Consider the following 45,100-nt stretch of genomic DNA (forward strand, 5'->3'; position numbering starts at 1 on the left):
TATAACGAAAGGTCTTGCCGGCGCGCAGAATGCGGTCGAACCACGCCTTGAGCTGCGAAGGGATGCCCAGGTTGTAGAGCGGGACCGCCAACACCAGCACATCATGTACCAGCAACTCCTCGATCAAGGCGTCCGAGCGTGCCACCAACTCGCGCTGAGCGGGTGAGCGCGACTCGGGGGCGACCTGCCAACTGGCCAATTCATCGCCGGTCAGATGGGGCAGATCCATGGCGACCAGATCGCGCTCGGTGATTTGAAGATTGCCACGCTTGGCGGCCGAGGCCTTGAAGTGCTCGGCCAAGGCGCGTGACTGCCCCTGATTGCCGAGGATGGAAGATGTGACGACGAGTGCCTTCTTGGTGTTGGAAACGGTCATGATGCTCTCCTTGGAGAAACGGGTTGATCACCATGACCGCTATCTTAGATGTGTTTTTTGAAACAAAAAGCGCAAAAAACCGCGCTCTTCGTTCGATAAAAACGAATGAGCATGCGAGGAGCTGAGGGAAAACGCATCGAGCGAAGCCCAGACAAGGCAAACAGCAGCGCAGAAGCGGAGTTTACGTAGTAGTAAATGAGCATTCTAAGCTGCTGTTTAACGCAGTATGGGCAAGCGCAGACAGTTTTCACCAGCTCCTAAGGGGCGATGCCTTGCCCACACCCCCGATAAGTCTGCTCATCGATATCCAGCGTCACCCGCACCGGGTAGGGGGCGCCACTCATACTGTCGAAGCAGGCGCGTGCCTCGAGCCTGAGCTGAAAGGGCTGATCGGCTCGCCCGCTTTCCAGGATGACACGACCTTCCGCATTGTCCATGGTGGTGACGCGGTAAGGCAGTGCCAGTTCGCGGTTGCCATAATCCAGCAACAGGGTGAGTTCGGGAGCGTCGTTGGCCAGGTTGACCACCCAGCCCGGCTCGTTACCGCGACCGTGGAACATTACCCCGGGGCGCTCCTCACGCGTGAGCGACTGACGGGTCATGTCCCTTTTACACTCCAGATGGCCATTATCGCTCTCGACCCGGGCCGTATCCCCCTTGTTCCAGAAGCTCAGGTCGTTCTTCACGAAACGCGCGCCACTGGCCACTACGGCGGGTTCGAGCCGATAGGCACCGTGCGTCGACCATAGTCGCAATTCGCCGTCGGCATAGGTGGAAATCAAGTCCTGTGCCGGAGTGCAACGCCAGGATACGAACTGCTCGGCGCCGCCGTCGAAGAAGACCGAGGGCATCAACGGTGCCGAGGCACTAACGACTTCCGCTTCGGTGCCCTCCCCTGGCTTGGGAGGCAATTGTGCCGATGGGCGTTCGCTCACCTCGGGTCCCGAACGGTCGGGGGAAGGGGAAGTGGCACAGCCGGCCAGGACCAGGCCGGTGCCAAGCAACAACGACAGGAAGCGAAGGGGATAAACGATGGGTGACGACATTTCAGCTCCTTGGCGGTCGATGAGAATTCCCTTGAGTAGTCCAAAGCATAACAGGCGCCGGGGCATTTGGCCCCAGCGCCTGCATGACGCAAACATCACATGTCCAACGTGAAGAGACACGTCTCAGCCGTGGCGTTGGCGTAACTCCCTGGCCGCCTCCACCATATTCGCCAGTGCTGGCTCGACTTCCGCCCAGCCCCGGGTCTTGAGGCCACAGTCGGGATTGACCCATAGCCGTTCAGCGGGTATCCGCTCGGCGGCTTTCTCCAGCAATTGCACCATCCATTCAACGTCGGGAATGTTCGGCGAGTGGATATCGTAGACACCAGGCCCGATCTCGTTGGGATAGGCGAAGTCCTGGAAAGCGTCGAGCAACTCCATGTCCGAGCGCGACGTTTCGATGGTGATCACGTCGGCATCCAGCGCGGCGATCGAGGCGATGATGTCGTTGAACTCCGAATAGCACATATGGGTGTGGATCTGGGTCTCATCGCGAACCACAGCGGCTGACAGCTTGAAGCACTCCACTGCCCAGTCGAGGTAGGCTTGCCATTCGGCCTGGCGTAGCGGCAAGCCCTCGCGCAGCGCCGGCTCGTCGATCTGTATCGCTTGGATCCCTGCCGCCTCCAGATCTGCCACCTCGTCGCGCAGCGCCAGGGCGATCTGGCGACAGGTGGTTTCGCGCTGCTGATCGTCGCGCACGAACGACCACTGCAGAATCGTCACCGGACCGGTCAGCATGCCCTTCATCGGCCGCTCGGTCAGCGACTGGGCATATTCGCTCCAGTGCACCGTCATGGCGGCAGGGCGGCTGACATCACCGAAGATCACCGGCGGTTTGACGCAGCGCGAACCGTAACTTTGCACCCAGCCGAAGCGAGTGAAGGCGAAGCCATCGAGCAATTCACCGAAGTACTCGACCATGTCGTTACGTTCCGGCTCGCCATGCACCAGCATATCCAGACCCAGCCCTTCCTGACGCTGCACCGCATAGGCGATCTCTTCGCGCATCCGAGCCTCGTAGTCTTCGCGACTCAGCTCGCCAACCTTGAAAGCGCGACGCGCTGCGCGAATCTCCGTCGTCTGGGGGAAGGAGCCGATGGTGGTGGTAGGAAACAGCGGCAGGTCCAGCTTACGGCGCTGCGCGGCTTCGCGCTTCGCATAAGGGCTGTCGCGTTCGGCATCCGTCGCCGCCAGGGCAGCCAGGCGCTCGCTTACCGCGGACTTGTGAATGCGCGTGGAACGCCGACGAGCGGCCAAGGCCTGAGTCGCCACCTCGAGCCGTGCCTGATCATCCGGCGTGGCGCGACCATCGAGCAGTCGCGCGAGCGTCACCACTTCGTCGAGTTTCTGGCGGGCGAAGGCCAGCCAGCTCTTGAGTTCGGCATCCAGTTCGGTTTCCCGGTCGAGATCCACCGGCACGTGCAGCAGCGAACAGCTCGGTGCCAGCCACAGCCGTTCACCTAGGCGGGCATGGGCCGAGGTCAGCGATTCGCGAAGTCGAGCCAAGTCAGCACGCCAGATATTGCGACCGTCGATGATGCCAACAGACAGCACCTTGTAGGCCGGCAGTCGATCGAGCACCGTTTCGAGCTGATGTGGGGCACGTACCGCGTCGATATGCAGGCCGTCCACCGGCAGGCTCGTCGCCAGCTGCAGGTTGTCGCCAAGCGCGCCGAAGTAGGTGGCCAGCAACAGCTTGACCGGCGCTGACTGCAGCTTGTGATAGGCGGCTTCATATGCCTGTTGCCAAGCGTGCGGTAGGTCCTGGACCAGGGCCGGCTCATCGAGCTGGACCCACTCCACGCCCTGCTCGGCCAGCCGAGAGAGGATCTCGCCATATACCGGGAGCACGGTGTCGAGCAGCGTCAGGCGGTCGAAGTCTTGCCCTTTTTCCTTGCCCAACCACAGCCAGGTCAGCGGGCCGGTCAACGTCACCTTGACGGCGTGACCGGCGGCCTTGGCTTCCTCGACCTCATCGAACAGCCGCTGGGAAGCCAGGCGGAAGGTCTGGCCAGCGTGCAGCTCGGGGACCAGATAGTGATAGTTGGTATCGAAATACTTGGTCATCTCGCAGGCCGCCGCCGGCGTGCCGCCGGGAGCGCGACCACGCGCCATACGGAAGCTGGTATCCAGGTCCACCTCGCCTTCCACGGCACCGAAGCGCTCGGGTACGGCACCCAGCAGTACGGAGACATTGAGTATCTGATCGTAGAAGGCGAAATCCCCTACCGTGACCAGATCGAGGCCGGCCTCGCGCTGAGCCTGCCAATGCCGTGCACGCAGTTCCTTGCCCGCGGACTCCAGCGCATTGCGGTCGATCTCGCCCTTCCAGTAGGCCTCGGTGGCTTTCTTCAGTTCACGATCCGCGCCGATGCGCGGGTAGCCGAGCGTATGAGCCAGCGTCATCATGCTTTCCTTTCATCTTAATCCGGTAGACTTGGCGAGGTCATCGCCATCGATGCATGAAGTCTCGCTGGTCATCCAAGGTGAATCAAACTAAATTATCTAATCATCAACGTGAAAAGCGCTCATTCACCATGCTCGAACTTCGTCATCTTCGCACCCTGGTCGCCCTGCGCGACGCCGGCTCGCTGGTCGAGGCGGCCGAACGGGTCCACCTTACCCAGTCGGCGTTGTCGCACCAGATCAAGGATCTCGAGGAACGCCTGGGGAACCCGCTGTTCCTGCGCAAGACGCGGCCGGTGGAATTCACCCGCGCCGGCCAGCGCTTGCTGGCCCTGGCCGAACAGATTTTGCCCCAGGTACGCATGGCCGAGCGTGACCTGGCCCGCCTGGCCGGTAATGAGCAAGGCCGGCTGCACATGGCCATCGAGTGCCATAGCTGCTTCCAGTGGCTAATGCCGACCATCGACCACTTCCGCAATCACTGGCCAGAGGTCGAGGTCGACATTCCCAGCGGCCACAACTTCGATCCGTTGCCGGCGTTGTCCCGGGAACAACTCGACCTGGTGATCACCGCCGATCCGCAACCGCTTACGGGGGTACACTACGAGCCGCTGTTTCGCTACGAGGGACTGCTCGCCGTCGCCAAACAGCACCGCTTGGCCGACCGCTCATGGGTGACCCCCACGGACCTGGCCGACGAGACCCTGATCACCTACCCGGTGGAACACTCACGCTTGGACGTCTTTACCCAGTTTCTCGATCCTTCCGGTGTCAGCCCCCGCGAGGTACGCACCGCCGAATTGACCATCATGATGATGCAGCTCGTCGCCAGTGGCCGGGGGGTCTGCGCATTGCCCAACTGGGCGCTGACGGAATATCTGGAACGCGACTACGTGCGCGGCGTGGCGCTGGGAGAAAACGGCATGTGGAGTACGCTGTTCGCGGCGATTCGCGACGACTGCCACGAGTTGCCGTGGATGGAGGATTTCCTGCGCACCGCGCGGGAAACCTCATTCGCGGTGCTGGAAGGCATCAAACCCGCCTAGGCAGCGCTTCCCTAGGGCTTGTCCGAAAAGTCGCCGAGCGATGGCCAGACAAGGCAAAAATCAGCGAAAAGACGGAGTTTACGTGGGTGTAAATGAGTATTTTGAGCTGATTTTTAACGCCGTATGGGCGAGTGCAGGCAGTTTTAGGACAAGCCTAATGGGGTATCAGGGAGTGCGAATGCGGCTGCACAGGCAACAGCAGCGAGAAGCGCGCGCCGCCAAGCGCCTCGCTGTCGTCGACCATCACGCTGCCACCGTGCCAGGCCATGATCTTGTGGACGATCGACAAGCCCAGGCCATAGCCGCCGGAACGGCGGGTGCGGCTGTTGTCGAGCCGGGCGAAGGGCTTGAAGATCTCCATGCGGTCGGTCTCCGGCACGCCCGGCCCATCGTCTTCCACGTCCAGACGGATCGCTCGCGACTCACCATGCAGGCGAATCTGCACGCGTGATTCCGCATGCCGACAGGCATTGGCCACCAGGTTCTGCAGCGCCCGCTGCAGGTAACGTGGCTCTGCCATCACTTCGACGTCATCACCCGGCACGATCGACAGCTCGAGATGGCCATGCAATGGCGCCAAGGCCTCGACCACGCGCGCGGCCATGGCACGGCAGTCGACCATCTCGGTTTCCAGTACCATGCCATGGCCATGATCGCCGCCCAGTCTGGCATAGGTGAGAATCTCGTCGATCAAGCCATCGAGTTCCTCGATATCGCTGTCGATGCCGGACAACTGGCGGCGCACTGGTTCTTCGTCGGTCATGTCCTCGACCATCTGTACGGCAAAGCGGATGCGCGCCACGGGAGTGCGCAGTTCGTGCGATACCGCTCGAATCATTTCCTGCTGGGCGCGCAGCAACGACTGCACCTGCGCCGCCATGCCGTTGAAAGCCATGCCCAGGCGTCCCAGGAAGTCACCACTCTCGACCTTGACCCGAGTATCCAGGTGGCCTCCAGCGATGCGCGTCGCCGCCAGCTCCAGCCGCGCCATGCGCGCTTCGACCCCGCGCACGATCAGGTAGATAGTACCGGCCAGCACCAGCAGCATGACCACCAGCATCAGCAACGACAACGACAATGGCATGGGCTCGAAGGCCTCGACAGGACCGATGTGAACCCATTGCGTCGGCTCGCCGTCCCTCGATAGCTGCAGATACAACGACAGCGCCCAACGTTCCGGCAACATGCGGATGATCACCTCACCGTCGCCCAGACGTTCACGCTGGCCCGCATCCAGGCCGGATGGAGGTTCATTGCTGAGCTGCACACTGAACGCCGCGCTTTCCAACACCTTCAGCCGCTCTTCGCGCTGACCGGCGTCGCCCCGCTCCAGCCATTGCCCCAGCCCTTCGGCAAGGCCGCGCAGCTGGCGCTCGTTGAGACTCATCAGGACCGCTTCCAGCACCCGTGGCTCGCCAGGCAACAAACGCTGCAGGCGCCAGCCGAGCTTCCCTTCCGGCTGGATCAACACACGTCCGGCTTCGAGCCGTGAACGCTGGAAATAATTGAGAGGCAGGGAGTCGCGCTCATACAGGCGCAAACTGATATCCAACGCTTCGCTGCGCTGCTCCAGCCATGACTCGCGCAATGCGGCCGGCTGCTCCGCCAGTTGGTTGACCAGCAGCGCCATGGGCGCCTCGGCAAGCTGTTCGCGGTAGTGTTCGCGACGCACCTGATCGATCATGGCGAAGCCGGCCAGGGCCAAGGCGAAGGTCAACACCAGTGCCAACGCCAGCAGCACATAGACCCGCAGGAAAGTGCTGTCGGCCAGCGGACGCGCGAGGGAACGAGGTACTGCCATTAGCCGTCCTTGACGAACAGATACCCCTTGCTACGAACCGTCTTGATACGATGAGGTTGATTGGGGTCGTCGCCGATCTTGGGACGAATGCGCGACACCCGTACATCGATGGAGCGGTCCTGGCCATCGTATTTGATGCCACGTAGCTGCGAGAAGATTTCCTCGCGGGTCAGAACGCGGCCGGCATGACTGGCCAGCAGCCACAGCAGGTCGAACTCGGCACTGGTCAGATCGATACGCTCACCTCCCAGCCAAGCTTCGCGGGTGGCGCTATCGATCTCCAGGTTATTGAAGGTCAGTCGTGCCTCGCCACTGCTCGTGTCGCCTGCTTCGCTACGTCGCATCAAGGCACGCATGCGGGCCAGCAACACTCGCGGCTGCACCGGTTTCGGCACATAGTCATCGGCCCCCATTTCAAGGCCTAACACCTGGTCCATATCATCAGTCCGCGCGGTCAGCATCAGGATCGGACCAGCATAATCGGGTCGGGCTCGGCGGCAGATCGACAAACCATCCTCGCCCGGCAGCATCAGATCGAGGATCACCAGATCCGGCTGTAGCTCGACAATGCGCTCGACGCCCCGGGCCCCATCGGCTTCCACCGTCACCCGGAAGCCATTGGCCTCCAGGTAATCGCGGGTCAGGCCAGCCAACCGCTCATCGTCCTCGATGATCAGTACGTGATCCAGGTCGTTGCTGTCCAAGCTTCCATTCATCCCTTTATATCCCATCCTGGTGACCCACAGATTCGGGTCACGCCAATTTCACGAACACTTGCTCCCAGCCCGGCAGAGACGCCGGCTCGAGCAGCACCACCGGTGACGCATCCAGCAAGTGCTACGCTCAGCTACATTCATGTTAGCGAATGATAACCGAGGTTACCTGAAATTCCGCTAGTGAATCTCATTTCCCGCCGATCTCGTGCACTCACCCACGTCGTAGGCGCCAAAACCAGGGCTCGATGAGAGCCCGCAATTCCTCCCCAGAAGAGACACAAGATACCCACAGCTTATCCACTTGATGAAAGGCAAATGGCACTCTATCTTGTGTTCGTAGCCAGAGGGACTACAAGATAATGTGCTTCTAGCAAGCGGGGACATCTCTGTCAAACCGGCTTCGACCAGGCGGCAAGTACACAAGTTTCCGTCCGGATCCGGCCGATGTCCAGAACCCTGGCCTTCGTAACAGGATCATTACATCCATCCACCATCGTTAGGAAAACACGGCGCCATGGATACCACTCTCACTCCCGGCAAGACCTCAGTGAATGTGACCGCTCCCCAGCAACTACGGGTGATCAAGCGTAACGGCGACGTGGTCGCCTTCGATGCCAGCAAGATCGCCGTGGCCATGACCAAGGCGTTCATCGCCGTGGAGGGAGACAACGCCGGCGCCTCATCGCGGATCCGCGACTTCGTCGCCCAATCCAGCGACGCCATCTGCGAGGCCTTCCTGCGTCGCATGCCCGATGGCGGCACCCTGCATATCGAGGACATCCAGGACCAGGTCGAACTGGCACTGATGCGGGCCGGAGAACAGAAGGTCGCCCGCGCCTACGTGCTCTACCGCGAGGAGCATGCCCGCGCGCGTGCCGCCGCCGGCGACGACATCGAGAAACCGCACCCGACGCTCAACGTTACACTGCCCGACGGCAGCCGTCGCCCGCTGGACCTGGGCCGCGTCGAGACCCTGGTATTCGAGGCCTGCGCCGACCTGGCCAACGTCGATCCGCAGAAGATCGTCGACGACTCGCTGAAGAACCTCTATGACGGCGTCTCCATCGATGGCGTGGCCACTGCGCTGACGATGACCGCACGCACCTTGGTCGAGAAGGACCCCAACTACACCTACGTCACCGCGCGCCTGCTGCAGGACAACCTGCGCCGCGAGGCGCTCTCCTTCCTGGGCGTGGCCGAGGAAGCCACCTTCAGCGACATGGCCGAACTCTACAAGCCGGCGTTCAAGGCGTATGTCGCCAAGGGCATCGAGTTCGAGCAACTCGATCCGCGACTGGCCGAGTTCGACCTGGAGCGCCTGGGCGACGCACTCGACCACACTCGCGACAACCAGTTCACCTACCTGGGCCTGCAGACCCTCTACGACCGCTACTTCATCCATCGCGACGACGTGCGCTATGAACTGCCTCAGGTGATGTTCATGCGTGTCGCCATGGGTCTGGCGCTCAACGAGGACGATCGCGAGGCACGTGCCATCGAGTTCTACGAGCTGCTCTCCAGCTTCGATTACATGGCCTCCACGCCGACCCTGTTCAACTCCGGCACTCAGCGCAGCCAGCTTTCGAGCTGCTACCTGACTACCGTGCCCGACGACCTCGACGCCATCTACAGCGCGATCCGCGACAACGCCCTACTCTCCAAGTGGGCCGGCGGCCTGGGCAACGACTGGACCCCGGTACGCGCGCTGGGCTCCTACATCAAGGGCACCAACGGCAAGTCCCAGGGGGTGGTGCCGTTCCTCAAGGTGGTCAACGACACCGCGGTGGCCGTCAACCAGGGCGGCAAGCGCAAGGGCGCGGTGTGCGCTTACCTGGAGACCTGGCACCTCGACGTCGAGGAGTTCCTCGAGTTGCGCAAGAACACCGGCGACGACCGCCGCCGCACCCATGACATGAATACCGCCAACTGGGTGCCGGACCTGTTCATGAAGCGCGTCTTCGACGACAAGGAGTGGACGCTATTCTCGCCGTCCACCTGCCCGGACCTTCATGACCTGTACGGTGCAGCCTTCGAGAAGCGCTATCAGGAATACGAGGAGATGACCCGTAACGGACAGCTCAAGCTGTTCAAGCGCGTCCGCGCCAAGGACCTGTGGCGCAAGATGCTCTCCATGCTGTTCGAGACCGGTCACCCGTGGATCACTTTCAAGGACCCGTGCAACCTGCGCAGCCCGCAGCAGCACGCCGGCGTCGTGCACTCCTCCAACCTGTGCACCGAGATCACGCTGAACACCAGCGTCGATGAGATTGCGGTATGTAACCTGGGCTCGGTCAACCTGGCCCAGCACATCGTCGACGGCAAGCTCGACGGCAAAAAGCTCAAGAAGACCGTGCGCACGGCCGTGCGCATGCTCGACAACGTCATCGACATCAACTACTACGCGGTGCCCCAGGCGCGCAATTCCAACTTCAAGCACCGCCCGGTGGGGTTGGGCATCATGGGCTTCCAGGACGCGCTCTACGCCCAAGGCATCGCCTACGCCAGCGACGAAGCGGTGGAGTTCGCCGACCGCTCCATGGAGCAGGTCAGCTACCATGCCATAGAAGCTTCCAGTGACCTCGCTGCCGAGCGTGGCCGCTACGAGAGCTTCGACGGCTCGCTGTGGAGCCAAGGCATCCTGCCCATCGACTCCATCGAAAAACTCAAGCAGGAGCGCGGCGAGAAGTACATCGAGGTCGACACCTCGACCACACAGGACTGGGATCGTATCCGCGACAAGATCGCCAACCAGGGCATGCGCAACTCCAATGTGATGGCGATCGCTCCGACCGCGACGATCTCCAATATCTGCGGCGTCTCGCAGTCGATCGAGCCGACCTACCAGAACCTCTACGTCAAGTCGAACCTCTCCGGCGAGTTCACCGTGGTCAACGCTTACATGGTCAACGACCTCAAGGAACGCGGCCTGTGGGACGAGGTGATGGTCAATGACCTCAAGTACTACGACGGCTCCGTGCAGCCCATCGACCGCGTGCCCGAGGACCTCAAGGCCAAGTACGCCAGCGCCTTCGAGGTCGAGCCAAGGTGGCTGGTCGAGGCTGCCTCGCGCCGCCAGAAGTGGATCGACCAGGCCCAGTCACTGAACCTCTACATCAAGGGCGTGTCGGGCAAGAAGCTCGACGTAACCTATCGCATGGCCTGGTTCCGCGGCCTCAAGACCACCTACTACCTACGTGCCCTGGGCGCCACCTCGGTGGAGAAATCCACTGTCGAGCGCGGCACCCTCAACGCTGTGGGTAACGGCAGCGCACCCAGCGCCCAGCCGGCGCCAAGTCCGCAGGCCAGCGGTGAGCCTTCCGCGAATCGAGAGCCACGTGGCATCGAGGACTTCCTGCAGGGCAAGGGCGGCCAGCGCGCACCGTCCGCGGGTGATATCGACGACCTGGGCTGCGAGGCCTGTCAGTAACGACCAAGAAGGAAGAAGGAAGACGGCGCTACACGCCGATGAAGAGGGAAGAGGCCGCAGGATTTCCCCTCTTCCGCCCGAAGGGCGCTTCCTTCTTATATCTTCCACCTCCGAGGAACGAGGAAGAACATGCTGAACTGGGACGAGTTCCACGAAGACGACACTTCCGTCGCTGAGGCCAAGCCAAGCTACCAGCCGCAACAGCCGACTCCGGCGCCCACGCCGCAGGCTGCCGAAGAAGCGCCGACCGCGGCGCACCGGGGCACCAACTACCAGGCGGTGGACGCCGACCGCCTGGCCCGCGCCCGCAAGTCGCTGGAAGAGCTCGACGTGGCCGCCGGCCTCGAGGAGCTGGAGATGGGCGCGGCGCGCATCGAGGTCGACGACAAGCAGATGATCAACGCCCGCGCCGACCTCAACCAGTTGGTGCCCTTCAAGTACGAGTGGGCGTGGCAGAAGTACCTGGACGGCAGCGCCAACCACTGGATGCCCCAGGAAGTGAACATGAACGCCGACATCGCCTTGTGGAAGAGCCAGGATGGCCTGACCGAGGACGAGCGGCGCATCGTGATGCGCAGCCTGGGCTACTTCTCCACCGCCGACTCGCTGGTGGCCAACAATCTGGTGCTGGCGCTCTATCGCCTGATCACCAACCCTGAATGCCGCCAATACCTGCTACGCCAGGCCTTCGAGGAAGCGATTCACACCCACGCCTATCAATACTGCGTGGAGTCGCTGGGCATGGATGAGGGCGAGGTCTTCAACATGTACCGCGAGGTGCCCTCGGTGGCCGCCAAGTCCGCCTGGAGCCTCAAGCACACCCAGTCGCTGGCACGCCCGGACTTCAACACCGGCACCCCGGAGACCGACCAGGAACTGTTGCGCAACCTGATCGCCTTTTACTGTGTCACCGAGGGCATCTTCTTCTATTGCGGCTTCAGCCAGATCCTTTCCATGGGGCGGCGCAACAAGATGACCGGTGTCGCCGAGCAGTTCCAGTACATCCTGCGCGACGAGTCCATGCACCTGAACTTCGGCGTCGACATGATCAACCAGATCAAGATCGAGAATCCGCACCTGTGGACGCCTGAGTTCCAGGACGAGGTCACCCAGATGATCCTCGAGGGCACTGAGTTGGAGGTCGCCTACGCCCGTGATTCCATGCCGCGTGGTGTGTTGGGCATGAACGCGGCGATCATGGAGGAGTACCTGCACTTCATCTGCAACCGCCGCCTGGCGCAGATCGGCTTGAAGGAGCAGTTCCCCGGCGCGCAGAACCCGTTCCCGTGGATGAGCGAGATCATCGACCTGCGCAAGGAGAAGAACTTCTTCGAGACCCGGGTCACCGAGTATCAGGTCGGCGGTGCGCTGAGCTGGGATTGATCGTGGGGGGGGGAGTCCTGAAGTAGCAAGCACGGAGGAAGTGATATGACAGAATCGAAAAGTGTCATCAAACGCGTCTATGTACCCACCCATATACGCGATCTTCCTAACGGGGAGAAAGTCAGGAACCCCGGGCACTACAAGACTCCTCCCAGCTGACATGTCAACGCCTCATCCGCTTGCGGATGGGGCGTTTTTCATGGACCCCGGGCAGCGTCCACCGCCCGGGCGACGCCTCTCTCCAGAGGCATCAACTGAGGGCAATCCGATGCATGCAATCCATGAAAGCGGCACACATCGCAACGCCCAGGCGTGGCAGTCGGCCCTGGACCGCGCCCTGGCGGCCCATGACGACGAAGTCGCCCTGGCCCACTACTCGCATGTGGCCAACGCCTTTCCCGCGTCGTCTCCCAATCCCTACGCCCGCGAGCATCCCCTGCTCGACTATCGTGAGCTGAAAGCCTGGGCGACGCTCCGGGGCTGGTACGTGCGACCGGCACCTGAGCGCGCCTCCCAAGAGGAGAAGTACCGTCCACCGGTTCGCTTCACCCGCCAGCCACGCGGCATGAACCAGCGCACACACTGACCCACGGTGCCACCACCATCCCCACCCCGCGGGCATCGCTCGCGGGGCGGAAGGCTCTATGCGTCGCCCTCTCTGGCGTTAGTTGGCCCTCGCCCGGAGTTCATGGACGACTCCGATCAGGTCAGGGAGTCGATGGGAACCGGCACCGTCACTTCGTCTTTCACGAGTTCCATCACCACGAAGGAGTGCGTCTGGTGAACATTCGGCAACCTGCCAATCTGCTGACCGAGCACGGCACGATAATGCGCGATATCGTGGGTTCTCACCTTTAGCATGTAATCGAAATTTCCCGCCACCATATAGCAGCCTTGCACTTCGGGGATAAGACGTACCGCCTCATTGAATCTGTCGAGGGCGTCCTCGCTCGTCTTGTCCATTGTCACCAGCACGACCAGTACATGGCCCGCACCGAGTTGCTGTGGGTCCAGGTCGGCGCGATAGCCGCGGATGATGCCGGCCTGCTCGAGTCGACGTACGCGCTGTGCGCAAGGCGTCTTGGTGAGATTCACCCGGTTTGCCAACTCCACGATGGGGAGGCGTCCATGCTCCTGCAGTTGGTGCAGAATCCGGCGATCTATGCGGTCTATACGCTCCATCCTGTTAGCCATATTGACTACTCATATCTTATTTTGAGGACAAAAGTAAACCATTTTACCGTTATTTGGAGCCAATTCCTAGCCAAAATGACTAACAATGAGCCCAGAGGGCTACGGAGATAAAACAACGACAGTCAGATGGCAATGCGACTGCCCTCGACACACCGGTCACGGTGACATGCAAGCCCTCTGGGCGGGTGTCGCGATATCTGGCGGCAACAAGGAGGATACGAATGCCTGACAACAATTCATCAAGCGAATCCAGTTATCGACCCTTATCGATCGACGCCCGATCGATAAGGCTCGGGAAGCTGCGTATTGCTTAAGAAAGCAAAGCAAGCATAACGCACATCAACCCTAAGGTAATCGACATGACAAGTCCAAAAGATCCAATAGTCTATAAACAGCCAAGCCTGATGCTGGCGCTCACCCCCGTCGTTCTGACGTTGCTGGTACTGGCGGTGCAGCTATTCTATTTCGGCGACTTCACTCCCCACATCCCGCTCGCCATTGGCCTAGCGATCACGGCGCTGGTCGGGGTCAAGCTTGGCTTCCGGTGGAAACAGATCGAAGAGGGCATCTTTCACGTCATCCACGTGTCCCTGCCCTCCGTCTCGGTGTTGATCTGCGTCGGCATGATCATCGGCGTGTGGATCGCCAGCGGCACCGTGCCGACACTCATCTATTACGGACTGACGATCCTCTCGCCAACCATCTTCCTCGCTGCAGCCATGCTGCTCTGCTCGATCGTCTCGGTGTCGCTGGGCACCTCCTGGGGCACGGTCGGCACGGTGGGCCTCGCGCTGATGGGCATTGGCGCGGGCTTTGACATCCCGATGTACTGGACCGCCGGGGCGGTGGTGTCGGGCGCCTTCTTCGGCGACAAGGTCTCGCCGCTGTCGGACACCACGAACCTCGCCCCGGCCGTCACCGGCACGGATGTGTTCTCCCATATCAAGAACATGATGCCGACGACGATCCCGGCGATGCTGATCGCCTTTGTCATCTACCTGGTGGCGGGCTTCACCCTGATCGACGACGGTGCCGCCTCGTTCGACAGGATCAATGCCATCACCACCGCGCTGCAGGCGAACTTCACCATCTCGGCCTGGCTGCTGCTGCCGGCAGTGCTCGTGATCGTGCTCGCAGTCAAGCGGATGCCGCCCATACCGTCGCTGTTCGCCGGCGCCCTGTCCGGTGCAGTCACCGCCATGATCGCTCAAGGTGTCGGCGTGCATGACCTGCTGACCTATGCCAATAGCGGTTATTCGATCGATACCGGCATCGGCGCCATTGACAGTTTGCTCAATCGCGGCGGCATCCAGTCGATGATGTGGACCATTTCACTGATTCTCATCGCCCTCGGCTTCGGCGGCGCGCTGGAAAAGACCGGCTGCCTGGAAACGATCATCCGAGCCATCATGACCAAGGTGCGCAGCTTCAAGGGTGTGCAGACAGCCGCGGTGTTCACCTCGGTGTCCACCAACCTGGTTGCCGGCGACCCGTACCTGTCGATTGCCCTTCCCGGTCGCATGTACGCACCCACCTACCGGGGAATGGGGTATTCGACACTGAACCTGTCTCGCGCCATCGAGGAAGGCGGCACCCTCATCTCGCCACTGATTCCGTGGAATGCCGGCGGGGCCTTCGTGATCAGCGCCCTTGGACTCGGCATCGTCGAGGGAAATGTCGAGAACCTGCTGTACATTCCGCTGGCCTTCGCCTGCTGGATGTCACCGGTGATTGGCCTGATCTATGCGCAGACCGGTTTATTCTCACCCCGCGCCAGCGAAGAAGAGCGGCGTCTCTGGCAGGCGCAGGGCGAAGCTGTCGCGACCCAGTCCGAGCTAGGTGCCGCCGGTCAGGCCAGCGAAGAGCCCGTTGCAAGCCCAAGGCCGTCGAGCTGACACCGTCCGCATAACGCCTGGTCCCGTCGTGATGGCGGAATCAAAAGATCACGCCCCGCCCGGTTCTCCCGGGCGGGGCGTTGTTCATGCACGCTGAGCTGGGATTGATCGTGACTGGCGAGAGGATTAAGGTGAGGTAAACAAGGAGGAGCTTACGATGACGGAAAGCAAAAGCGTAATAAAGCGAGTCTATGTACCCACGCATGTACGCGATCTTCCTAACGGGGAAAAGATCAAGATCCCCGGCCACTACAAGCCCCCCTCGCAGTAACGTCTCACCTGCCCCACCCGGAAACGGGTGGGGGTTTTCCTGCTTAGCAGCACGGCGATCTCCCTCACCCCGCCTCCAGGGCAATGGCGAATCGACCTTCGAAACCTTCCTTGCTCTCGGTCAATGACAAGATCAACTCATCTCCTCCACTGCGCTGGTAGATACCGTCCCTGTCATTACGCACGTCGCGCTGCCCCTTCTCCGCGTATGGAGGCTGGGAATGGACCCGGTCCGTGAGGGCGTCGTCGAAATAGAGCTGCGAAGTGAACTCCAGGCCGCGCTCGGCTCCCGGCTCGGTGCGGATCTTGAAGTGGATGTGTACCGTGCGCCCCGGATACCAGCCGGGGTAGATCGTCACGAAACGCGCAAGCCCCTCGCTGTCAGTCACCTGGTACCCGCGCAGGAATGCCTGTCCGCGGCTGTCGAACCGCCCGGCGAAGTCGCGCACCCCGGAATAGACGCCCAGGGCATCGCACTGCCAGAGGTCAACCACGGCGCCCGGCAGCGGAGTACAGGCCCCGCCCTCGAGACGTGAGACCTGGAACGTGAGGGTCAGCGGCACCCCCGGCTTACGAGTGCCATCCGCCGGGTCCACGCGAATGTCGCTGCGCTCCAGGCCGGTATCCACGAAATAGGGGCCTTCCGTCTGGCTAGGCCTGACCACGCAGGTACTCGTATCGTCGTCAGCCACCGTATCGGCCGCTCGTACCCCGCCACCCCACCATGCGGTAACGGCAGCCGCCCCGGCCAGACGCAGCATCTGGCGCCGGCTCAGATCCCGAAGACCCGTTATCGTGCCCCACTTGGCCATCTGATAACTCCTCGAAATTCGCTTTCTATAGCGTAGACCGCCTTGCCCATGAGAGGCCCGAGCAACTCGCCCATGAAAGAAACCTGGGCAACTGGTGCCCAAATCGATCAATTCAGAACAGTCCGATAAGCTCGACATTGACGATTTAATCAAATGATTAATAAAATCCAAGACTCGCACTGGGGCGCATCCCTGGCCTCCTCCCTTCGGGTCATCGAGGACTGCACGCATGTGGTCGAACCGCTCACTGCCCGTACTTCTGCTGCTGGGCTATCTGGCACTGCTGGCCACCGGCTGTACCGCCGAGAGCGAGGAGCCCCCGAAACTCGCCCGGGTGGTGGATACCTATGTCGTGCAGCCCGCGAACGGCCTCTCCATCACGACTTTCTCCGGCCGGATCCAGGCTGCGGAGAAGACCTCGCTGAGCTTTGAGATCTCCGGGAAGATCGAACGCATGGCGGTGGAGGTGGGGGATCGCTTCACTGCAGGCGACATCCTGGCGGAGCTCGACGAGGCACGCTACCAGCTGATCGTCAATCAACGCCGGGCCGAAGAGAACGAGGCCCGGGCACAGCGCCAGGAAAAACGTCAGGATTACACGCGCCAGGCCAGCCTCAGGGAAAAAGGATTCGTCAGCCAGGCCCACCTGGATGCCGCCAAGGCGGCGCTGGATACCGCCGAGTCGCAGTTTGCTTCAGCGGTGGCTGCACGGGAGCTGGCTGAACGCGATCTGCGCATGACCACCCTTCGCGCCCCCTTCGATGGCTCGGTCAGTCAGCGGCATGTGGAACCCTCCGAGCGGGTCGGCGCCAATCAACCGGTGGTCGAAGTGATTTCCGAACGTGACGGCTTCGAGATGCATACCAGTGTTCCCGAAACCTTGGTCAGTGCGATTCCTCCAGGTTCGACGCACCGAGTCATCGTACCCGCCCTGAGTGAAGCCTCGATACCTGCCACCATCCGGCATCTGGGTACCCAACCACAGTCATCCAACAACTACCCAGTGGTGCTGACCCTGGATGAGGCCCCGCCAGGCCTCCGCTCAGGCATGACGGCCCAAGTCGAGCTGTCGATCCACAAGCCTCAGGCAACCGGTGCACAAGCATCGCAGTGGCATATCCCGCTGACCGCGCTGGTATATGACACCAAAGGTAGCGCTCACGTACTGCGGGTGACGGATGCCATGCGCCTCGAGCGCGTCGCGGTCGAGGTCGCCTCGGTCGACGACGGTGTCGCCGCCATTCGTGGCGAACTGGCATCCGGAGAACGAATCGTGGCCCGCGGCGCCGAGTTCGTCAGCGAGGGGGAAACCGTCAGCCTGCTTGGCCAGGGACCGGAGCGCTACAACTGAGGGACGCATGAACCTGTCGCAGATCGCCTATCGCCGCCGCCCCGTCTTTTATCTGGCCACTCTGGTCGCCATGCTCTATGGCGTGGTCAGCTACTTCACCCTCCCGGCACGTGAAGACCCCAAGATCACCATTCGCGAAGCGGTGGTGAGTACGGCCTACCCTGGGCTGCCGGCGGAACAGGTGGAAGAGAACATTACCAAGCCCCTGGAAGAGAGCATCCGTTCGATTGGAGAAGTCGAGGAAATCCGCTCGACCTCGATGCGCGGACGTTCGATCCTGCATGTGGAAATCCAGGACCGCTATTTCAACTTGGATCAGATCTGGGACGAGGTACGCAAGAAAGTCGAGTCGGTGCGTCCCAACCTCCCTGCGGGCACCCAGGACCCGGTCATCGACGACGATTTCGGCGATGTGGCGGTGGTCACGGCGGCACTCACCGCCGACGACTTTCCGCAGGCCGAGCAGCAGGAAATCGCCGAGCACATCCGCGCCGCACTCTATGCCACCGAGGGCACCAAGAGCGTCGAACTGATCGGCGTGCAGCCCGAGCGTATCTTCATCGACATTTCCGAAGCCAAGCTAGCCGAGCTGGGGCTGGCACCCTCCGATCTGGCCGCGCAGATCCAGAAGCGCAATATCTTCCCGCCAGGGGGCGTACTGGAAGCCGGCGAACAGCGCCTGGCACTACAGGTCACTGGCGAGTTCGACCGCGTGGAAACATTGGGCGACACCGAGATCCGCCTGCCGGACGCCGGTGGTACGCTACGTTTGCGCGATCTCGGCGAGATCAGCCGCGGCTATGTCGATCCCATCGACAAGCCGGCCTATTTCAACGGCAAGCAGGCAATTGTCTTTGCGATCTCCATGCTCGATGGCGTCAGCGTTCTCGACTACGGCCGGGCGATAAAGACACGCATCGACGAGCTGCAAGCGCCCCTGCCGGCGGGCTACCGTCTCGAGATCATGACCTTCCAGCCCACCCAAGTCGCCAACGCCGTCTACGGCGTGACCTCGAGCGTGCTGCAGACCTTGGGCATCGTGCTGGCGGTGGTGATCCTGTTCCTGGGGCTGCGAACCGGACTGATCGTCGGCTCCATCATTCCCGCCGTGATGCTGGTGACTCTGGCCATCATGGGCCTGTTGGACGTGACCCTGCAGCGTGCCAGCCTCGCCACGCTGGTAATCGCGCTGGGACTGCTGGTCGACAACGCCATCGTCATTGCCGAGGATTTCAAGACTCGCCTGGAGACTGGCAGCCAACGTGACCAGGCGCTGCGGGAGACAGGCAAGGAACTGGCGATTCCCCTGCTGTCATCGACGCTGACCACCATTCTGGTGTTTCTGCCCCTGATGCTCGCCCAGCATGTGTCCGGAGAGTACACCCGCTCGATCTCCATCGTCATCGCCATCACTCTCCTGAGCTCCTGGTTCCTGTCGCTGACCGTCACGCCCGCGCTGTGCCACCGCTTCCTCAAGGCACCGACAGGGACCGGCAATGACACACCGGCGTCCAATGTCTCCGACCGGATGTTCCAGGGCATCTCGCGGCGTTACGCCTGGCTGCTGCGGCGCGTACTCAGGCACCGCGTATTGTTCCTGGGCGTCATGGCGCTGGCCCTGGTGTCAGGCGTGGCGATGATGCAGGCGGTACCCAAGAAGTTCTTCCCTGACTCGGATCGCAACCAGGTCCTGGTATATGTCGACTTTCCTTCCGATATCGCGGCAAGCGAAGCGGACCGCAAGCTACAGTGGCTCAGCCGGGAACTGCAGCAGGCACCGGCCCTGAACGAGGATGTCACCAGCATCGCCGCCTACGCGGGATTCGGCGGCCCGCGCTTCGTGCTATCGCTGACCCCGATCGACCCAGCTCCCAACAAGGGATTCATGGTGCTCAATGTCGCCGACCGCAACCGGGTCGATCATGTGATCGACTCGACACGCGCGTTCTTCGCCAGCGAGTACCCCGACGTGTCGCCACAGGTCACCAAGATGTTCCTGGGACCATCGGACAGCAGCCTGCTGGAGGTGCAGGTCAAAGGCCCCGACCGGGACGTACTGTATGAAACGGCCAAGGAGGTCGAAGCCATCCTGGCCAGCCTCGACGGTGCTATCGATATCCGCCAGAGCTGGGAAGCCCGGATTCCCTCGCTGCGCATCGAGGTGGACCAGGTGCGGGCACGCCAGGCCGGCATCACCTCGGAGGACATCGCGAACTCATTGCAGAGTGCCATCGACGGCTACCACCTGAGCCACTTCCGTGACGGCGACGATATCATTCCGGTGATGCTGCGCTACGCCGAGGAAGACCGCTCGAGCCTGCAGCGACTCAAGTCGCTGACCATCTACCCGCTCGACTCGCCGGGCGATGGGGTAACGCTCAACCAGGTAGCGTCCATCGAACTCGACAACGGCTACTACCGCATCGACCGCGAAAACCTGGTGCGCACCATCACCATCGAAGGACGCAACCGCTACCTGACAGCCGAGGACATGGTGCCGCGCCTGACGCCACGACTGTCCGAGCTGGAGGCGCGCCTGCCGCCAGGGCACTGGATCGAGTTCGACGGTGTGGTGGTCGAATCCACCGAGGGACAGGCGGCGCTGCAAGCCTACCTACCTATCTGTCTGGGGTTGATCTTCATCCTGCTAGTGGCGCAGTTCAATTCATTCAAGCGCCCACTGCTGATCGTCGCCACCATTCCGCTGGTCATCACCGGCGTCGCCCTGGGGTTGCTGACGATGCGCGCCGATTTCGGCTTCATGGTGCTGCTGGGCATTTATAGTCTGGCGGGTATCATCATCAATAATGCGATCGTGCTGATCGATCGCATCGATATCGAGCGAAACGAGCCTGGACAGGATGCCTTGGAGGCCGTGGTCAAGGCCTCGGAGAGACGCCTGCGGCCGATCCTGATGTCGGCCGCCACCACGATTCTCGGCTTCCTGCCACTGATTGTCGGTCGTGACCCGCTGTTCTACGGGATGGCCAGCGCCATGGCTTTCGGGCTCGGCATGGGCACCCTCATGAGCCTGGGAGTGGTGCCGGTACTGTACACTTACTTCTTCGGCATCGGCACGCGGCCACAAGCCGCCGAGTGAAAGGTCGAGTGAAAGAGAGTGAATGTCAGATGGGAGATCAACCCTACCGCCGTCAGCCACGGGACAATACCCAGGAGAAACTGATCCAGGCCGGCATCCGGCTGTTCGGCGAACTCGGCTACAAGGCAACGACGACCCGTATGATCGCTGACGCCGCCGAGGCCAACATCGGCTCGATCGCCTACTACTTCGACAACAAGCATGGACTCTACCTGGCGGCGGCACGCTATATCGCCGGGCAGTTGCGCCAGCGGTTGCGTCTGGACGAAGCCACCATGGCCAATGACGCCGAAGGAAAGCCAGATCGCCAGACGGCAATGGCGGCCCTGCAAGACATGACCCGTCGCATGGTGAAAGTCTTCACCGCGGATGACGAGTGCCGTCAATGGCTGCTGTTCGTGATCCGCGAACAGGCCACCCCCACCGAAGCCTTCGACATCCTGCACACCCAGGCCTTCGGCACTGTCCAGGCGACACTGAGCACGCTGATCGCGATACTGACCGAGCGCTCCCGCGATGACCAGAGGGTGATCGTCGAGACCCATACCCTGATCGGGCAGATCGTGTTTTTCCTGATCTGCCGCGAGCCCTTGCTGCGGCGCCTGGGCATCGAAGCGCTCGACGACACCATCACCGCGACCATCGAAGACGTGATCGCCTCGCATCTGCGGGTCTATGAAGCGGATTGATCGTCACCGCGCTTTGGGGAGACGCTGAAGAAATCGACGAGCATGGTCAAGCGCAAGGCGCCCGGAGCGCAGCAACCGGAGCATATGGGGTATATGTGAGGCTTCGACCGGGCTGGCGCACCAGCACCGCACAACGCAGCGATTGGGCAGCGCAGACATTTATTCAGTGTTTCCCGGGCATCAGGTGGCCACTCTTCACATAGAGCAAGGCACCGTCTTCTCCGGTAAAGGGGGCATGCCCGCTCTGGTGTGGGCTGCGCAGCCAGCTCCCCTTGGGATAGGCGCCATGCTCGTCATGGTAGGTGCCTTCCAGCACCAGGATTTCCTCGCCGCCCCAGTGGGTATGCGGCTGGCAACGCGTGTTGGAGGCATACTTCACCAAGGCGACTTGCTCGCCCTCGAAGTCATGAAGCGGCATTACCAGCAGGCCTTCCTCTGGCCCGGGTTGCCAGGACCAAGCTTGGGTATCGATGACCTTGCGCTCGGTGTCCCGGGGAGAAAACTGGTGCAGTTTGACGAACAGGATAGTGCCCTGCCGGCCCGCCCTTGGTGCGTGCGAGGTGCCGATGGGATTGCGTAGGTAAGTTCCCACCGGGTATGTGCCATGCTCATCGGCGAACTCGCCTTCCAGCACCAGAAGTTCCTCGCCACCACCATGCTCATGGGGCGGGAAGCGGCTGTCGGGCGCATAACGCACCAGCGAAGTAGCCCGTGCCACTTCCTCGCCGATACGATCCAGCATCATTCGCTCCACGCCCTTCGTCGGTGAATCCACCCAACGATATGTCTCGGGGGTCACCACGACTCGCTCGGAGAAATCGGCGTTGAGTCGCATCGTGCTTTCTCCATTTGAATGCCACTTAACATTCTCGACCACAGCGTGGTACACGTCATCACCTGATTACGGCCTGCCTGGCCAATCTTCTCCGCCCCGCTGGCAAGGCGATGGCGGTTCGGCGACAATACATCGCCCCAAGGAAGCGCAACGAAAGACTCAGGAAAAGCCGACCGCATGTCCCACCATCGAAACACACAGACCCTTCATATCGCCGCCGCCTTGATCACCGACGAAAACGGCCGGCTGCTGCTGGTCCGTAAGCGCGATACCCAGGCTTTCATGCAAGCCGGCGGCAAGATCGAAGCCGGCGAGACTCCCGTCGCGGCGTTGGCCCGCGAGCTGCGAGAAGAACTCGGCGGTGCGCCTTCGAGCTTGGAGCCCTTGGGAGAATTCACGGCACCAGCGGCCAATGAACCGGGACATGTCGTCGCGGCACATCTCTTTCGCGCCACCATGACGCATCCCATCCAAGCGGCAGCGGAAATCGAGGAAATCGTCTGGGTCACGCCGACAATGGCCGCCGAACTCCCCTTGGCCCCACTGACGCGCGATCAGGTGCTGCCGCTGGCACTGGAAGCCTTGCAGGACTGACATCAACAACGGCACCGCACCTCGGCAACGACTGCAAGACGATGGTCACTGCTGGCGGTCCCAATCCGCTTGTATTCCATGTTGGCCTGACCTTTGCTTGTTACATAATATCGTTCATTGCCTCATGTAGAATCATTCAGGTGTGAGTCATCTCCCCCTAAGGAGCCTTTCTTGGCCATCGACCTGCTCTACAATGTGCTGATCTTTCTTGCCGCGGCGGTGCTGATCGTACCGATCTTCAAGTGGCTGGGCCTTGGCGAGGTGCTGGGCTACCTGGCCGCTGGAGTCGTGATCGGCCCATCGGTACTGGGGCTTGTGCCCGATGCCGAGGGAGTACTGCAGTTCTCGCAGGTCGGTATCGTGTTCCTGCTGTTCGTGATCGGTCTGGAACTCAAGCCCTCACGCCTGAAGGTCATGCGCAAGGCGGTATTCGGTTTCGGCAGTCTGCAGGTCGCCGTGACTACCGTAATCCTGGCGATAAGCGCCTGGTGGCTGGGCCTTCCCCCTATCGCGGCCCTGGTGGTCGGCTTCAGCCTGGGGCTGTGTTCCACACCGCTGGTGCTGCACTTGCTGGGCGAGCGCAAGGAACTGCAGGCCCGTCATGGGCGCAATGCCTTCGCGCTGCTGCTGTTCCAGGACATGGCGGCGATCCCGGTCCTGGCGGTCATCCCCATCCTCGCTGCCGGGTCGTTGATCGCCGATGGCGTCGCACCACTATTGGGCGAGATCCTGCTCGCCGCCGGCGCCTTTCTCGGCCTGATCGTCGGCGGTCGCTACCTGCTGCGCCCGCTGTTCCGCCTGGCGGCCAATACCCGCAGCCGCGAGGTCTTCGCCGGCACTACCCTGCTGGTGGTCATCGGTGCCGCCCTGCTGATGGATATCGCCGGGCTGTCGATGGCGCTGGGTGCCTTCATCGCCGGGGTGCTGCTCGCCGACTCGGAGTATCGCCACAACATCGAGGCTGACATCGAGCCCTTCCGCGGCCTGCTGCTGGGGCTGTTCTTCATGGCCGTGGGCATGACCGCCCAGCTCGGGCTGCTCGCCCAGCAGCCCTGGATGATCGTCGGGCTGACGCTGGCCCTGCTGCTGGCCAAAGCACTGAGCATGATCGTGGCGGCACGGCTGTACGGTACAGGCTGGCGGGAGGCGACCAATCTCGGCGTACTGCTCTCCCAAGGCGGGGAGTTCGGCTTTGTGGTGCTGACCGCGGCGGGCACTGCGGCCCTGCTCGGCCAGGAGCTGGTAGGCCTGTTGGTACTGGTGATCTCGCTATCGATGGCCGTCACCCCAGTGTTTTTTCTGGCCCATGTCAACTGGATCCGGCCTCTGTTCGTCGGCAAGCCCCGCCCCAAACCGGCCTACGACAACCCTGTGGATGATTCACCGCAGATCATCATTGCTGGCTTCGGCCGTTTCGGGCAAATCATGGGCCGCGCGTTGCAGGGCTTGAAGATTCCCTATACGGTACTCGACATCAATGCCGATCACGTCGAATTCGTGCGCCGCTACGGTAACAAGGTCTATTTCGGCGATGCCTCGCGCATCGACCTGCTGCGCGCCGCCGGCGCTGACAAGGCCCGCGTTCTGGTAGTGGCAGTGGGTGACATCGAGGCCTCGATGCGCATCGTCGAGCAGGTCAAGCGCCAGTTCCCGCACCTGCGCATCTTCGCCAGGGCCCGCAACCGCTATCATGCCCACCTGCTGATGCGCGCCGGCATCCACAACATCGTGCGCGAACTGCTGCCCGCCAGCCTGGAACTCACCCGCGACGTGCTGATCGAGTTGGGCATCCCCAGCGAACAAGCGCAACACACCATCGACACCTTCCGCCCTCACGACGAGCAGGCGCTGATGCGTCAGCTCGAAGTCTTCGGCAATGAGAAGAAACTGATACAGACCGTGCAGGAAGCCGCCCAGGAACTGGAAGCCTTGTACGAAGCCGACGAGGAAGTCGCCACCACGGCACCACGGCGTAACGCTGCACCCCGAGAACGACAGGACCCCTGAGAGCCATTACGAACTCAATCTCCATTGCTGGCCATGGCCAACGGCCGGATGTTCTGGTTGTGACGGAACAGATTGTCCGGATCCCATCTCGCCTTCAGCGTAGCCAAGCGAACATACTTGGCTTCCCCGTATGCGGCTCGCACCCGTACGTCGTCGGAGGCCAACTCGTCGGCCGTCAGGAAGTTGACGTAGCCACCACCGAGCGAAAATGGCGTAATGGATGAGAAGGCTTGCCGCGCCCAAGCGACGTGCGATTCGTCGGGCGTGTGCTCCCAGGATGCCGCGATATTGATCAGGTAACTCGCGTTGCGGTGACTCACAGCGCTCTCCTCCTCAGCGATGCGCCCCATGGCACCGCCAAGCTGCATGACCAGGATCGAGGAGTGCGGTGACGTGAAACTCTCGACCGCTGCCAACAGCACATCCGATAGGGCCGCCGGGAATTCGCCGAAATAATCTGATTTCCAATAGTTCCGGCGGCCTTTCGGCTGAGCGGCATCCAGAAACTTTTGATGATCGCAGAACGGCTTTGGCTCAATGGTATCGACAAGAGGCCGTCGCCAGGCCTTCAGGCGCTGCATAGCCTTCCTTGCGGCTTGGATGTCCCCCACATGGCACGCGGCGATCGCAGCAATTGGCCGACCATGTACCTCGGCCGGAAGGAACGGTACGGAGGGTGCTCTGCGGAGTATAAGGAGGTAGGTCAACTCGTCCGGTGCCATCTCGCACACCTCACGATAAAGATCGATGGCCTCCTGCGCTCGGGCAAACGAGTGCACGACCATCCCCGCCATGACCTGAGGGCCAAGCGCATGCGCCTCGTATTCGAACGATGTCACAATGCCGAAATTGCCGCCGCCCCCGCGTATCGCCCAGAAGAGATCGGCGTTCTCGTCCCGGCTAGCATGGAGATAATCGCCTGCGGCAGTGACGAGATCGACGGAGACAAGATTGTCGGAACTGTAGCCCCATTTGCGCGTCATCCAACCAAAGCCGCCAGCCAACGTCAGACCGGCGATGCCGGTAGTCGAGACGATACCGCCTGGGACGACGAGTCCGAAGGCCTGGGTTTCGCGATCGAGATCGCCCAGCATCGTTCCGGGCGCGGCACGGACCCGTCTGCGCTGCGGATCGACATGGACGCTACGAAGAGCGGAGAGATCGATTACCAATCCCCCTTCGCAGATCGCGGTGCCGGCAATGTTGTGGCCGCCACCGCGCACGCTCACGCACATCTCCTTGTCGCGGGCGAAGTCCACGCAGTCCTTGACGTCAGCCGCACCGGCGCAACAGGCAATTGCTGCCGGGTACCGATCGATCATCCCGTTCCAGATTCGCCGTGCCGTATCATAGTCAGGCTGCCCTGGCAGCAAGACTGGGCCACAGAAGCGCGTGGCGAAGGCTTCGAGCGCCCGAACGGGGTCGTCCGACAGCTTCATTTCCGATCCGTGAACATGCCCCTGCGGTGAATCTTCGTATGCTGGCCTGACCCGGGCGAGTGGATGCAGGGTGAACCATGCAGGCAAGGCACGCCTTAGGTACGAGGGGCCATCCACCTTCAGCCGGCCTGTCTCGAGGGCAAGACCGAGCGCGAGATCCCCACGCCAGATGTGAATCATGTCCGGCAGGCGCACGGAAAGATAAAGGTCAACCTCGAACCCCAGATCCTTGACGCAGAGATAGGTCTCGCCCTCCTCGTTGATGAACCACCAGCGGCGCTTACTTGATGGCTGATCGATGAAGTCGAGCTGCACCACGGTCCGTCGATCGCCGAAGGCATCGGCCCGGACGGAGCGTTCCATCTCCCAAAGCAGCAGATGAGCGTTGACCTCGCCATCGGCGAGTTGCCGACGGCTCCAGCGCTGCCCCCAGACGCCCAGCGCCGTGACGATCGGCAGAAAGTCCCGACCCGCTTGTGTCAGGTGATACGTCGGGCCGCGGCCGGACTCGTTCGCTCGCCGCTCGATAATGCCTTCCCTTTCGAGCTCTTGTAGGCGCCGGGACAGCATCGAGCGCGACATCAGCGGAATACCGCGATGCAGCTCCGAGAACCGCGTCACACCCCCGCCGAGGTCGCGGAGTATGAGTGCGGTCCACCGTTCACAGAAGACCTCCGCCGCCTTGGCGACCGGGCAAAACTGGCCGTAGCCCTTCATGATCGGTGATCTCCCCATGGGGACGGTAACCGGCATCATTGGGAAGGCATAAGTCCAATTTTAGAACTTTTCAGTGACCTCACCGAGGTCAACACTGTGAATGAAGGTAGTTGCCGCTTGGGCGCTCACTGCCATGCACATACGCTCTGGTGGGTGGTCATTAACGAGCCAATCGCATGCCACCGGAAGGCGCCGAGACTACATTGCCCCAACCAGAAACCCATCAGGCTCACCGGCCAAGAGGAAAGGTACCATGACAACGATCGAAGAAGGCGTGGCCCGGCACTGGAGTCACGGTTCACTGGAGCGCACTATCCTCGACGGATTGGCCGCCATGGGACGCGACCTGGACAAAGTGCAGATCGAGGACTTGGCTGCCGTCGATGAGTTCCACATGGGTGGCCATGAGGCCACTGTACACCTCGCCACGCAGATGGGACTCGGGCCGGGCATGTCGCTCGTTGAAATCGGCAGCGGGATCGGCGGGCCGGCACGGTTCTTCGCCCAACAGTACGACTGCACGGTTTCGGGAATCGACCTGACGCCCGAGTACGTCGCCGTCGCCGAGACGCTGACCCGGATGGTGGGTCTGACAGAGCGTGTCACATTTCGTGTAGGCAGCGCGACAGATCTGCCGTTCGCCGATGTGAGCTTCGACGCAGCTACGCTGCTGCACGTCGGGATGAACGTGCCGGACAAGGACCGGCTCTTCACCGAAGCGGCACGGGTGGTCAAGCAGGACGGCGTGTTCGGCGTCTACGAGGTCATGCGTACCGGGGAGAGCGACCTGTCGTTTCCGGTTGCCTGGGCCGATACCCCGGAGATGTCGTTCCTCGCGGACCCGACGACCTACCGCCGGGCCCTGGAGACAGCCGGCTTCGAAGTGACGACCGAAGAAGACCGACGCGGCCCCGCTCTCGAGTTCTTCCATCGCATCAACACGCGCATTGCGGAAAGCGGACCTCCTCCACTCGGGCTCCACATTCATCTGGGACCGCAAGCTCCACGGAAGATAGCGAACATGATTGCGAACCTGGAGCGGGGAATCATTGCGCCGATCCAGATGATCTGCCGTCGCCGCTGATGCTGAGGTAACCCCTGCCATCACGCCAGGAATCCGGTTCGAAGCGAGGTCAACGCGATGGGATCGCATCGCTTGCTTATTTTCATTCCTTTGTACGCCACGCTCATCGTGGGCAGCCTGCTGTCGGGACGGCAGTTCATGGAATTGACGTATTTCCTTGTCCATCCCGGCAACGAGGTATACCTGCAGCGAACGATCCTGGCCGCTGTCGTGGTGTACATACTGGCGGCGGTAGTTCCTTTTGTGCCGGCCGCCGAGATTGGATGGGCACTGATGCTGATGCTGGGCCCCGAGATCGCCATTCTGATCTACTTGGGTACGGTTCTTGCGTTGACTCTCGCGTACATTATCGGACGTGCCATTCCGGTAGCCGCCTGTGCCGCCGCCTTCGAGTTCTTCGGGTTCAAGAAAGCCCGGAACCTGGTACTGAAGATGGCTACGCTCGATACGAACGAACGCCTGATGCTGCTCCTGGAGCATGCACCGCGGCGCTTCGTTCCGGGGCTCCTTCGGCATCGCTATCTGACACTGATGGTGGCACTCAACATTCCCGGTAACACGCTGATGGGGGGTGGGGGTGGAATCGCGCTATCGGCTGGCATGAGCGGGCTCTATACGTTGCCGGCCTATCTGGCAACGGTATCTATCGCGGTGGCTCCCATCCCGTTTCTCATCATTCTCGTGAAGTTGATGTAGCCGTGGAGGCCTTCTCTCCCTCATGTTCCTCCAGGCACCACCAACTGGGTAACAGGGCCTTTACCTCCGACCTGGTGAAACGATCGTCCATCAGCACCACCACACCGCGATCCTCGGGGCCGCGAATCACCCGGCCGGCGGCCTGCACCACCTTGGTGAGCCCAGGATAGTGGTAGGTGTAGTCGTAACCGCGGCCGAAACGGGCCTGCATGCGTGCCTTGAGCTGCTCGTTGACCGCATTGAAGGGCGGCATGCCCAGGGTGGCAATGAAGGCACCGATCAGCCGCTCACCGGGTAGATCGATACCCTCGGCGAAGGCACCGCCCAGCACCGCGAAACCGATGCCCCGCCCGCCCGGCACGAACGCGTCGATAAAGGCCTGGCGCTCGTCTTCACGCATGCCGCGTGTCTGCGCCCAGGCCACGATATCGGAATACTCGGCCCGAAAGCGTCCGAGTACTGCCTCCAGATAGGCGAAGCTACTGAAGAAGGCCAGATAGTTGCCCGGCGTGCGGCGATATTGCTCGGCCAGGGTGGCGACGATGGGACCGACCGACGTTTCGCGGTGTCGGAAACGGGTGGAGATCGCTCGCTGGGTTCTGACGTCGAGCTGGTGGCTGGCGAATGGGGAGTCGACCTCAATCCAAGGGGCGTCCACCGGCAGCCCCAGCAAGTCGCGATAGTAATGGGCCGGGCTCAGGGTGGCGGAAAACAGCACCGTGGCCTGGCTGGCGGCCAGCCTCGGGGCCAGGAAATCCGCCGGAATGACGTTGCGCAGGGTAAGTACCGCGCGCCCGCGACCATGCCGAGCGACGTCGAACAGCGAGTGCTCACCGAAACGCTCCGCCAGGCGACATAGGTGCAGGGCCTCGAACAGGAACGCCTGCAGCTCCGCCAGCTCACCGGTAGGATGCTCGCCCAGGTAATCGGTGATCGCCGAGCTGGCCTGCTGCAAGGCGTTGAGCATGCGCCGTGGCGGTTCATCCAGGACGCGGTATGCCGGAGATTTTCGCGATCCCGACTCACCGGGATCGACATCTCCGAGCAACTCACGCCACCGCCTTGCCACCCGACCCAAGGGCTTGCCCAATGCTGGCGGGGCCTGACGGTGCAGCGTATTGGTGCGTTGCTGATCAAGGCTTGCGCTATACATGCCCCGTGCACGCTCCACCAAATCGTGGGCCTCGTCCACCAGTACCGCGACCCGCCAGGCGTTGGCCTGTGTCAGGGCGAAAAGCATGGCACTGACATCGAAGTAGTGATTGACATCGCCCACCACCAGGTCGCACCAGCGTGCCAGTTCCTGGCCCAGATAATAGGGGCAGATATCATGTTCGAGCGCCACTTCACGCAATGCCATCCGATCGAGAAGTCCGCCCCTGTCGACGGCCGCCTGGCGCGCCATCGGCAGCCGGTCGTAGAAGCCGCTGGCCAACGGGCAGGCTTCACCATGGCAGGCCTTGTCCGGGTGCTCACAAGCCTTGTCGCGGGCAAGGAGTTCCAGCACCCGCAACGGCAGTGCCCCCTTCTCGCCCTCACGGGCCACGCCCAAGGTCGTCAGCGCTTCCAGCGCCAGACGCCGTCCCGGCGTTTTCATGGTCAGAAAGAACCCGCGATCGAGCTGCTGGCGCGGCATGGCAGTCAACATGGGGAACAGCGTGCCCAGCGTCTTGCCGATTCCGGTGGGGGCCTGGACCATCAGGTGGCGCCCGGTGCTGGCCGCCTTGTAGACCGCTTCGGCCAGCGGTCGCTGTCCATAACGAAACTCTGGATGGGGAAATCGCAACTCGCGCAGGGCGCTATCACGCTGCTGGCGGTGCGAGGCTTCCTGCTCCGCCCAGGCCAGAAAACGCTGGCACTGCTCGATGAAGAAGGCCTGCAGTTCCTCTGCCGTGACTTGCTCGGTGAGCCGCGTCTCGCGACCGGTGGCGATATCCAGATAGACCAGCGCCAGAGTTACTTCTGACAGTTCGCGTTCCCGACACAGCAATGCCCCGTAGACCTTGACCTGTGCCCAATGTAGCGCACGCTGATTGCCACCCATGCGCTCCAGGCTGCCACGATAGGTCTTAACCTCCTCCAGGCAGTTGGTTGCGGGGTCGTAGCCGTCGGCGCGGCCGCCGACGCTCAGTGGACCGTATTCGCCGGACAGCGGCACCTCGGATTGGTAGTCGTCACCACGTCGTTCGGCGACCAGGGCATGACCGGCAATGCCCTCCCGGGCCGTGGGCGAGGGCGTGAAGCGATGATCCAGATCACCGGTTCGGGCGGTGAATTCGCACAGGCTCCTGACCGCCACGTGATATGACAAGGGCTCGTCATGAGCGCTCATGACGCGGCATCCCGCCAGGTGACATGACAGACCGCCACCGGCATGGCGTGCTCCTGGAAGAAGGTCAGCCAGCGACATTGGTTGTCCTGCAGGCGATCTCCCGGGCCCTTGACTTCAATTAGCCGGTAGCGCCTTTCGTCCGGCCATAGCTGGACCAAGTCGGGCAGCCCGGCGCGATTGCCCTTGAGGTCGCGCAGCAGGCGTTCGAAGAGCTTCCTCAAATGGACTGCGGGCAGGCAGACCAGAGCCTGCTCCAGCAGCATCTCGTCGAGCACGCCCCAATGAACGAAAGGCGACGCCACACCATGCTTGGCATGCCAGGTCTCATGGATGGTGCGGCGATAGCGGTCGTCGTCCAGTTCCGCCAGGCAGGCCGCGAAGCGCTCACGACGCCGCGCCACGAAGTCCTCACGGTCGAGATCCGCCGGGCCAGTATGGAATGGATGGAAGAAGGCCCCCGGCAGCGGCGCGAAAATCGCTTCCCAGCACAGCAGGCCAAACAGACCACCAATCAAGGTGTTCTCCACATAACGAACCGGCGCGCGTTCGCTGCTCAGATGCTCACACACGGCGGCTTCCACCCCACCCATCACCGGCTGCGACAGACACAAATCCAGACGCTCGATGCTTGCCGGAACGGTCTTGGGTGGTGGTGGCAGCCCCAGGCGACGCCGCACACGCGGCAACAGTCGCGCCAGCGCCTGGCGTTCGGCCTCGCTACCCGGCGCCTGCATGGCGCACTCAGCAAGCCGGTGAGCAGCCTCGAACTCGCCGCGACGCTCGAGCAGGCGCAAGTGACGCACCCGAGCCTCGGGATGACCACAATCAGGATAAATCGCCAACGCCGTGGCCATGTCGTCACGTCGTTCGGCTTCACGGGCCAGTTGGAACAGCAACCTGGCGCGGCGCGCTTCCAACCAAGGGTTGGCAGGAACCGCTGGCACCTCGCTGCACAGCACCCGCGGTAATTCGCCCTCTTCCAGCCGCTCGCGTAGCCGATGCAGATTCAGGTAGGCATCCACCTCCTCACGAGTCTGGAAGGCCCGCGACTCACGGGAGAACTCGACCGCCTCGAAACGCTGCAAACCAAGCTCGGCGAGCACGAACTCGGCCCAATCCTGGCGCAAGTTGCCGAAGAACATCAGGCGTAGCCGCTCGCAGGTTTCCATTACGTTCAATTCGACCACCCGATCCGGCGCCTGTGGCCACCAGGCGGTAAGCGGGCGCGGCTCGAGCCGGCACGACACCAAAGCTTCGCGCAGTACCGCCTTGCCGCTGCCAGCGGTGAGCCCGGCCATAGCGATATCGTGCTTCAGAGCCTCGACGATCTCGGCCTTGGTCAGCAGCGTGAAGAGGCTTTCGAGATCGACCACGGGATCGATCTCGACCCAAGAGCCTTCGATCAGCGGCAGCAACGCGGCCTCGGTATTGCCGATCTCGGCATAGCGCAACTTGCCGCTGCGAAACCGCTTGCCCTTGCGCATCACCATGCGCACCAGCAGTGCCTGGGAAGGCTTTGGCAAGGCATTGAACGTCTCGATGAACGTCAGTTCCGACTCGCCCAGCAGATCGTCGTAGCGTTCAGCGACCCACGCCAGTACGAAGCGGAAGTTCGCCAGATAGTAGAAGGGATCGTCGAGGGAGGCCGTTACCGGCCTGGCATGGGAGGTACTGTTCATTTATCCATGGTAGCAAGGCATCCACCAAGCCGACCAGCCGTCATTCATCATCCGACACGGGCTCAGGCCGGGCAGCATCAGCAGGGTCGGGGGCATCAGTCAAGAACGCCTCTCGTCCATGGCATCCGCGACATGGGCATGCCGCTGTACCGGCCGAAGTGTGTCGAACGTGGCATCTCGCCGGGCGTGACGCTCCATCGCGGTGTTGAGCTCCGCGCCCAGCAGGACCATGAAGGCGGACAACCAGAACCACAGCAACAGTACCACCACAGCCCCCAGGGAGCCGTAGATCTCACTCAGATTCGAGAAGTAGCGCACATACAGCGACAGGCCAAGAGAGCCAAGCAACCACAGAAAGGTGGCAGTGACGGTGCCGACACTGATCCACTCCCAATGGGGAGAGGCACGATAGGGGCCATAACGATAGAGAACCGCGATGGCGAACATCATCACCAGCACCAGAATCGGCCAGCGCAACAGGCCGATCACCCGTAACGGGGTGCTGTCGATCCCCAACATGCCGATGGCCAGGGGAAACAGCGTGATGAACGGAATGGTGACCAGGGTCAGCACAATCATGCCCAACGTCAGCAGAGAAACGGTCAGCGCCCTGCTGAGGAAACCGCGGCGCTCCTGTTCGCCATAGACGACGTTCAACCCCACGATCACTCCCCTGATGCCCTTGGAGGCGATGTACATCGCCACCAGTAGGCTGGCAATGGCCGTCACGCTGAGGCCCGCTCGGGTGTTGGAGCTGATCTCGTTGGCCTGTTGCTCGATGATGTAAGCGGCGCCCGGTGGAATGAAACGGCTCAATTCGCTGATCTGGCGGGCCATATCCAGCGGGTCGAGTACCAGCGCCCATAGCGAGATGACCGCCGCAATGGCGGGAAACACGGCCAGAAAGGCGTAGAACGCCGCACCGGCCGCAAGCATGGTGATGTTGTCATCGGCCATCTCCCGCTTCACGCGCCACAGGATATCCAACCAGCCCATGCGCGAAATTTCGCTCGGCCGCACGACTTGGCGGCTGCGGAATATGTTTCGCATGTTTAACCACTTTGTCCGGTTGCGTAACCGACAGTTTTACTCCCGCGCGGGCGAACGCAGCACCATTTCACTGCCACGGATCTCGATGTCGAAGCGGTTGAGGAAGCTCATGCCCAGCAAGGCGGTGTCGCCACCCATGCCGGGGTTGATCGAGCCACGCACCTTGTGGGTCGAGAGCCCACCAAGGCTGACTTGGTCGATCTCGGTCAGATAGCCCTGCACGCGGCCGTTGGCGGTATGGAAAAAGGCCGGCCTGCCGCGCTCCAGCCCTAGCCTGTCGGCGAGATTGGCGGGTACGGCAAGATAAGTGGCCCCGGTATCGAGCAGGAATTCCACCGGCTCGCCATTGATGCGCCCAGTGGCCATGAAGTGTCCGGAGGCATTGCGCTTCAGGATGACATCCTCGCCCTCGCCTGTAATCGCATGCACCAGATGGGCATTAGGGTTGCGGCGCTGCTCGAGATAGCCATGGAACCACCAGGCGCCGAGTGCCAGGATCAACAGCCAGAACAGCAACATCATGCCCAGGCCAATGCGCCGTACCCCTTTCGCATCCTCATCCATCACGCTTCTTCACCCCCAGATTCCCGAATCGCTATCCGCTCCTCGCATCAGGAGACGGAAACGGCACACCGTTTCGGGAGAATAGCGCATGCAAGGGCGGCGTACTCGACTTTGGTCATGTCAGACACAGACCTAGGGTCTGTACGAAAACTGTCTGTGCTCGGTGATGCTGCGTTGAAATTGGTCTCAAAATGCTCATTTACACCCCCGTAAACTCCGCCTTTTCGACCAATTTCGCCTTGCCTGACCATCGCTCGCCGACTTTTCGTACAAGACCTAGATTCAGTTCATCGAGTTCCGGAGCGCTTCCCACTCCTCGGCCGCGCGTTGTCCACGCGCCTGGTTGACGACCAGACAAATCAGGATGGCGATGATGAACAACGCCGCGCACAGCAGGATCGAGGCCTGCAGGCCGACCACCGACTGCAACAGGCCCAGACCGATAATGCCACCGACTCCGGCCAACTTGTTGGCAAGGCCCCAGAAACCGAAGAATTCCGCCGATTTCTCCAGTGGCGAGAACAGCCCTACCAGCGTGCGGCTGGCGGACTGGCTGGAACCCAGACTGAGCCCAGCCAGGCACCCTACCACCAGGAACAGGTGCTGCGCTTCCCAGTCGAGGCCCAGATGGATGTTGAGAAATGCCGTGACCTCCGGGGTGGCCCAAATGGCGATGATCGCCGCCACCCACAGCAAAAGAGTACCGATATAGGTGACCTTGGCGCCGATGCGGTCCTGAATGAAACCGAAGCCCAAGGCACCGGCGGCGGCGGTAATCTGCACGATGATGAACATGATGTTGCGGATGTTCTCGTCCCAGCCGATCACTTGGGCGCCGTAGATGAAAGCGAAGGCGATGATGATGTAGATGCCGGCCATGGAGAACAGCAGCGAAACCAGGAAGATTCCCAGGTCGCGAAAGTGTCTCAATTCGTGCAGGGTGGTGGCGACTCGGTCGCGAGCGATGCTCACGTAATTGTGGCCAGGCGGCAGGGGATGCGGCATGCCGCGCTCCTTTAGCCACAGGAAGGTCGGAATAGCAGTGATCAGAAAGAAACCACCGGCGAAGGGCCCGACCCAGCGAATGCGCTCGAAGTTCTCCGCTGTGGCCTCACCCAGTGCCACCAGGGTGAACCCCGCGGCGAACAGTCCACCGACATAGCCCAACGCCCAGCCAAAGCCGGAGATCTTGCCCAGGTCCCGGGGCGGCCCCAGGTCGGGGAGAAAAGCAGCGATGAACGACTCGCCCATCGAGTAGGCATAATTGGAAACCACGATCAGCACCAGGCCCAGCACCACGTAGCCCGGCGCCACGAAATACAGCATCGCGGTGGTGGCGACGGTGGCCAGGTAACTGACGAACAGGAAGCGCTTCTTGGCCGCCGAGAAGTCCATCATCGCGCCGCAGATAGGACCGGTAACCACCACCAGCAGGTAGCTCACCGCCAGTGCCAGGCTCCATAGCAAATTGGCCAGCCGATAGTTGTCGCCACGGTCACCGACGATCACGGTGGTGAATAGTTCGCCGAACACCACGGTGATGATCAGCAGCGTATAGGCCTGGTTGGCAAAGTCGAACATCGCCCAGCCGAAGATTTCCTTCCTCGACGCGCGTTGCCGAGAAACGCGCTCGGCGGGAACGGAGATGGTGCTCATTAATGGCATTCCTTGCAGGGAGGCAAGGCGATACGAAGTCCGCATCGCCCAGACGCTCGTTTACGCTGGGTCGGGAGGGCCTTTCAGCTCCACGGTGTTGCCTTCCGGGTCGGTAAGATACAGCGACGGCCCGCTACCCTCCGCTCCATAGCGTGTGGCCACCTCGCCCACGGCGACGCCCAGCGGCTCGAGATACGCGCGAATGACGTCTTCGTCGAAAGGCTCGATGCGCAGACAGAAATGCTCCAGGTTGCGGCCTTCGCTTCCCGGCGCCGCCCCGCCCTTGCGGCCCAGCTTGCCCTCCACCGGTACCAGGTCGATCAGGGAGTTTCCCGCACGCAACTGGATCAGGCCGAGCTCGTCGTTGCGCCGCTCGACGCTACAGCCCAGCGCTTCGCAGTAGAAACGCAGCATGGCATCGAGATCCTTGACTCGCAGCACCAGGTGATCGAGCCCGCAAATCATGATCATGACGTCGGGTCCTGGGTTCGGTTGCCGCGCTCGAGCCGTGTGATCGCTTCACCACCCTGGCGCGACAGGGCTTCGAGCCGGTCGATCTGCTCATCGAGCTTGGGCAGCGCTTCCTGGCGATAACGCGACAGATCGTCGATGGCGCCCATCACATCGCCAAAAGCGTCTTCCAGGGCCTGCATGTCGAGCATCGCCGAGGATGCGCGGGTCTGGATGTCCACCCCCTGACTGCGCAGTGCCTTGGCGGTACCGGAGATCATATCCGAGGTGGTGGCATTGAGCGATTCGACCTTGTCGAGCACCAGACGTTGGTTGGCCAGGGCCATCGCCACGGTGACCGCGACTGTCAACGCCGAAACGGTGACATGGATAGCGCGATCCACTCCCCGCATCAGCTCGCGGTTGTTGCGGATGATCACCTCCAGGGCCAGCACGCCCTGCTGGCTGACCGCCAGTTGCTGCTGCAAGTCGACGATGCGCTGGCGCAAGGGGAACAGCAGTTCTTCTTCAATGAAGGTGCGCTGGGAATCGTCGCTGTCGCGTTCGGCGGCGGCCTTGCTCAGCCGGCGATCAACCAGTCGCCCCAAGTCGATCTGGCGACGCAACTGCCCCAGGATCTCGCGCAACGCCTCTTGATCATCGGAGAGGGTCAGGTTGTCGCGATGCAGCATGTCGCGGCCACTTTCCAGGTCGGCGATGATCGCGTCCAATGCCTCCTGGGCATTCTCGAACTTGCGAAAATAGCGCTGCACGCGATTGCCGACCCCGGGAATCAGCGCCATGGCACGATCGAGAGCGTCTCGCGACAGGTTGTGACGTTGCGGATCGAGCGACTGCATCCGCTCACGCAGGTTGACCAACGCCTGGGCCACTGGGCCGCCTTCGTCACCTTCATGTGCCAGCTTGCGCAGCGGTGTCTGCAGCATGGCGCTGTGATGGGCGGCCTGACGTTGAATCTCGATGCCCATCTCGTCCACCGCGCGACGTTGCTGTTCGGCTGACGATTCGGATTCCGCCAACACCTGCTCGACGAAGGCGTCGGCCATGCTCACCAATTCCGGGTCGTGCTCGAGTTCGACATCATCCGGCTCGCGCTCGGCAGGAATCTCCTCGGCCAGACGGCCGGCGATCTCTTCCACCGGCGGCAGGGACAGACGCCCACTGCTGTCGCTGTCACGCTTGTCGTTCATAGGCTTCTCCCCTTCAAGCACTTATGGACAGGGTGGCACACTCGCCCGATTTTGGTAACGCCCCAGTCCCTCAGCCACCGCTGCGCCCGTACCGCTCGGCGCGATCGATGAAACGACGCAGATCGGCCAGCGCCTGGTCGGCAGCCACCGACGCCTGCGGACGGCCGGTCTCGATGCGCGCCATGGCCACGGCGGTATCGTCCAGGGCGGTCAGTGCCGACTCGTTGCGCGCGGAGAGATCGCGCAGGTGGCGTTCGGTCTCCTCGACCAGTTCCAGGCGGCGCTTGAGCGCCACGCGCTCGGCCACGCTGAGCCGCTTGCCCTCACGCTCCAGACGACGCTGCACGAAGGTACTGTCGACACCGGCCACGCCACGCGCCTGGGAGGCCATTGCAGTCAGATTGTCCACCGCGCCGAGGCACACCTCGGTGATCAGGCCGAGCGAGCGCTGGAAGGCCAGCTCGCCGCGGTCGAACCTGGCGTTCAGTACCTCCAGCACATGCACGTAACGGCTATAGAGACGGTCAGCTTGCGAGGCGAGATCGGGGCGCTTGACCTCCAGCAGCCCTTGCTTGGCCTGGCACAGCGCCAGCACCACATCGTCGGCGTCCACGGGGGGCTTGGCCGGGTCGAGCACGGCCACGCCGCTTTCACGCGCTTCGCGTTCGGCCTCGGCCTGACGCCGCGCCGCCTCGGCCTGGCGCTGGGCCTCGAGCTGTCGCTGACGACGTGCGGCACGCCAGCGGCGCCAGCTACGTTCCAGGGGAATCTCCACGGCGATGGCGCCGAGCCCTGCCAGCCAGCCCCACAGGCTGGGTCCGAAGCCGCCCCACAACGAGGTCAGCCACAACAGGAAGGCAATGAAGGGCACCAGCAGCCAGTAACGCAGCACGACATGCAGACGATTGGGCGCCTCGGTGGGCACCACCAGCGCCGGATTGATCATGCCGGCGAGAAACCACGGCAGACAGGTGAGAAACAGCCCGTAGGCAAACCCTTGAAGGAATCCGAACATAGGTCGCGACGTCCGCCGTCCCCGATGAGAAAGCCTGAGTGTAGAAGAATTCGAACCGCGCCATAAAGACCGCTGGCTCAACGGCAGGTTCTCGATACGACCTTCAGCGACCTGCGATGGCGGGCCTTGCTGAATTTACACCAGATCGCGGGGAATCGTCTCATCCCAGGTCTTGGCGAACACGCGGGTGTCCCCCTCGTAGGCATCCAGGGTAGCGCGCAACCGGAAATTGTCGGCATCGGAGGTCATCAGGGTGCGGGTCAGGGTGCGCACCTGCCAGTCGCCACGCTGAAAGGAACGCTCCCACTCGGTCCAGCCACTGAGGCTGTCGTAGTTGCCATAGGAATAGCTGTATCGCTCGGTGACCCGAGCGGAAATTTCCAGGCCGATATCATCGATTCGATAACGCCCTTCGTCGTTGATCACTTCGAGGGTGGTCTTATCGTTGGCCAGATCGCGTATCACCCGCCAGGTTTCCTGGGTCGGTTGGATCAGCGTCTTGGCCAACGGCGGAGCCCCTTCCGGCTCGCCGAACGCCGGTAGCGCCGTTTCTTCCTCGGGACGGGGAGCGCGCACCGGCAGAATCAGCCGACTCTTGCCGGGACACACCGTCAGCTTGACCGGCCTGGGTGCCGGCCAGGCCAGCGGCCAATAGCTGGTCGACAGTGCCAGGCGAATAGCGTGGCCGGCCGGAAACTGCTGGGCGATATGCTTCAGAAGGACGCACACCCGATACCTTTTGCCCGGTTCCAACGGCTCGGGATGTTCATCGCTGTCGCGATGGGTCAAGTTCAACAAGCCGTAGGAGACCCGAGTGGCCTTGTCGTCCTCGGCGATATCGGAGAGGCGCAGGGCGACCATGGCCACCGGCTGGTCGGCTTCGAGTTCTAGCTCAACTACCGGCTGGCCACAGATCTCCAGCGGCGATTCGAGCCGCGCGGTCTGGAAGATCAGCGCCCCGCCATCCTCATCGCGCTGGTCGTGAGGCAGATCGGGAGGCGCGTTGTAAGAGCACCACTTGCCGGCGTAGAGCCCTACCGAAAGCGGTGAGCGGATATCCAGCGTCGCGGCATCGTCGGCCCCCCGATGCTCAGGCAACAGGTCATGGCCCACGGTCAGCCGAAACGATGCCGGCACGATATTCGGCGACGGCCAGGAGGGTTCGGCCACCCAACGGCCGGGGCGGGTCTCGTAGCGAGCCGAAGGCGGTATGGATTCCTGCATCCATACCCGCAGCATGGGCTCATCCATGATCCCGGTATCCTTGCCCTTGAGCCAATGATCCCACCAGCGCAGCGCATCCTGCAGGAAACCGATCGCCGGCCCCGGCACCCCCAGGTGGGGATACTTGTGCGCCCAAGGCCCCACCAACCCCTTGCGCGGTACCGACAACCCTTCAAGCAACCGGAACACGGCATTGCAGTAGCCGTCGGCCCAGCCACTGATGGCATACACCGGACACTGGATACGCGAGAAATCCTCGCAGACCGAACCATGCTTCCAATAGTCATCGCGGCGCTGGTGTCGCAGCCAAGTGGCCAACCATAGGCCACTGCCATCGAGTCGCTCGTACCACATCTCACGCCAGCGTTCACCTACCAAAGCGGGGTCCGGCGGGCAGGAATTGCCGTCGAACATGGTCGAGGCCCAAGACAGGTTATCGCCCAATAGACAACCGCCCATATGATGGATATCGTCGGCATAGCGGTCGTCGGTGGAACACAACGTGATCACTGCCTTGAGCTGCGGCGGACGTAGCGCTGCAATCTGCAAGCCGTTGAAACCTCCCCAGGAAATTCCCACCATGCCGACATCGCCGGTACACCAGGGCTGCTCGGCCAACCATTCCAGAACGGCCATTCCATCATCCAGCTCCTGCTGCAGGTATTCGTCGGTCAACACGCCATCGGACTCGCCGGTACCGCGGATATCGACCCGCACCCCGGCATAACCATGTCCGGCCCAATAGGGGTGTGTCTGGACGTCGCGCGCGGCAGTCAGGTCACGCTTGCGATAAGGCAGGTATTCGAGAATCGCTGGCACCGGATGACGCTCGGCATCCTGCGGTCGCCAGATCCGCGCCGCCAGTCGTGTGCCATCGACAAGAGAAATCCAGGTTTCCTCTTCGATCACCTGGTGCGGAAAGGTATCGATGACGCGCATGTCCGGGGTCTCCTTTCGCCATCATCACTCACCACCACGACACACGCTCAACCGAGGATGTCGTCGAATTCGAAACGCAGCCTTGCTGCCAGACGTTCGTAGTTGGCCAACAGCTCATCTTCATTCTGGGCGCCCATCCACACATAGGCCAGGGCGAAGCTGTAGCTATCCTGCTCAGGCAAGGTCGACAGCCGTTGTCCTGCGTGGACCTGCAAGGCAATCAGGGTACCGGGAAACTCGGCTTCCAGGGCCGCCAATTCCTCCTCGGTGGGCACACGGGTCACCACCGCATCGGTGAAGAACACCCGATAGAAGAACTTGGCCGCCATCGGGAACTTGCCTTGACGCGACGGCATGTCGGGGCACTTGCCGAGCGCCAGGTCGATGGTGACCTGCTGATGGCTGACACCATCGACCTTCTCGAACAGGTCGCAATGGGATTGAGAGATCCGCGTATTGATCTCCAGCAACCAGATACGATCCTGTACCTCGTCCCAGTAATACTCGATATTGAAGGCCGCGTTATCGTAGCCAATGTGGCCCATCACCGTGCGGGTCAACTCGACCATCTTGTCCTGAACGTAGTCGGGCAGCCCCGAAGGGTAGCGATAGTGGAAGAAGCTCAGTACCTGCGGGTAGCGCAACGAGTCGACGATACCGTAGCTCACTACCTCGCCCTGATACACATAGCCTTCCACCGTGCATTGCCAACCACCGATGATTTCCTCGGCCATGCAGAAATGGCCATCCACAGCAGCGATCTCAGGTGGCAGGCGCGCATGCTCGAGCACCGTATTGAAGGGATCGGCGATCAGGCCGATCTGAGCACGCAATTGCTCGATGGCCAGGTAAAAGGTCTCGGGACTGTCGATGTGAAAGCCCAGCCGTGAGCCCGAGGACTTGATCGGCTTGACGAAGAAGGGGATATACAGCCCGGCCTCGCCGATTCGGGTCAGGGCATCGTCGTCGAATGGGTCGAAGGCTGTGAAGGCCGGAATGAAATCGGCAATCACCTCGCGCTGGACTCGCCGGCTCCAGTACTTGTGCTCGCATTTCAACAGGCTTTCCAGCGAGGTGGTGCGGGTACCGAAGTGCTCACACAGGATCGGCAGCATGGTCGACACCGGAAAGTCCATATAGCCAACGATGGCATCAATGGACCCATCGAACGCCTCTAGCTGTTTCGTGGCCCTATCGATCATGTCGGCAATGGGAAAAACTTCGGTGTCATAGACTTCCTCGGGCTCGATCACACCGTGGAAGCGATACTGTTCGGCACCCCGTAATTGCTGTAAACGATGGCGATTGAAGTCGTTGAGTCCCACTACGAAGATATTCTTACGGTTGTCCATGGCTGTCACCTTTGGGCTGACAACGGGCATCTCCACTTGATACGACTGCTTCTAATACAGCGATCTTCATTGTCAGCAGTGTAGAAAGACCGAAACATTACGGTCATACCACAGCATAGTTCAGGTAAATTCTTGCCCATCCCGCCAGGATCGAGACGATTTCATCGCGTCTTGCTTGAACAGACGCTCCCGATGCGCTAAAAGCTCGTATTCCGGCTTGTGTTTATCAGCCTGCTCAGGGACTTGGACCCGTCCCGCATTCATCGTACCCACCCTCTCGGAACAAGGAAGCTCTCATGTCCACGACCTCCACTTCGCGTGTCCTCCTTCCGCTGGCCACTCTATCGGCTGGCCTGGTGATCGGCTGGTACGCCACCGACCGGATGGGCAATAGCGCCGTGACAGAGCCCCCCGCCGCCGAATCCGAGCCCCTGGCGCTTGGTGACGAGTACCGCGGCGAAATCACCTCGGCGAGCGATCTCAATGCCAATGACGGCAGTCGCTTCGAACGTCTAACTCTGGCTCTCGACGCGGACACCCTGGTCGAGCTGGAGCTCGGCGGCGTGCTCAATGGCACCCTGGCGCTCTATGATGACCAAGGCGGTTTCCTGACGGCTTCGTCGGATATCGGAACGCCGACCCGCCTGCGCCAGCGTATCGAGCAGGCAGGGAAATATGTTGTGGCAGTCAGCGGTCTAGACCGGCATAGCTATGGTCCTTTCCGCATCACCAGCCGGACCCTGGAGACACAGGACTCCGGCCTCCTGACGCTGGACACACCCATCGATGGCTGGTTGCAGGATGGCCTCAACGACTATGAGATCGAGATCCAGGAAGCGGGGCTGTATACCGTTGAAATGCATTCCGACGAGCTCGATTCCTACCTGACACTCAGCGGTGACCATGGCGTGAACCTGACGGATGACGATGGCGCCGGCGACTTGAATGCCCGTATTTCCGGGTTTCTCGAGGCAGGAAGCTATCAGCTCGAAGCGCGCACCGCCCACGGCCAGGAGCAAGGCTATTACACCCTGGAGCTGGGCAGCCGTGACTTGCCTGACGGAATCGAGTTGCAGAACGGCGGTGAACTATCGTTCGACCAACCCGTGCAAGGCTGGTATAGCGGCGAGGGCATCGAATATCGTCTCGATATCGCCGAGAGGGCATTGGTGACCATCGATATGCAATCGTCCGAGTTCGATGCCTATCTGGAAGTCAGCGGCAACGATGTCATGCTCGAGAACGACGATGGCGGCGGAAACTATGATGCGCGCCTCCAGACTGTGCTCTCCCCGGGAACCTACACTGTCAGGGCGAGAAGCTACGACAGTTCGGGCAGTGGCCTATTCACCTTGCAGGCCGGTGTGTCCGATGTCGCCGCCGCCGAGAATGGCGTGATCGAAATCGGCACTACGGTCACCGACGAACTGTACAGCGGCGCCCAGAACTTTTACAGCTTCCAGGTGGAACAGGCCGGTGACTACACCATCGACATGATATCGAGCACCGTGGATCCCTATCTTGAGCTGGAAGGCGATGGGCTGCGTCTCGAGGACGACGATGGAGGCACTGACTACAATGCCCGTATCCAGACCCATCTGACGCCTGGCGAGTACCGAGTGATCGCCCGCTCCTTCGGCGGTTCGGATTCCGGCCCCTACCGCTTGAGCGTCAATGCCGCGAACTGAATGACGTGACTACCACCGAGTTCCTCACCAATCCCGCCAGTCAGGAGTGGCACCGTCGCCTGGCCCGGCTGATCCAGGGCGCGGGCTCGGTCGGTTTTCCCAATGCGCTGGAACAGCTCCTGCGTGAGCTGGTCACCTTCGATTCGATCCTTATCCATACCTATAGGGGGCGGCATCGCCCCCTGCTGATACACGATGACTATCCCCCCTACCGGCGTGAACAGGGCATCGAACGCTATCTGAGCGAAGCCTACCTGCTCGATCCTTTCTTCACAGCCGTGCGCGAGGGCCTGGATCACGGCGCCCACCGCCTACGTGAGCTGGCGCCGGACCGCTTCGAATCCAGCGAGTATTACCATCACTACTACCGAGCCTTGGGCCTGACCGACGAGGTCGGGCTCTTCGCCCGGGTGTCGGACGAGGTGGTGATCGTGGTGTCGCTAGGCTTTCGCGACCAAACGTCGCCCCTCACCCGCCGGTCGCTGCAGGTGCTGCGTCATGTCTCGCCAGTCGTGGAAGCACTGCTGGTGGAGTACTGGAAATGGCAAGGCGAACAGTTCCAGGCCGACCTGGAGGCCCAGGCACCGGTGGAAATTGCCTTCGCAAGCTTCGGGCGCGAATCGCTCACCGAGCGCGAACGGGAAATCGTCCGCCTGCTGCTCGCCGGGCACTCCACCAAGTCGGCAGCGCGCGAGCTCGACATCAGCGACGGCACCGTCAAGGTCCATCGCAAGCACATTTACCAACGCCTCGATGTCTCCAGCCAGGCGCAACTATTCCGCTTGTTTCTTGATCATGTGGCGTTGGTGTCACGGCAGCATCAATAGCAGCACTGACCAGGCCCTGCTCCCGACAAGGGCTCGATATACCAGAGACGATTCATCATGTCAGTGGTGGCACATGGCAAATCACGGGATTGGGTCGATGGCGGATGCAGGTTCTGAGTGCAACACAGTCATTGGATTGATGATGGCCCTTCGTGACACTTCGCCATCAGCTCTTCCATCATTTCGATGGGGCACTTGAAGTCGAAACGTTTGCGCGGCCGGATAT

General features: G+C 61.8%; 33 protein-coding genes (1 of these 33 running past the window's edge). 14 read left to right on the top strand and 19 right to left on the bottom strand.

Annotated features, from left to right (window positions below):
* The 3 genes from IE093_RS11340 to metE form a co-directional block, all read right to left on the bottom strand.
* On the bottom strand, positions 1-376 hold the 5' portion of the coding sequence (locus IE093_RS11340) for an FMN-dependent NADH-azoreductase (protein WP_189469222.1). It extends 245 nt beyond the left edge of the window; 376 of the gene's 621 nt are visible here — the first part of the coding sequence; the start codon lies at positions 374-376; its stop codon lies off the left edge, out of view.
* Between the two features lie 257 nt (positions 377-633).
* The gene (locus IE093_RS11345) at positions 634-1,422 is read right to left on the bottom strand and encodes an MliC family protein (RefSeq protein WP_189469224.1); all 789 of its coding nucleotides are present in this window, start codon (positions 1,420-1,422) and stop codon (positions 634-636) included.
* Between the two features lie 123 nt (positions 1,423-1,545).
* The gene (gene metE, locus IE093_RS11350) at positions 1,546-3,831 is read right to left on the bottom strand and encodes a 5-methyltetrahydropteroyltriglutamate--homocysteine S-methyltransferase (protein ID WP_189469300.1); all 2,286 of its coding nucleotides are present in this window, start codon (positions 3,829-3,831) and stop codon (positions 1,546-1,548) included.
* Between the two features lie 131 nt (positions 3,832-3,962).
* Here metE and IE093_RS11355 point away from each other — a divergent pair, with 131 nt between their 5' ends.
* The gene (locus IE093_RS11355; protein ID WP_189469226.1) at positions 3,963-4,877 is read left to right on the top strand and encodes a LysR family transcriptional regulator; all 915 of its coding nucleotides are present in this window, start codon (positions 3,963-3,965) and stop codon (positions 4,875-4,877) included.
* 154 nt (positions 4,878-5,031) lie between these two features.
* Here the strand turns inward: IE093_RS11355 and IE093_RS11360 are convergent, their stop codons facing one another.
* Both IE093_RS11360 and IE093_RS11365 read right to left on the bottom strand, forming a co-directional pair.
* Positions 5,032-6,678: an ATP-binding protein gene (locus IE093_RS11360; protein ID WP_189469229.1), complete on the bottom strand. Its 1,647-nt coding sequence runs from the start codon at positions 6,676-6,678 to the stop codon at positions 5,032-5,034.
* Positions 6,678-7,394, bottom strand: coding sequence for a winged helix-turn-helix domain-containing protein (locus IE093_RS11365; RefSeq protein WP_189469231.1), 717 nt, complete (start codon positions 7,392-7,394; stop codon positions 6,678-6,680). Before IE093_RS11365 ends, IE093_RS11360 begins: the two co-directional genes overlap by 1 nt.
* 514 nt (positions 7,395-7,908) lie before the next feature.
* Between IE093_RS11365 and IE093_RS11370 the strand changes: the two genes are divergently transcribed.
* The 3 genes from IE093_RS11370 (at position 7,909) to IE093_RS11380 (ending at position 12,790) form a co-directional block, all read left to right on the top strand.
* A complete protein-coding gene (locus IE093_RS11370) occupies positions 7,909-10,821 on the top strand; it encodes a ribonucleoside-diphosphate reductase subunit alpha (protein WP_189469233.1) in 2,913 nt (970 codons plus the stop codon).
* Positions 10,822-10,950: 129 nt separating this feature from the next.
* The gene (locus IE093_RS11375; protein WP_189469235.1) at positions 10,951-12,204 is read left to right on the top strand and encodes a ribonucleotide-diphosphate reductase subunit beta; all 1,254 of its coding nucleotides are present in this window, start codon (positions 10,951-10,953) and stop codon (positions 12,202-12,204) included.
* 268 nt (positions 12,205-12,472) lie between these two features.
* Entirely contained in the window at positions 12,473-12,790 is a 318-nt protein-coding gene (locus tag IE093_RS11380; protein WP_189469237.1) for a hypothetical protein, read from the top strand.
* A gap of 116 nt (positions 12,791-12,906) precedes the next feature.
* On the opposite strand, the gene IE093_RS11385 is transcribed toward IE093_RS11380, so the two are convergent.
* Positions 12,907-13,398: an Lrp/AsnC family transcriptional regulator gene (locus IE093_RS11385; protein ID WP_229803496.1), complete on the bottom strand. Its 492-nt coding sequence runs from the start codon at positions 13,396-13,398 to the stop codon at positions 12,907-12,909.
* Positions 13,399-13,757: 359 nt separating this feature from the next.
* Here IE093_RS11385 and nhaC point away from each other — a divergent pair, with 359 nt between their 5' ends.
* Positions 13,758-15,293, top strand: a complete 1,536-nt coding sequence (gene nhaC, locus IE093_RS11390) for a Na+/H+ antiporter NhaC (protein WP_189469238.1) — start codon at positions 13,758-13,760, stop codon at positions 15,291-15,293.
* Positions 15,294-15,628: 335 nt separating this feature from the next.
* Here the strand turns inward: nhaC and IE093_RS11395 are convergent, their stop codons facing one another.
* On the bottom strand, positions 15,629-16,375 hold the full coding sequence (locus IE093_RS11395; protein ID WP_189469240.1) for an intradiol ring-cleavage dioxygenase: 747 nt from the start codon (positions 16,373-16,375) through the stop codon (positions 15,629-15,631).
* A gap of 229 nt (positions 16,376-16,604) precedes the next feature.
* Between IE093_RS11395 and IE093_RS11400 the strand changes: the two genes are divergently transcribed.
* Genes IE093_RS11400 through IE093_RS11410 form a run of 3 tightly spaced genes read left to right on the top strand, consistent with a single transcriptional unit; the run spans position 16,605 to position 21,515 of the window.
* A complete protein-coding gene (locus IE093_RS11400) occupies positions 16,605-17,726 on the top strand; it encodes an efflux RND transporter periplasmic adaptor subunit (RefSeq protein WP_189469242.1) in 1,122 nt (373 codons plus the stop codon).
* Positions 17,727-17,733: 7 nt separating this feature from the next.
* Positions 17,734-20,826: an efflux RND transporter permease subunit gene (locus IE093_RS11405; protein ID WP_189469244.1), complete on the top strand. Its 3,093-nt coding sequence runs from the start codon at positions 17,734-17,736 to the stop codon at positions 20,824-20,826.
* Between the two features lie 29 nt (positions 20,827-20,855).
* Entirely contained in the window at positions 20,856-21,515 is a 660-nt protein-coding gene (locus tag IE093_RS11410) for a CerR family C-terminal domain-containing protein (RefSeq protein WP_189469246.1), read from the top strand.
* Positions 21,516-21,678: 163 nt separating this feature from the next.
* Here the strand turns inward: IE093_RS11410 and IE093_RS11415 are convergent, their stop codons facing one another.
* Positions 21,679-22,350 (bottom strand): cupin domain-containing protein, encoded by a 672-nt coding sequence (locus IE093_RS11415; RefSeq protein ID WP_189469248.1) that lies wholly within the window; start codon positions 22,348-22,350, stop codon positions 21,679-21,681.
* Between the two features lie 177 nt (positions 22,351-22,527).
* Between IE093_RS11415 and IE093_RS11420 the strand changes: the two genes are divergently transcribed.
* Both IE093_RS11420 and IE093_RS11425 read left to right on the top strand, forming a co-directional pair.
* On the top strand, positions 22,528-22,944 hold the full coding sequence (locus IE093_RS11420) for an NUDIX hydrolase (protein ID WP_189469250.1): 417 nt from the start codon (positions 22,528-22,530) through the stop codon (positions 22,942-22,944).
* 171 nt (positions 22,945-23,115) lie between these two features.
* On the top strand, positions 23,116-24,951 hold the full coding sequence (locus IE093_RS11425; protein WP_189469252.1) for a monovalent cation:proton antiporter-2 (CPA2) family protein: 1,836 nt from the start codon (positions 23,116-23,118) through the stop codon (positions 24,949-24,951).
* A 14-nt stretch (positions 24,952-24,965) separates the two neighbouring features.
* Here IE093_RS11425 and IE093_RS11430 read toward each other — a convergent pair whose 3' ends face one another.
* On the bottom strand, positions 24,966-27,107 hold the full coding sequence (locus tag IE093_RS11430; RefSeq protein WP_189469254.1) for an FAD-binding protein: 2,142 nt from the start codon (positions 27,105-27,107) through the stop codon (positions 24,966-24,968).
* A 253-nt stretch (positions 27,108-27,360) separates the two neighbouring features.
* Here IE093_RS11430 and IE093_RS11435 point away from each other — a divergent pair, with 253 nt between their 5' ends.
* Complete coding sequence (locus tag IE093_RS11435; RefSeq protein ID WP_189469256.1) at positions 27,361-28,191, top strand: class I SAM-dependent methyltransferase; 831 nt, start codon at positions 27,361-27,363, stop codon at positions 28,189-28,191.
* A 138-nt stretch (positions 28,192-28,329) separates the two neighbouring features.
* A complete protein-coding gene (locus IE093_RS11440; protein WP_189469258.1) occupies positions 28,330-28,887 on the top strand; it encodes a hypothetical protein in 558 nt (185 codons plus the stop codon).
* On the opposite strand, the gene IE093_RS11445 is transcribed toward IE093_RS11440, so the two are convergent.
* The 10 genes from IE093_RS11445 to IE093_RS11490 form a co-directional block, all read right to left on the bottom strand.
* Positions 28,865-31,219, bottom strand: coding sequence for an ATP-dependent DNA helicase (locus IE093_RS11445; RefSeq protein ID WP_189469259.1), 2,355 nt, complete (start codon positions 31,217-31,219; stop codon positions 28,865-28,867). The two genes, IE093_RS11440 and IE093_RS11445, sit on opposite strands and share 23 nt — an antisense overlap.
* On the bottom strand, positions 31,216-32,898 hold the full coding sequence (locus IE093_RS11450) for a VRR-NUC domain-containing protein (RefSeq protein ID WP_189469261.1): 1,683 nt from the start codon (positions 32,896-32,898) through the stop codon (positions 31,216-31,218). The genes IE093_RS11445 and IE093_RS11450 overlap by 4 nt, the downstream gene beginning before the upstream one ends.
* Before the next feature lie 99 nt (positions 32,899-32,997).
* Positions 32,998-33,948: a YihY/virulence factor BrkB family protein gene (locus IE093_RS11455; protein WP_189469263.1), complete on the bottom strand. Its 951-nt coding sequence runs from the start codon at positions 33,946-33,948 to the stop codon at positions 32,998-33,000.
* 36 nt (positions 33,949-33,984) lie between these two features.
* A complete protein-coding gene (locus IE093_RS11460) occupies positions 33,985-34,512 on the bottom strand; it encodes a retropepsin-like aspartic protease family protein (RefSeq protein ID WP_189469265.1) in 528 nt (175 codons plus the stop codon).
* A gap of 282 nt (positions 34,513-34,794) precedes the next feature.
* A complete protein-coding gene (locus tag IE093_RS11465) occupies positions 34,795-36,168 on the bottom strand; it encodes an MFS transporter (protein WP_422730976.1) in 1,374 nt (457 codons plus the stop codon).
* 60 nt (positions 36,169-36,228) lie between these two features.
* Positions 36,229-36,639, bottom strand: coding sequence for a VOC family protein (locus IE093_RS11470; RefSeq protein WP_189469268.1), 411 nt, complete (start codon positions 36,637-36,639; stop codon positions 36,229-36,231).
* A complete protein-coding gene (locus tag IE093_RS11475) occupies positions 36,636-37,829 on the bottom strand; it encodes a toxic anion resistance protein (RefSeq protein WP_189469271.1) in 1,194 nt (397 codons plus the stop codon). The genes IE093_RS11470 and IE093_RS11475 overlap by 4 nt, the downstream gene beginning before the upstream one ends.
* Before the next feature lie 70 nt (positions 37,830-37,899).
* Positions 37,900-38,844: a cobyrinic acid a,c-diamide synthase gene (locus IE093_RS11480; RefSeq protein WP_189469272.1), complete on the bottom strand. Its 945-nt coding sequence runs from the start codon at positions 38,842-38,844 to the stop codon at positions 37,900-37,902.
* Positions 38,845-38,979: 135 nt separating this feature from the next.
* Positions 38,980-41,007 (bottom strand): CocE/NonD family hydrolase, encoded by a 2,028-nt coding sequence (locus tag IE093_RS11485; RefSeq protein ID WP_189469274.1) that lies wholly within the window; start codon positions 41,005-41,007, stop codon positions 38,980-38,982.
* 47 nt (positions 41,008-41,054) lie between these two features.
* The gene (locus tag IE093_RS11490) at positions 41,055-42,359 is read right to left on the bottom strand and encodes an ATP-grasp domain-containing protein (RefSeq protein WP_189469276.1); all 1,305 of its coding nucleotides are present in this window, start codon (positions 42,357-42,359) and stop codon (positions 41,055-41,057) included.
* A 296-nt stretch (positions 42,360-42,655) separates the two neighbouring features.
* Here IE093_RS11490 and IE093_RS11495 point away from each other — a divergent pair, with 296 nt between their 5' ends.
* Together IE093_RS11495 and IE093_RS11500 are read left to right on the top strand one after the other, a co-directional pair.
* A complete protein-coding gene (locus IE093_RS11495) occupies positions 42,656-44,047 on the top strand; it encodes a hypothetical protein (RefSeq protein WP_189469278.1) in 1,392 nt (463 codons plus the stop codon).
* Positions 44,048-44,052: 5 nt separating this feature from the next.
* A complete protein-coding gene (locus tag IE093_RS11500) occupies positions 44,053-44,874 on the top strand; it encodes a helix-turn-helix transcriptional regulator (RefSeq protein WP_189469279.1) in 822 nt (273 codons plus the stop codon).
* The last annotated feature ends 226 nt before the right edge of the window (positions 44,875-45,100 follow it).

This window comes from Litchfieldella qijiaojingensis, assembly GCF_014651875.1.
Taxonomy (GTDB): Bacteria; Pseudomonadota; Gammaproteobacteria; order Pseudomonadales; family Halomonadaceae; genus Litchfieldella; species Litchfieldella qijiaojingensis.

Coding starts and splice junctions, on each gene's coding strand:
- IE093_RS11470 (WP_189469268.1), bottom strand. CDS start 36,639: ATGATCATGATTTGCGGGCTCGATCACCTGGTGCTGCGAGTCAAGGAT.
- IE093_RS11450 (WP_189469261.1), bottom strand. CDS start 32,898: ATGAACAGTACCTCCCATGCCAGGCCGGTAACGGCCTCCCTCGACGAT.
- IE093_RS11495 (WP_189469278.1), top strand. CDS start 42,656: ATGTCCACGACCTCCACTTCGCGTGTCCTCCTTCCGCTGGCCACTCTA.
- IE093_RS11435 (WP_189469256.1), top strand. CDS start 27,361: ATGACAACGATCGAAGAAGGCGTGGCCCGGCACTGGAGTCACGGTTCA.
- IE093_RS11375 (WP_189469235.1), top strand. CDS start 10,951: ATGCTGAACTGGGACGAGTTCCACGAAGACGACACTTCCGTCGCTGAG.
- IE093_RS11360 (WP_189469229.1), bottom strand. CDS start 6,678: ATGGCAGTACCTCGTTCCCTCGCGCGTCCGCTGGCCGACAGCACTTTC.
- IE093_RS11420 (WP_189469250.1), top strand. CDS start 22,528: ATGTCCCACCATCGAAACACACAGACCCTTCATATCGCCGCCGCCTTG.
- IE093_RS11355 (WP_189469226.1), top strand. CDS start 3,963: ATGCTCGAACTTCGTCATCTTCGCACCCTGGTCGCCCTGCGCGACGCC.
- IE093_RS11365 (WP_189469231.1), bottom strand. CDS start 7,394: ATGAATGGAAGCTTGGACAGCAACGACCTGGATCACGTACTGATCATC.
- IE093_RS11455 (WP_189469263.1), bottom strand. CDS start 33,948: ATGCGAAACATATTCCGCAGCCGCCAAGTCGTGCGGCCGAGCGAAATT.
- IE093_RS11460 (WP_189469265.1), bottom strand. CDS start 34,512: ATGGATGAGGATGCGAAAGGGGTACGGCGCATTGGCCTGGGCATGATG.
- IE093_RS11345 (WP_189469224.1), bottom strand. CDS start 1,422: ATGTCGTCACCCATCGTTTATCCCCTTCGCTTCCTGTCGTTGTTGCTT.
- IE093_RS11465 (WP_422730976.1), bottom strand. CDS start 36,168: ATGAGCACCATCTCCGTTCCCGCCGAGCGCGTTTCTCGGCAACGCGCG.
- IE093_RS11370 (WP_189469233.1), top strand. CDS start 7,909: ATGGATACCACTCTCACTCCCGGCAAGACCTCAGTGAATGTGACCGCT.
- IE093_RS11480 (WP_189469272.1), bottom strand. CDS start 38,844: ATGTTCGGATTCCTTCAAGGGTTTGCCTACGGGCTGTTTCTCACCTGT.
- IE093_RS11475 (WP_189469271.1), bottom strand. CDS start 37,829: ATGAACGACAAGCGTGACAGCGACAGCAGTGGGCGTCTGTCCCTGCCG.
- IE093_RS11395 (WP_189469240.1), bottom strand. CDS start 16,375: ATGGCCAAGTGGGGCACGATAACGGGTCTTCGGGATCTGAGCCGGCGC.
- nhaC (WP_189469238.1), top strand. CDS start 13,758: ATGACAAGTCCAAAAGATCCAATAGTCTATAAACAGCCAAGCCTGATG.
- IE093_RS11490 (WP_189469276.1), bottom strand. CDS start 42,359: ATGGACAACCGTAAGAATATCTTCGTAGTGGGACTCAACGACTTCAAT.
- IE093_RS11405 (WP_189469244.1), top strand. CDS start 17,734: ATGAACCTGTCGCAGATCGCCTATCGCCGCCGCCCCGTCTTTTATCTG.
- IE093_RS11440 (WP_189469258.1), top strand. CDS start 28,330: ATGGAATTGACGTATTTCCTTGTCCATCCCGGCAACGAGGTATACCTG.
- IE093_RS11415 (WP_189469248.1), bottom strand. CDS start 22,350: ATGCGACTCAACGCCGATTTCTCCGAGCGAGTCGTGGTGACCCCCGAG.
- IE093_RS11445 (WP_189469259.1), bottom strand. CDS start 31,219: ATGAGCGCTCATGACGAGCCCTTGTCATATCACGTGGCGGTCAGGAGC.
- IE093_RS11430 (WP_189469254.1), bottom strand. CDS start 27,107: ATGAAGGGCTACGGCCAGTTTTGCCCGGTCGCCAAGGCGGCGGAGGTC.
- metE (WP_189469300.1), bottom strand. CDS start 3,831: ATGACGCTGGCTCATACGCTCGGCTACCCGCGCATCGGCGCGGATCGT.
- IE093_RS11410 (WP_189469246.1), top strand. CDS start 20,856: ATGGGAGATCAACCCTACCGCCGTCAGCCACGGGACAATACCCAGGAG.
- IE093_RS11385 (WP_229803496.1), bottom strand. CDS start 13,398: ATGGCTAACAGGATGGAGCGTATAGACCGCATAGATCGCCGGATTCTG.
- IE093_RS11400 (WP_189469242.1), top strand. CDS start 16,605: ATGTGGTCGAACCGCTCACTGCCCGTACTTCTGCTGCTGGGCTATCTG.
- IE093_RS11485 (WP_189469274.1), bottom strand. CDS start 41,007: ATGCGCGTCATCGATACCTTTCCGCACCAGGTGATCGAAGAGGAAACC.
- IE093_RS11380 (WP_189469237.1), top strand. CDS start 12,473: ATGCATGCAATCCATGAAAGCGGCACACATCGCAACGCCCAGGCGTGG.